The organism is Hydrotalea sp. (assembly GCF_049968455.1).
Lineage (GTDB): Bacteria > Bacteroidota > Bacteroidia > Chitinophagales > Chitinophagaceae > Hydrotalea.
On the sequence record NZ_JBMFQT010000003.1, the window covers coordinates 133,153 to 190,823 of the forward strand.

The 57,671-nt window shown below is 35.1% G+C and carries 46 protein-coding genes (2 of these 46 only partly in view); 19 read left to right on the plus strand and 27 right to left on the minus strand.

From position 1 onward, the window contains the following. Together ACP5P5_RS03250 and ACP5P5_RS03255 are read left to right on the plus strand one after the other, a co-directional pair. Positions 1-1,640: the 3' portion of a DUF1800 domain-containing protein gene (locus ACP5P5_RS03250; RefSeq protein ID WP_428284679.1), read on the plus strand. Its footprint begins 217 nt before the window's first position; only the last 1,640 of its 1,857 coding nucleotides appear in the window; its start codon lies off the left edge, out of view; the stop codon is at positions 1,638-1,640. 10 nt (positions 1,641-1,650) lie between these two features. Further along, positions 1,651-2,916, plus strand: a complete 1,266-nt coding sequence (locus ACP5P5_RS03255) for a DUF1501 domain-containing protein (RefSeq protein WP_428284680.1) — start codon at positions 1,651-1,653, stop codon at positions 2,914-2,916. 11 nt (positions 2,917-2,927) lie between these two features. Here the strand turns inward: ACP5P5_RS03255 and ACP5P5_RS03260 are convergent, their stop codons facing one another. From ACP5P5_RS03260 to ACP5P5_RS03270, 3 genes are all read right to left on the minus strand, one after another. Further along, positions 2,928-4,106, minus strand: a complete 1,179-nt coding sequence (locus tag ACP5P5_RS03260; protein WP_428284681.1) for a hypothetical protein — start codon at positions 4,104-4,106, stop codon at positions 2,928-2,930. A 55-nt stretch (positions 4,107-4,161) separates the two neighbouring features. After that, positions 4,162-4,521, minus strand: a complete 360-nt coding sequence (locus ACP5P5_RS03265; protein ID WP_428284682.1) for a CoA-binding protein — start codon at positions 4,519-4,521, stop codon at positions 4,162-4,164. Positions 4,522-4,624: 103 nt separating this feature from the next. Next, on the minus strand, positions 4,625-5,353 hold the full coding sequence (locus ACP5P5_RS03270; RefSeq protein ID WP_428284683.1) for a YqjF family protein: 729 nt from the start codon (positions 5,351-5,353) through the stop codon (positions 4,625-4,627). A 188-nt stretch (positions 5,354-5,541) separates the two neighbouring features. Between ACP5P5_RS03270 and ACP5P5_RS03275 the strand changes: the two genes are divergently transcribed. Together ACP5P5_RS03275 and ACP5P5_RS03280 are read left to right on the plus strand one after the other, a co-directional pair. Next, positions 5,542-6,039 (plus strand): hypothetical protein, encoded by a 498-nt coding sequence (locus ACP5P5_RS03275; protein WP_428284684.1) that lies wholly within the window; start codon positions 5,542-5,544, stop codon positions 6,037-6,039. 169 nt (positions 6,040-6,208) lie between these two features. Then, on the plus strand, positions 6,209-8,632 hold the full coding sequence (locus ACP5P5_RS03280) for a zinc-dependent metalloprotease (RefSeq protein WP_428284685.1): 2,424 nt from the start codon (positions 6,209-6,211) through the stop codon (positions 8,630-8,632). Between the two features lie 105 nt (positions 8,633-8,737). Here the strand turns inward: ACP5P5_RS03280 and ACP5P5_RS03285 are convergent, their stop codons facing one another. The 4 genes from ACP5P5_RS03285 to ACP5P5_RS03300 form a co-directional block, all read right to left on the minus strand. Then, positions 8,738-9,553, minus strand: a complete 816-nt coding sequence (locus ACP5P5_RS03285) for a hypothetical protein (protein ID WP_428284686.1) — start codon at positions 9,551-9,553, stop codon at positions 8,738-8,740. 31 nt (positions 9,554-9,584) lie between these two features. Next, on the minus strand, positions 9,585-10,643 hold the full coding sequence (locus tag ACP5P5_RS03290; protein ID WP_428284687.1) for a hypothetical protein: 1,059 nt from the start codon (positions 10,641-10,643) through the stop codon (positions 9,585-9,587). A 358-nt stretch (positions 10,644-11,001) separates the two neighbouring features. Beyond that, the gene (locus tag ACP5P5_RS03295; protein WP_428284688.1) at positions 11,002-12,621 is read right to left on the minus strand and encodes a pyruvate dehydrogenase complex dihydrolipoamide acetyltransferase; all 1,620 of its coding nucleotides are present in this window, start codon (positions 12,619-12,621) and stop codon (positions 11,002-11,004) included. A 140-nt stretch (positions 12,622-12,761) separates the two neighbouring features. Further along, positions 12,762-14,216, minus strand: coding sequence for an NADP-dependent isocitrate dehydrogenase (locus tag ACP5P5_RS03300; RefSeq protein WP_428284689.1), 1,455 nt, complete (start codon positions 14,214-14,216; stop codon positions 12,762-12,764). Between the two features lie 147 nt (positions 14,217-14,363). On the opposite strand from ACP5P5_RS03300, the gene apaG reads away from it, so the two are divergent. Next, entirely contained in the window at positions 14,364-14,750 is a 387-nt protein-coding gene (apaG, locus tag ACP5P5_RS03305; protein WP_111296288.1) for a Co2+/Mg2+ efflux protein ApaG, read from the plus strand. Here apaG and ACP5P5_RS03310 read toward each other — a convergent pair. Next, a complete protein-coding gene (locus ACP5P5_RS03310; RefSeq protein WP_428284690.1) occupies positions 14,747-15,760 on the minus strand; it encodes a hypothetical protein in 1,014 nt (337 codons plus the stop codon). The two genes, apaG and ACP5P5_RS03310, sit on opposite strands and share 4 nt — an antisense overlap. 184 nt (positions 15,761-15,944) lie before the next feature. On the opposite strand from ACP5P5_RS03310, the gene ACP5P5_RS03315 reads away from it, so the two are divergent. Then, positions 15,945-17,627, plus strand: a complete 1,683-nt coding sequence (locus ACP5P5_RS03315) for an NAD+ synthase (protein ID WP_428284691.1) — start codon at positions 15,945-15,947, stop codon at positions 17,625-17,627. 16 nt (positions 17,628-17,643) lie between these two features. On the opposite strand, the gene ACP5P5_RS03320 is transcribed toward ACP5P5_RS03315, so the two are convergent. Both ACP5P5_RS03320 and ACP5P5_RS03325 read right to left on the minus strand, forming a co-directional pair. Beyond that, positions 17,644-18,483, minus strand: coding sequence for a universal stress protein (locus ACP5P5_RS03320; protein WP_428284692.1), 840 nt, complete (start codon positions 18,481-18,483; stop codon positions 17,644-17,646). A gap of 113 nt (positions 18,484-18,596) precedes the next feature. Next, entirely contained in the window at positions 18,597-19,772 is a 1,176-nt protein-coding gene (locus tag ACP5P5_RS03325) for an acetyl-CoA C-acyltransferase (RefSeq protein WP_428284693.1), read from the minus strand. A 186-nt stretch (positions 19,773-19,958) separates the two neighbouring features. Between ACP5P5_RS03325 and ACP5P5_RS03330 the strand changes: the two genes are divergently transcribed. After that, entirely contained in the window at positions 19,959-21,017 is a 1,059-nt protein-coding gene (locus ACP5P5_RS03330) for a quinone-dependent dihydroorotate dehydrogenase (protein WP_428284694.1), read from the plus strand. A 10-nt stretch (positions 21,018-21,027) separates the two neighbouring features. Here the strand turns inward: ACP5P5_RS03330 and ACP5P5_RS03335 are convergent, their stop codons facing one another. Continuing rightward, a complete protein-coding gene (locus ACP5P5_RS03335; RefSeq protein WP_428284695.1) occupies positions 21,028-23,523 on the minus strand; it encodes a DUF5686 family protein in 2,496 nt (831 codons plus the stop codon). A 243-nt stretch (positions 23,524-23,766) separates the two neighbouring features. Here ACP5P5_RS03335 and ACP5P5_RS03340 point away from each other — a divergent pair, with 243 nt between their 5' ends. Next, a complete protein-coding gene (locus ACP5P5_RS03340) occupies positions 23,767-24,129 on the plus strand; it encodes a diacylglycerol kinase family protein (protein ID WP_428284696.1) in 363 nt (120 codons plus the stop codon). Between the two features lie 72 nt (positions 24,130-24,201). Here the strand turns inward: ACP5P5_RS03340 and ACP5P5_RS03345 are convergent, their stop codons facing one another. After that, complete coding sequence (locus tag ACP5P5_RS03345) at positions 24,202-27,624, minus strand: hypothetical protein (protein ID WP_428284697.1); 3,423 nt, start codon at positions 27,622-27,624, stop codon at positions 24,202-24,204. A gap of 144 nt (positions 27,625-27,768) precedes the next feature. Between ACP5P5_RS03345 and ACP5P5_RS03350 the strand changes: the two genes are divergently transcribed. Next, positions 27,769-28,404: an MBL fold metallo-hydrolase gene (locus ACP5P5_RS03350; RefSeq protein WP_428284698.1), complete on the plus strand. Its 636-nt coding sequence runs from the start codon at positions 27,769-27,771 to the stop codon at positions 28,402-28,404. A gap of 21 nt (positions 28,405-28,425) precedes the next feature. On the opposite strand, the gene ACP5P5_RS03355 is transcribed toward ACP5P5_RS03350, so the two are convergent. Then, complete coding sequence (locus ACP5P5_RS03355) at positions 28,426-30,639, minus strand: hypothetical protein (RefSeq protein ID WP_428284699.1); 2,214 nt, start codon at positions 30,637-30,639, stop codon at positions 28,426-28,428. Between the two features lie 101 nt (positions 30,640-30,740). Between ACP5P5_RS03355 and ACP5P5_RS03360 the strand changes: the two genes are divergently transcribed. From ACP5P5_RS03360 to ACP5P5_RS03385, 6 genes are all read left to right on the plus strand, one after another. Next, positions 30,741-31,424: a response regulator gene (locus tag ACP5P5_RS03360; protein ID WP_428284700.1), complete on the plus strand. Its 684-nt coding sequence runs from the start codon at positions 30,741-30,743 to the stop codon at positions 31,422-31,424. Between the two features lie 64 nt (positions 31,425-31,488). After that, the gene (locus ACP5P5_RS03365; protein WP_428284701.1) at positions 31,489-32,535 is read left to right on the plus strand and encodes a sensor histidine kinase; all 1,047 of its coding nucleotides are present in this window, start codon (positions 31,489-31,491) and stop codon (positions 32,533-32,535) included. A gap of 247 nt (positions 32,536-32,782) precedes the next feature. Then, the gene (locus tag ACP5P5_RS03370) at positions 32,783-33,430 is read left to right on the plus strand and encodes a DUF47 domain-containing protein (protein WP_111296253.1); all 648 of its coding nucleotides are present in this window, start codon (positions 32,783-32,785) and stop codon (positions 33,428-33,430) included. A gap of 38 nt (positions 33,431-33,468) precedes the next feature. Then, complete coding sequence (locus tag ACP5P5_RS03375; RefSeq protein ID WP_428284702.1) at positions 33,469-34,482, plus strand: anion permease; 1,014 nt, start codon at positions 33,469-33,471, stop codon at positions 34,480-34,482. Positions 34,483-34,620: 138 nt separating this feature from the next. Beyond that, complete coding sequence (galE, locus tag ACP5P5_RS03380) at positions 34,621-35,646, plus strand: UDP-glucose 4-epimerase GalE (protein WP_428284703.1); 1,026 nt, start codon at positions 34,621-34,623, stop codon at positions 35,644-35,646. A gap of 66 nt (positions 35,647-35,712) precedes the next feature. Next, complete coding sequence (locus tag ACP5P5_RS03385; RefSeq protein ID WP_428284704.1) at positions 35,713-37,947, plus strand: FUSC family membrane protein; 2,235 nt, start codon at positions 35,713-35,715, stop codon at positions 37,945-37,947. A gap of 84 nt (positions 37,948-38,031) precedes the next feature. Here ACP5P5_RS03385 and ACP5P5_RS03390 read toward each other — a convergent pair whose 3' ends face one another. Next, positions 38,032-39,888 (minus strand): 2-oxoacid:acceptor oxidoreductase subunit alpha, encoded by a 1,857-nt coding sequence (locus tag ACP5P5_RS03390; protein ID WP_428284705.1) that lies wholly within the window; start codon positions 39,886-39,888, stop codon positions 38,032-38,034. A gap of 138 nt (positions 39,889-40,026) precedes the next feature. Here ACP5P5_RS03390 and ACP5P5_RS03395 point away from each other — a divergent pair, with 138 nt between their 5' ends. From ACP5P5_RS03395 to ACP5P5_RS03405, 3 genes are all read left to right on the plus strand, one after another. Continuing rightward, positions 40,027-40,932, plus strand: a complete 906-nt coding sequence (locus tag ACP5P5_RS03395) for a polysaccharide deacetylase family protein (protein ID WP_428284706.1) — start codon at positions 40,027-40,029, stop codon at positions 40,930-40,932. Positions 40,933-40,993: 61 nt separating this feature from the next. Continuing rightward, on the plus strand, positions 40,994-41,770 hold the full coding sequence (locus tag ACP5P5_RS03400; protein ID WP_428284707.1) for a Bax inhibitor-1/YccA family protein: 777 nt from the start codon (positions 40,994-40,996) through the stop codon (positions 41,768-41,770). Positions 41,771-41,916: 146 nt separating this feature from the next. Then, positions 41,917-43,914, plus strand: coding sequence for an alpha-ketoacid dehydrogenase subunit alpha/beta (locus ACP5P5_RS03405; RefSeq protein ID WP_428284708.1), 1,998 nt, complete (start codon positions 41,917-41,919; stop codon positions 43,912-43,914). A 9-nt stretch (positions 43,915-43,923) separates the two neighbouring features. Here the strand turns inward: ACP5P5_RS03405 and ACP5P5_RS03410 are convergent, their stop codons facing one another. From ACP5P5_RS03410 to ACP5P5_RS03420, 3 genes are read right to left on the minus strand one after another with little or no spacing between them, the layout of a single operon-like run. After that, entirely contained in the window at positions 43,924-46,095 is a 2,172-nt protein-coding gene (locus ACP5P5_RS03410) for a penicillin acylase family protein (protein WP_428284709.1), read from the minus strand. Positions 46,096-46,101: 6 nt separating this feature from the next. Then, entirely contained in the window at positions 46,102-47,280 is a 1,179-nt protein-coding gene (locus ACP5P5_RS03415; protein WP_428284710.1) for a dipeptidase, read from the minus strand. Between the two features lie 2 nt (positions 47,281-47,282). Further along, complete coding sequence (locus tag ACP5P5_RS03420) at positions 47,283-48,860, minus strand: N-acyl-D-amino-acid deacylase family protein (protein ID WP_428284711.1); 1,578 nt, start codon at positions 48,858-48,860, stop codon at positions 47,283-47,285. A gap of 98 nt (positions 48,861-48,958) precedes the next feature. On the opposite strand from ACP5P5_RS03420, the gene prfA reads away from it, so the two are divergent. Beyond that, positions 48,959-50,020 (plus strand): peptide chain release factor 1, encoded by a 1,062-nt coding sequence (gene prfA, locus ACP5P5_RS03425; protein WP_428284712.1) that lies wholly within the window; start codon positions 48,959-48,961, stop codon positions 50,018-50,020. 1 nt (position 50,021) lies between these two features. On the opposite strand, the gene nth is transcribed toward prfA, so the two are convergent. The 10 genes from nth to ACP5P5_RS03475 all read right to left on the minus strand — a co-directional run. Then, positions 50,022-50,687, minus strand: coding sequence for an endonuclease III (gene nth / locus ACP5P5_RS03430; protein ID WP_428284713.1), 666 nt, complete (start codon positions 50,685-50,687; stop codon positions 50,022-50,024). A gap of 38 nt (positions 50,688-50,725) precedes the next feature. Next, a complete protein-coding gene (locus ACP5P5_RS03435) occupies positions 50,726-51,607 on the minus strand; it encodes an alpha/beta hydrolase (protein ID WP_428284714.1) in 882 nt (293 codons plus the stop codon). 34 nt (positions 51,608-51,641) lie between these two features. After that, complete coding sequence (locus ACP5P5_RS03440) at positions 51,642-51,875, minus strand: hypothetical protein (RefSeq protein ID WP_146250489.1); 234 nt, start codon at positions 51,873-51,875, stop codon at positions 51,642-51,644. 111 nt (positions 51,876-51,986) lie between these two features. Further along, entirely contained in the window at positions 51,987-52,298 is a 312-nt protein-coding gene (locus ACP5P5_RS03445; RefSeq protein ID WP_428284715.1) for an FtsB family cell division protein, read from the minus strand. A gap of 222 nt (positions 52,299-52,520) precedes the next feature. Beyond that, positions 52,521-53,810 carry a phosphopyruvate hydratase gene (gene eno, locus ACP5P5_RS03450; protein WP_428284716.1) on the minus strand — a complete coding sequence of 430 codons (1,290 nt, stop codon included), beginning with the start codon at positions 53,808-53,810 and terminating at the stop codon, positions 52,521-52,523. A gap of 69 nt (positions 53,811-53,879) precedes the next feature. Next, positions 53,880-54,791, minus strand: coding sequence for an ATP-binding cassette domain-containing protein (locus ACP5P5_RS03455; protein WP_428284717.1), 912 nt, complete (start codon positions 54,789-54,791; stop codon positions 53,880-53,882). A gap of 77 nt (positions 54,792-54,868) precedes the next feature. Beyond that, a complete protein-coding gene (locus ACP5P5_RS03460; protein ID WP_428284718.1) occupies positions 54,869-56,131 on the minus strand; it encodes a DUF3570 domain-containing protein in 1,263 nt (420 codons plus the stop codon). 89 nt (positions 56,132-56,220) lie between these two features. Further along, complete coding sequence (locus ACP5P5_RS03465) at positions 56,221-56,439, minus strand: DUF4266 domain-containing protein (protein ID WP_428284719.1); 219 nt, start codon at positions 56,437-56,439, stop codon at positions 56,221-56,223. Positions 56,440-56,443: 4 nt separating this feature from the next. Then, positions 56,444-57,394, minus strand: a complete 951-nt coding sequence (locus tag ACP5P5_RS03470) for an FAD:protein FMN transferase (protein ID WP_428284720.1) — start codon at positions 57,392-57,394, stop codon at positions 56,444-56,446. A 156-nt stretch (positions 57,395-57,550) separates the two neighbouring features. Then, a protein-coding gene (locus tag ACP5P5_RS03475; protein WP_428284721.1) for a thioredoxin family protein crosses the window boundary here: on the minus strand, positions 57,551-57,671 show its end. The gene runs 170 nt beyond the window's last position; only the last 121 of its 291 coding nucleotides appear in the window; the start codon falls outside the window, past its right edge; its stop codon occupies positions 57,551-57,553.

The window sequence follows — 57,671 nt, forward strand, 5'->3', positions numbered from 1 at the left end:
AAAATTGGTTTTATAAACAACTGGAAAGTAATGACCCGGATACATCAGTAACGAATCGGTTTAATTCTTTGCATTTAGATGCAGTAGATTTATCATTAACCGATATGGTTAATACCTACCCTAATAATGGTGTAATTGTAGCCATGGCAAGAAAAGCAGGCATTATTGATAAAAATGATACCAGCATTTCGAAACAGGAATATCGTGAAAAATTAAGGGAATTTATGCTGCAGCGGGGTTTTAAACCAATGGCCGCTTTAGAAAGACAATTAATTGTTCAAAAAATTATACGTGCTACATATAGTAACAATCAATTGCAAGAAGTATTAACTAATTTTTGGTTTAACCATTTCAATGTTTCACTTACAAAACCCGCTTGCGCTCCTTATATCTTAGCATATGAACGTGATGCAATAAGACCCCATGTATTGGATAATTTTGATGAGCTTTTATTGGCTACAGCACAACACCCGGCAATGTTGGCTTACTTAGACAATGCCAGCAGTGTCAGTAACAACAATCCTGTAGAAGCTAAACGCCTGCAAAAACTAGCCTTTAATAATAATGGGACTTTTAAAAAAAGAGCTGCTGCTGAAGGACTAAATGAAAATTATGCTCGTGAAGTAATGGAACTACATACCATGGGCGTTGATGGTGGTTATTCTCAACAAGATGTTACCACCTTAGCTAGAATTCTAACCGGCTGGACCATCTATCCCATGTTTAAAAATAGTCCTGCAAATGAACAAATTCAGAAATTAACTCCTGAGTTAATGGAAAAAAGAGGATTTGTTATTCAAAATGGATTTTTATTTAAACCGAATAAACATGATGATGGGCCTAAGACATTTTTAGGAAAAAATTTTCCTGCCAATGGCGGTTATCAGGAAGGTGTAGTTGCTTTGGAAATGTTAGCACATCACCCATCAACTGCTAAGTTTATTTGCACCGAATTAGCCAAACATTTTGTTAGTGATACCCCCTCTAATAATTTAATTCAACAAATGTCCAACACTTTTTTGCATACCAACGGTAACATAAAAAGTGTATTAATTACAATGGTGAGCAGCAATGAGTTTTGGAATAAAAATAATGAGCGTGCTAAAATTAAATCACCTTTCGAATTAGCCATTAGCAGTGTTCGTGCCACAAATGCACAATTAAACATGCCATATCAAATTTTTAATTGGTGCAATAAAATGGGGCAAAAATTTTACTACTACCAAGCCCCAACAGGCTTCCCAGATAGAGCGGACTATTGGATAAATACAGGCTCATTACTTAGTAGAATGAATTTTGGGTTGGCCTTTGCTGCACAAAGAATTCCGGGAATACAAGTTAATTTATTAGCATTAAACAACTTTCATGAACCGGAAAGTGCCGAAGCTGCTTTGGAAACTTACAGCAACATTTTATTACCCACACGCAACAATGAACAAAACATTCAGCGCATAACACCTTTATTACATCAAGAGCATTTAACCCAAAAAATTTCAGCTGTTCAATCAAAAAGTAATATTGAAACAACGAATAATGAAATAGTAATGCAATCTCAAGCCATGAATACAAGTAGCACGCCTGCTAGTTTAAGTAGGGTTGTAGGCATTATTATTGGTTCACCTGAATTTCAAAGAAAATAAAAAAATATTTATGAATAGAAGAATATTTATGCGCAATGGTACTATGGCTTTATTTGCTGCCGGTATTGGCGGTGTACCTAATTTCATTGCTAAAGCTGCTACTGCAGGCAACAGAATTATTCAACCGTTTCAAAAAAAGAAAACACTGGTGTGTATTTTTCAACGTGGCGCAATGGATGGTTTAATGGCAGTTAGCCCCTATGCCGATCCAAATTTAAAACTAATGCGCCCCACCCTATATATGAGTCCGGCAGAAACTGAAGGCAGCATGATTGATTTAGATGGATACTTTGCATTGCATCCCTCGCTAAAATCTTTTTACCCGTTATTCCAAAGTAAACAATTGGCAATAGCACATGGAGTAGGCAGCCCCAACCCTACCCGCAGCCATTTCGATGCACAAGACTTTATGGAAAGTGGCACCCCTTTTAATAAAGGAACCGATAGTGGCTGGTTAAACAGAGCCTTGGGTTTAATGGGGAAACCCACTACACCTTTTAATGCGGTAAGTATTACCAGTGCTTTACCCAGAAGTTTATATGGTAATAATCAGGCTTTAGCAATTAGTAATTTAAATGATTTTGCATTGCAAATGCGTGATAACCCATTAGCCGTGCAATCTACCGCTTCCTCCTTTGAAGCTTTGTACGACAATAACAGTTCACAATTGCTTCAAAAAACGGGGAAAGAAAGTTTTGAAGCCATGAAAATGCTAAACGTTAATAATTTAAAACAATATGCACCTAAACCCGGAGTAGTTTATCCTAACTCAGCTTTAGGCAATGCATTAAGACAAATTGCCGTTTTAATAAAAATGGATGTTGGTTTAGAAGTTGCTTTTGCTGAAAGCGGAGGATGGGATACGCATGTTAATCAAGGTACTGACAATGGCATTTTAGCCAGAAACTTAAAAGATTTTAGTGATAGTATTGCTGTATTTTGGGAAGATATTAGTGCACATCAGGATTCCGTTACACTAATGACGATGACAGAATTTGGCAGAACTGTTCATCAAAATGGAACCGGCGGAACGGATCATGGTAGAGCCAGTTGCTTATTTGTATTGGGTAATGATGTACAGGGCGGCAAAGTATATCACCAAATGAAAAGCTTAGCCAAAGAAAATTTGGAAGACCAAAGGGATTTGCCTGTTTCTACCGATTTTAGAAGTGTATTTAGTGCTGTAGCTAATGCACATTTAAATATTCATCAAAACAATATTTTATTCCCCGATTGGACGGGTAACGGTATACCTATTATGACACGTAACAGCTAATTGAAAAGATATTATTGTTTATACTCCATTACCGGATGCCTTTCAAAAGGATGTTTTTGTGTATCAAAAATGTAACGATAGGTAATTAACCGCCGGCTTTGTGATGCGCCTAAACTTTTGTAAATATTAATCATTTTAGGATTCCAATCACCGGCCCACCCCATTTCGTAGGTATGATACCAACCTTTTCCCTGAATCAGTAAAGCACTTTCATAAATTAAAAAACTATCAATTCCAAGTGCCTGATATTTTGGAATAACGCCAAAAGCCAATCCCGTTAATCGCTTGCAGGCACCGCGACGTTTCATCCATAACAAATGTAATTTTTCTTTCCAACCAAATTTGCCTTTAAAATGTTTGAAATACTGATTTACATCGGGAATGTTAATGAACATAGCAATGGGCTCTTCATTATAATAGGCAAACCAAATAGCCCTAGGATCCATTATCGGCTTCATGGAATTGAACAGTTTCAAAACTTGTTCTTTAGTTATTTCTTTTGCTTCGCCATGTTGTGCCCATGCTTGATTATAAACAGAAGCAAAGTCCGCTGCATACTTCTCTAATTCATTTAAATTAGCATGCTTTGCTTCGTATCCTTTTTTCGCTTTAAACTTTTCATATCTTTCTGCAAAACGTGCCGGCAAAGGATCATCTACTTTCATGGCATAGTAAAACTGATTATAGTAATCTTTAAAGCCATAACCTTCAAATAATTGCCGGTAATAAGGCGGATTAAAACTTAAACCATAAACCGGTTCATTATCAAATCCTTCAACTAACAAACCCCACCATTTATCACGATCACCAAAATTAATAGGGCCATCCATGGCTTCCATGCCTTGGGCAATCAACCAATTTTTGGCAGTATCAAATAATAAATTGGCAGCCTGCTGATCATTAATGCAATCAAAAAATCCAATTCCGCCAGTAGGAAAATCAGTGCCTTTATTCACATATTTTTTATTGGTAAATGCAGCAATTCTACCAATAGTTTTACCATTGTCATCTTGCAGAATCCAACGTTGTATGGTACCGTATTTAAATAATTTATTTTTTTTGGGATTAAACACTGCCTCAACTTCGTGATTCAATGGACGAATATAATTGGGATTATTTCCATTCATCTTTGCATTCACTTCCAAAAATGCTTTTATATCAGCTCCTTTTTCAACCGGTTTAATCTGCATATAACTATTTCTGTTTTTTACGAATATAATACAAGGGTAAGATGCAACCAATTATTTAGTATTGGTGTGTTGATAGCATAACCAGTGTACAAGCTTCTACGCATTGAATTCCTCTTTCTTCAGCTAAAGCACACAAGGTTTCATTTTCAGTGCCAGGGTTGAAAATAATGCGTTTCGGATCTAATGAAAAAATATAATCGTAAAGATTTTTTTGTATTTCAGGATTTACATACAAGGAAACAGTATCCACATCATTTTCAGCAGGATGTTGGGTAATAATGGGAACTCTACCAATAAAACCCGGACGGCTTCCTATAGCAACAACAGGATGTCCATTTTGTACTAACATGTTTACGGCTAAATAACTATACCTTTCAGGATTAGCAGAAGCGCCTAGAACCACTGTTTTTTTCATATACTGCATTTGAATTAAAAACAAAGGTATTGGAAGATTTTTTTGAAATCAATGCAGTATGCATTTTGTATTTGTATTTATAGCATCAATGAATTGTAATTAATTACACGTGTAATATTTGTTTCTGATACACTTTTACAGATGAACCTTCAGCTAAAAAAACAGATTGCGGAACTTGTAAAAATGGCTCAAAAGCCTTATCATATAAAGCAGAAAAATTACAATACACTTGATAGTTGTAAACTGGGAAAATTCGCCAAGAAGGATGCTCAACTCGATAATAAGATGTACGATGATTAAATTGCCTGGTAAACCCATAATAGTGCTCTGTTATAAAAAAAGCTTCTGAATCAGGTGCGGGTATATAACTCAAATCAGTATTACTTTCTACTTTTATGTAATTCCATTGTTGGCCTACCTTAAATTGATATTGTACAAATAGGTTGTTCTCATTTTTTATGATAGCATGTTGCATGGGGAGACAATAATAATGTTCGCCATAGAACCAGCGTGCCACATAACTAATCATTGGTTTTGGGACAATTTCTTTAATAAAAACAACCCCTCGTTTCCATTCTTCACCTTGCTTCCACTTTACATAAAACCGCAAGTTAAACTCTTCAAAATGCTGGTGAAATGGTATGGCTATACCTTTTAATCGAGTATCAGTAAAGTAAAAACCTACTAAACTCACATAAGCGCTGCCATTCCATAAATCTAATTCGATTCCTTCAGGCAAATAAGGTTGTAAAATATGTGGTGCTACAGTGTAATTAGAAAAAATCAAATATCGCCAATTAGCAGTTAAAAAAACAGTAGAATCATTTTTCATAATTATTTCAACAATATACTTGAATGAAAGTTGTGCACAAAATCAAGTATTTATAGTGTAACGAATTATTAAAGCAAAAAAACAATAAAATATTTATACAATTTTTAAAGAAAGAATGCAATTTTACAAAAGATATTATTTAACTTTCGTATCAAATTATTTCACCATTACACAAACACATCTAAATTATGGCAAAAGCAAGTAAAAAAAAGATAGCTTCAAAAAAACCGGCTAAAAAGGCTGCCCCTAAAAAGTTAGCTAAGAAGGCAACACCTAAAAAAGCAGCTCCTAAAAAGGTTGCAAAAAAAGCAGCTCCTAAAAAGGCTGCTAAGAAAGCAACACCTAAAAAAGCTGTGAAAAAAGCAGCTCCCAAAAAAACAGCTAAAAAGGTTGCTCCTAAAAAGGCTGCAAAGAAAGCAACACCTAAAAAAGCCGTGAAAAAAGCTGCTCCCAAAAAAGCAGCTAAAAAAGTTGCTCCTAAAAAGGTAGCGAAGAAAGCTGCTCCTAAAAAAGTAATGAAAAAAGCTGCTCCCAAAAAAGTTGCAGCAAAAAAGGTAGCATCACCAAAAACAGCACCCACTAACAATGCAGAAGAGGTTGTAGTTGTTGAAGAAATGATATTTCCACTAGTAGAAATTACTACTGATGCGCCGGCCAATGATAATATACCTGAAAATGGATTATAGCCTGCATTGTACTCAATGAAAATCTTCCACTGCATTTACTTATCAAGTAAATGCAGTTTTTTTTACAAAAATTCTGCACTTGGTATGGTGTGTTTTAATGCTTGAATTTTTAGTGTATTCCCTTTTTAGCAACTAGTTTTCAATACCTTTAGAAAACAAAATGATGTTTATGAAAAAGGTATTTACTACTTTATTTTTAGTAAGTTTATTGAATTGGGGCTTTTCACAAGTAACTACTTCGATAAGTGCTAAAACTGCACAAATGCAGGCATACAAAGGGTTTTTCCCATTTTGGTGGGATGAAACTAATGGTAAAATTTTTTTATTAGTGAATAAACCCGATTCGCAATTTTTGTATGTCAATAGTTTGCCTGCCGGTATTGGTTCAAATGATTTAGGTTTCGATAGAGGTTTAATTGGTAATTCAAGAATTGTATATTTTACCAAAGCAGGCAAAAAACTTTTGCTTGTTCAACCTAATTTGGCATACCGTGCAACCAGTAATGATAAAAATGAACAAAGAGCAGTTGAAGAATCATTTGCACAATCAGTATTAGGAAGCTTTGATATTGTTGCTCAAGAGAACCATCAATATCTGATTGATATTACCCCATTTTTATTGCGCGATGCACAAGGAGTAGCAGCTAAAATTAAAGCCATGAAGCAAGGCACCTATCAATTAAACGAAAGTAGAAGTGCCATATACTTACCTAACACTAAAAATTTTCCATTAAACACTGAATTGGAAGCAACCATCACCTTTACAGGAGGTGATGATGCAGGAAGAATGGTTACTTCTGTAACTCCTTCTAAAGAAGCCATTACCGTTCGTATGCACCATTCATTTGTTCAATTACCCGACAATCAATACAAACCTCGGAAATATGATATTCGTAGTGGTTACTTTGGCACAAGTTATTATGATTTTAGTAGTCCCTTTACCGATCAAATTCAACAAATGTTTATTAATAGGCATCGATTAATAAAACTTCATCCTGAACAAGCAATTAGTGAACCTGTTAAACCAATTGTGTATTATGTTGATAATGGTACACCTGAACCTATTCGTTCTGCATTAATTGAAGGCGCCTCATGGTGGAACCAAGCGTTTGAAGCAGCTGGTTTTAAAAATGCTTTTCAAGTAAAAGTATTGCCCGATTCGGCTGACCCAATGGATATTCGATATAATGTAATTAATTGGGTACATCGGTCAACCAGAGGTTGGAGTTATGGTGCCAGCATTACCGACCCTAGAACAGGTGAAATTATAAAGGGGCAAGTTACATTGGGCTCTTTACGAGTAAGGCAAGATTATTTAATTTATACTGCTTTGCTTTCACCATTTTCAACAACCCAGCCTGTTTCACCGGTGTTACAAGCTACAGCGTTGCAACGTTTGCGGCAACTGGCTGCACATGAGGTTGGACATACTTTAGGGCTGCAACATAACTACGCATCCAGCTATAACAATAGAGCTTCGGTTATGGATTACCCTCATCCCGATGTATTTGTAAATAATAAAAATGAAATTGATTTTTCAACCGCTTATACCAATGGCATTGGTGAATGGGATAAAAGGGCCATTACTTATGGATATGCCCAATTTAAACCCGGAACAAACGAACCCCAGGCATTAGATAGTATTTTAAAGAAGAATACAAAAGATGGTATTTTATTTATTGCCGATATGGATGCCCGTGCTACCGGAGGAATGCACCCTTATGCACATTTATGGGATAATGGAAAAGATGCGGTTGATGAATTGAATACATTGTTGAAAGTTAGAACAAAAGCACTTGACAACTTTTCACAGCAAGCCATTACCGTTGGAACACCTTTGGCAAAATTAGAAGATGTGTTGGTTCCGTTATATAATTTTCACCGCTATCAGTTGGAGGCAGTTTGCAAAATAATAGGAGGCATTAATTACAGCTATTCAGTAAGAGGTGACAATCTGCAACAAAAACCGGAAATATTGCCCATGGAAGTGCAACAAAAAGCACTGAATGGTGCGCTTCAATGTTTATCACCCACTGTATTAACTCTTTCTAATAACATCATTCAACTAATACCTCCCCGCCCACCCATGTATTACAATGTAGGCGAATTATTTGAGAAAAGAACTGCTCCGGCATTCGATCCATTAGCGGCTGCAGAAGCTTTGGTAAATTTTGAAATGAGTTTTTTATTCAATGCCGAACGAGCCAACCGATTGGTAGAGAACAAAGCCATTGCCCATACTTTAGGTTGGGATGATGTATTGGATGCTATTATTAACCAAACCTGGAAAGCACCCTTATCAAAAGATTTGGCTTTACAAGTACAACTACAAACCCAACAACAGGTTATTAGCTGGCTATTGGATTTATATCAAAACAAGAAAGCCAATTATGCGGTAAAAGCCATTTCTTATAGCCGGCTAATGGATTTAAAAAAATGGGCTGCCACGCAAATTGCTGCAAGGCCAACCTTAGCAGCGCACTATAGTTATGCTGTTGAGCGAATAGAACATCCTGAAAAAATGCAACTGCCACAACCGATTGAACCGCCACCAGGCGCCCCTATTGGTTGTAGTTGGGAGGAAGATTATTAAAAAAAGTGAAAAAATGCTATACCTTGTAACTATAGATATTTAATTAGTCATCAATACAAAACATGTGATAAAGTAAAACACAATTATGCAAACAAAGCTTTTTTATCAATTGAATTTAAAAAATGATTGTACTTGCAAAAATGAGTTTACAAAAAGAGAAATGTTTGCTTGTTTTAAAAATCTTATAAAAGTATTATGAATATTTTCATCTGGCATAGTGTCCATTTTACGAAGTTCAATAAAAATTCTCCTTTTAGGTATAATAAACCCGGTTTCAACATCTACCATTTTATTGAAGATAATTTCTATTTTGAAAAGCTTCATTTTCATTAAGCTATCCATATAGTTAGAAAAACTATATGGAATATTTTTCATAAATGAATCATAATATAAATAAAATGAATCAAAAGAATTTTTCCCTTTGTAATTATCAAAATGCACATATTTTTCCAGCAAAATGTTATTTCCATAGCGTATCGTAGCATATAAGTATGAACTATCCTTTGCCAGTGAATCTTTAAAATTATTTATCTGTCCGTAATGTGCATTTACTCTTAAAAACGAGTCAACCGGATAATAAACTCCATGAGAAGTATCATAAATAGAAGAAAAATAATACCCCAAAGAATCAAAATTCCTGAATAAAAAATAACGTTCAGAATTAAATATTTTTGTATTATTTTGGAAATTATATACTGGTTTAAGTTTATACAAAGTATAATTTTCTAATTTAAAAACTGAAATAGTATCATTAAAATTTATATATTTAATTGAATTGAGACTATCTTTATTGGTTACATATATATCATAATAATCTATTATTTGAAAACCTGTAATCTTGCTATTTTCTGAAGAATAAAAGCAATTAATTTTTGTGTTTAAACTAAGTAACATTATAATCAATGTATATAATTTATTCATTTTTTAAAAATAAAACAACTCAAAAATTTATTTATGGTTTTGCAGGCCAACCAATGATTGTAGAATTATAATTAACACCTTGATCCAGTAAATTAGGAACAGTACAATTACAAATTGGATGATAAGTAACATTAAAATCAAGTGACATACCCGCATACAAAACATTAGGAGTACCTGCTACAAATGATAGGATACCAACTCCCTGATTAAATGAAACCGCACCACCAATTGGATTGCCGGCCATTGTAATATTTTGATGTGTTAACGACTCCCAATTCCAAATATTACTTTGCTTATCGACCAATTTTACAATACCCGATTCAATAGAAATTAGTTGAAAAGTTGGATTTGTAAGTATCAACCATTGCATAATTTTAGATTTCCGAAAATCATCAACATCTCCAACCTGTGTAGAAACGGTATAGGAAGCTGTCGTAGAGTTTGAAACCAAATCAGTAAAAATTATAGGGCAATTTTCTGCACAATTAATATCATCAAGATAACCTGAACTGCCATTCATATTTATAATATCACCCAAATTTATGGTAAACTGGTAACTGCATTGGGGCATAACCCCAACTACTACGCTACCATCTGAATTAGAATATGCCCATGTATAATCCCAATAAATATATGATATTATTAATCCGTTATTGGCAATATTATTTGTTGAAAGTTGCATTGATTTTTCAAGATCACTTAACAATTGTATATTTTTATTGGATGCACTAAATAAGCCCAAAAGTGTAGATGCAGAAAAAATAGTAGCTTCCTTGTTTCCATATTTCGGAACTAAAGGCTGTGTATTATTTTTACTTACGATTTTGAATAAAATCTTATTATTACTGTATTTGTAAAAAAATATCAATGCATTTGTATTGTTTTCGTCATTAATAACAGGAGTTACCAATGTATTAAACCCGTTTTCATTTTTAATGACAATAGAAATATCCCAATTTGGCTTACCAAATTTTTTTAATATATCACTAACATTATGTACTTTTTCATAGCTGTTAAATGAAAATATAACCTGATCTAATAAATTAACATCAGTTAATATTCCATCCTTTTTTTTAAATATTTGATTCAAATTATCGCTTTTTTAAAAATATTAAATTGGTTAATCTGATTTGCTATATACAAATCTTCCTTTTTTACATGACGCAAAAACAAAAAAAAGAGCGCATAAAATAATTTTAATGTTTTTCATAAAATATTTTTAATTAATTATTAACTTAAATCAAAAATAATTTTATATTTTAATAAATTTAAAATTTATTTTACTGTTTTTTAATGATGAAAACACGGGTTTTTTTGATGAATTTTTGATAAAACTATTAATTTACATTTATTTACACATTTGTAATATTATTAATTATTTTTTTAAAAAAAAAGCCCTGTTCATTCGCAAGGAATCAACAGGACTTTTTCAATTATTATCCATTCAATTAAATCAGCATTCTAAGCGGCTCTTCTAATAAACTTTTCAATGTTTGTAAAAAAGCAGCGCCGGTAGCACCATCTACTACCCTATGGTCGCAACTTAAGGTAACTTTCATTACATTTCCGGGTACAATCTGTCCGTTTTTCACTATAGGTTGCTGCGATATACCGCCAACGGCCAAAATACAAGCATCCGGCGGATTGATAATGGCAGTAAACTGGTCAATTCCAAACATGCCCAAATTAGAAATGGTAAAAGTACTTCCTTCCCAATCGGCGGGTTGTAACTTTTTATCTTTTGCTTTTTGTGCATATTCTTTTACCTGAACAGCAATCTGGCTTAAACTTAAGCTGTCTGCAAAACGCACTACAGGTACTAATAATCCTTCATCCACGGCTACCGCAACGCCAATATTAATGTGCTGGTTGTAACGAATAAAATCGCCCATCCAACTACTGTTTACTTTGGGGTGTTGTTTTAACGCCATGGCAGTGGCTTTCAATACCAAATCATTAAAACTGATTTTAACTTTGGCATTTTCATTCAATTTGGCTCTGGCGGCAACAGCAGCATCCATATCAATTGACATGGTTAAATAAAAATGAGGAGCAGTAAATAAACTTTCACTTAAACGACGTGCAATGGTTTTGCGCATTTGAGAAACAGGTACATCTTCATAACGTACCTGACCTGACGCTGCAATAGGTGCAGCTATAGATACTGTAGTAGCAGGGGCCGGCGCAGCACTGGGTACATAATTATCAATGTCTGCCTTTATAATACGCCCATTGTCACCACTACCTTTTACATATCTAAGATCAATACCTTTTTCTTCCGCTAATTTTTTAGCCAAAGGTGAAGCAAAAATTCTTCCTTCATTTACTACTGTTGGTGTAGCAGCAGGTGCAGTATTAGTAGCTTGAGTGGCTACAGGCGCAGTAGTTGCAGGTGCTGGCGCATTACCAGCAGCAGGTACACCATTTTTTAATGCGGCAACAATACCATTTACATCTAATCCTTCCTTACCAATAATACACAATAAATCGTTCACTTGAATTTTCTCGCCTGCTTTTGCACCCTGATACAATAAAGTACCATCTTTATAGCTTTCCAGTTCCATGGTAGCTTTATCGGTTTCAATATCGGCAAGTATTTCTCCTTTTTTAACGGTATCACCAATATTTTTATGCCATGCAGCTATAACGCCTTCAGTCATGGTATCACTTAAACGTGGCATTAACACTACTTCTTCCATTTTAGTTACATCTACTGCTGGTGTAGCAGCAGGTTGGGTAACTGCAGGCGAAGAAGCAGGCGCACTGCTGGGTGCTGCTTTTGGCGCAGCGCCTGGTGTATGCTGTGCTACTAAGGCACTCACATCTTCGCCCGGCTTACCTAAAATGGCCAACAAATCGTTTACTTGTAATTTTCCTCCAGCCGGAGCTCCAATATGTAAAAGCACACCGGTTTGGTAGCTATCTAATTCCATAGTAGCCTTATCAGTTTCAATTTCGGCTAATAAATCGCCTTTATTTACAGTATCGCCAACTTTTTTGTGCCAGGCCGCAATAACTCCTTCAGTCATGGTATCGCTTAGGCGTGGCATTAATATCACTTCTGCCATAGTTCAATTGCTCTTTAAAATGAGCCGTGAAATTAAGTTAAAAAAAAGAACTGCGTAGGTAAACCTTAAAAATTTGACCAATTCTTTATTCTTGGCTCTCTTTCAACGACTGAATTATTGATTAGGTTTGTTGCTTTATGTTATTGCCCTTGTGCTAATGAGTAAGCTTTTTTGCTGCCTAACATTAGTAATAGTTCAGAAGAGCAAATTTTAAAATTACCACTCATACTAACATATAAGCCCAAAACATCCATTTGATTTAAGGGCATATCGTCAATACTTTCAAACCGCACATTATATTGATTGACCAAATTGGTATAAACTGAACCCGTAGGCCATACTTGCGTACCACGATTACTAATATTCACCAATTTAAACTTAACTCCGGCATGTCGCATACACTTATTAGCAATGGCAATGGGTTGCTCATTGCTTTCAATGAAAAAGTCAACTCCCACAATATGCTCTTTCTCGGTTTCAATTGACTCGAGCATTGGGTTTTTATCTAACTTAAAATGCGTTTGCGTGGTAGGCATATTCGGCAATAGTGGACGAGCCCCTGCTTTTGGCGTTTTACCAAAGTTTTGAATAATTGCATTTGCAAACTCGGTAGTAGAAAGCGATGGGGTGTTTTTATCTCCAAAATCGCCTGTGTGTATGCCTTGTTCAAGTGTATACAACAATGCATTTTCAATTAAAGAAGCTGTTTGCATTAAACCCAAGTGGTGCAACATGCCTATACCACTTAGTAATAATGCTGTTGGATTGGCAATGTTTTTACCGGCAATATCGGGGGCTGTACCATGCACAGCTTCAAAAATGCAAATATGGTCGCCAATATTGGCGGAAGGGGCAAAACCTAAACCGCCCACTAAGCCAGCACATAAATCACTAACAATATCACCTTGCAGATTGGTTAAAACCACCACATCAAATAAATCGGGGCGAGTAACCAACTTCATACACAAGTCATCCACAATTACATCATCGGCTTTTAATTCCGGATAATCTTTGGCCACTTCATAAAATACCTGCAAGAACAAGCCATCCGTAATTTTCATAATGTTGGCTTTATGCCCACAAGTAATGCGTTTAGCACCTTTTTTCTTGGCCATTTCAAACGCATACTTAATTAATTGATGGCTGCCGGGACGGGTTATAAACCTGCGGCTAAGGGCCACATCGTGGGTAAGCATATGTTCAATTCCACCATAGGTATCTTCAATATTTTCGCGAACAACGGTTATATCAATTGGAATGCCTGCTTTGCTAAAAACGGTATCAACACCATGCAGTGTTTGAAAAGTACGCTTATTAGCATAGGTATTCCAAGTTTTGCGGGCTGTTACATTCACGCTCTTAACGCCTTTACCTTTAGGGGTTTCCATGGGCCCTTTAAATAAAATACCCAATGCTTCTATTGTTTGCTGAGCATCGGGTGTCATTCCATTACTGTAACCTTTATCAAAAACCCATTTCCCCATTTCTACAAATTCATATTCTAATGGAACTTTTGCAGCGGTGAAAATGGTTAAAACAGCATCCATTATTTCCGGGCCTATACCATCGCCTTTTGCTACTGCTATTTTATTCATGGCTCAAATTTTTTAGATTGCAAAAGTAAGCATTCAATGCTTTGTATGCTGCGAAACAGCTTACTAAAGGCCATTTTAAGGCCATTAATTGCAAAAAATGCATATTTTGTGTGAAATAAGTAACTTTATACCCATAGTTTAAAGCCTATGATTACGAAAATTTCTTCAGGCATACAAATTAGTGTGGAAACTTTCTATCAGCCGGAATACAGCAATCCCTTTACAAACGAATATATGTTTGCCTATCGCATTACGATTGATAATCTGAATGCTTTTCCGGTAAAGCTTTTAAGAAGACATTGGTTTATTTATGATTGCAACTGTGAACGAAGAGAAGTAGAAGGGGAAGGTGTTGTTGGGGTTCAACCCATTGTTTTGCCCGGCCACCAATACCAATATGTAAGTGGTTGCAACTTTAAATCGGAAATGGGTAAAATGAGTGGCCACTATACTATGCTAAACTTAGATACTCAAACCAACTTTACCGTAAACATTCCGGTTTTTGAAATGATAGCACCGGCTAAATTAAACTAAGGGTGATATTTGGCTTCTTCAAAAATTTGTTTGGCAGGTGTATTGAGTAATTGGTCTAAAGTTACATCCTGATGCTTTTTCATCCACAATTTTACAATTTGCCATCCGGTAAACAGGCCAATGTTACCCGGTGCCGCAGGGCCTAATTCAGGTGTTCCGGGTCCTTCATTTACATAAGATGCAATTTGGGTAGGCTCTGTTTCATACAATAAATTGTTTTGTATAAAAAAACTCCAAATATTTTTTTCATGATCATAACAACCCTTTAATTGATCATTTGTATACCCGGTTTTTAAAGTATCGGCAACTGTTGGCAAACAGGCATCTAAAACATATAAACGCTTTCCTAGTTCAATCATCTGATTTATTAATGGATTTCCTGCCTTCTTTTCGGGATAATAATCATTAATAATACTGCGCATGCAGTTAACAACTATATATTGTGGTTCAAAACGGCGAGTTTCATAATCGGGATACACTTCGCTAATATATTGTGTATGATAAGCCGGAAATTGATGGCCTAAATAAGCTTGTAATCCTATTGCCACGCCCGATGAAGTAAGCGCAGTACCAACGCCCTCAATGGGACCAACAAATGTGATAATTTGATGGGGCAAATTGTATTTGGGAAAATAATAATGAAAGTATCGGAAACCTTGCGCAATTTGTTCAGTATAATTTTTAAAATGGGGGAACTGCACTTGCACGGCACTATCAATGGCAGCGTACGTACGTCGGAATAATAAAACGTCTTTCACTACACTATCAGGCTGTGGGTATGCGGCTAAAATATTGTACAAATAATCTTTAATAAAAACCGGATATTTTTTTTGAAGAGAATCTAATCCCCGTGCAATATGCAAGGTGTCGAATGAAAAAAAATCACGCTCAAATCGTTGAACCGTTAAATGCATTGATATATTTGAAACATCAGGCAACTTTTTTTTGGGTGAACAAGCAATGGCCATTAATATGATGATGCCAAAAAAAATTTGCAACCTATATTTCATAAACCAATATTTTTTGCAAAATAAGCACATTGCTGCAAGTGCAACTATTTGTTTTGTTAAGATTATTGGGATTGTATTGGTTGAAAAAACGGAAATTTGTGCCGAATTAAATTCAAAACTATTTAAGAGACATATAGATAAATCTTATCTAAAGCAACCAATTTATTATTTTTAATACTAATTCATGAAAATATTTTTAGCACAACAGAATTATCACATTGGCAATTTTGAACAAAATACCCAAAAAATTATAGCAGCCATTGAAACAGCAAAAACAGCAGGTGCAGATTTAATTGTATTTAGTGAAATGAGTATATGCGGATATCCGGCACGAGATTTTGTTGAGTTCAATGATTTTATTGATAAATGTTATGAGGCTATTCACACCATTAAAATGCATACCCAAAATATTGGGGTATTAGTAGGTGCACCTGCCCGTAACAAAACAGGAAAAGGAAAAGAATTATTTAATGCTGCCTATTTTTTATACAACGAAACTATTTTAGCAGAAATACATAAAACCTTATTACCAACTTATGATGTATTTGACGAGTATCGCTATTTTGAGCCCGCCTTTCAATGGCAAGCAATTCCTTTTAAAGGCAGAAGAATAGCAGTAACCATTTGTGAAGATATATGGAATTTGGGTGATAATCCATTGTATCGCAATTGCCCCATGGATATATTGATGCAACAAAACCCCGATGTAATGGTAAACTTAAGTGCATCACCATTCGATTATACCCATGTAGAAGATAGAAAAGCAGTCATAAAAGCGAATGTATTAAAATATAAATTACCCATGATTTACTGCAACGCTGTGGGTAGTCAAACAGAAATTGTATTTGATGGTTCATCGTTGGTATTTGATAAAGATGCCAACTTGTGTAAACAATTGCCCATGTTTGCAGAATCACTTGAAGCTGTGCATTTAAATGAAAATGGCTATTTTGATGAACCTGTTATTGAAGCAGCAGCTTATGTACCCGATAAAGAATTAAATCCGGATATTTTACAACCTCAACTAAATATTGAACAAATATACAATGCACTAATAGTAGGTATTCGAGATTACTTTTCTAAAATGGGTTTTAGCAAAGCCATTATTGGTTCATCAGGTGGAATTGACTCGGCTGTAACGTTAGCCATTGCTTGCGAAGCATTGGGTGCTGAAAATGTAAAAGCCGTGCTAATGCCTTCCCCCTATTCAACTGAACATTCCGTGAATGATGCGGTACAGTTAAGTAAAAACTTGGGAAATCCTTATGATATTATTCATATTTCCGACATATATGAAACTTTTCTAAAAACGCTGCAGCCTCAATTTAACGGTATGCCCTTTTCGCTGGCAGAAGAAAATTTGCAAAGCAGAATAAGGGGAAATTTACTAATGGCTATCTCTAATAAATTCGGATATATTTTACTGAACACATCCAATAAAAGTGAGCTGGCAACAGGTTATGGCACCTTGTATGGTGATATGGCCGGAGGATTAAGCGTATTGGGCGATTGCTACAAGCAGCAAGTATATGCATTGGCACGTTATATTAATCAACAACGTACCATTATTCCTGAAAACATCATTAGCAAAGCCCCGAGTGCGGAATTAAGGCCTAACCAAAAAGATAGCGATAGCTTGCCCGATTATGCAATATTAGATGCAATTCTTTATCAATATATTGAACAACGGAAAGGGCCTGCTGAAATTAAAGCCATGGGTTATGATACAACATTGGTTGATTGCACATTAAAACTGGTAAACATGAATGAATACAAACGCAACCAATTCTGCCCTATTATTCGTGTATCGCCAAAAGCATTTGGTGTTGGCAGGCGTGTTCCTATTGTTGGGAAATATTTAAGTTAGTTTATGTAAACATACATTAATCGTGTACAACCATTAAAGGCACATTACTGTGAAAAGCCATCATTTTAGTATGACTGCGTTTGAATATTGTATCAAAAAAACTACGCCGTTTAGGTATAGTAATTAATAAATCAATTTTATGTTGATGCACGAACGTATTGGTAGCCTCCATAAAATTATCGCTATCTACAAAATGATATTCCGGGTCGTATTGATGCAACAAGTTATGCAGCATTAAGCTTTGATGAGGTGTATCGGCGGTAAAATGGCTATTATCTTTATCAATGTTCATAACATATAAAGCAGCATGTGTAGCATCTAAAATATTCAATATAGGTTTAGCCGGTGTAGTTTCAACCACTTGTTGAAAGTCGCTTAAAAACAAAACTTTTTCTATTGGCTTTATCGGAGCATGTTTGGGCACAATAATAACTGGCACATGCACATGCTTGGCAACATTTATGGTATTGCTTCCAAATAAATTTTCTTCAATAGCATCACCACCAGTAATACCCATAATAATTAAATCAATATTCATTTTTTCGCAGACACCTTTAATGCCATCTGTTAAAAAATTAAATTCGGAAATAGTTTCAATGGTAACATGCGGAGACTGATAAGCTAACAATACAAATTTTAAATTTTCCAAACCTGTTTTGCTTCCTTGTTCTAAATTTTCAATGCTCACTGTATCAACAGCAGGAATTAATGGATCAGCTCCTACTGTTACCATAGTTTGGTAAGTGTTGTAAAGAATAACCTTTTCGGCATTCACTTGTTTTGCCACCTCCATAGCATAAATAGCGGCATGTTTGGCTGTTTCAGAAAAATCGGTGGGAACTAAAATATTTTTCATATGTTAACTTTTGTTCACTAAAGTTAATACATGGGATTGGCTCTGCAAATGATTTAAATCATTTTATAAAAAAATAATATTATTTTTCTGTCTGTTTTGTTTAGGTAAACTATTTATAATCGTTCAATAATTCCGGCAATACCCTGACCACCACCAACACAAGCTGTAACCATACCATACTTTTTATTTAGTCGTTGCAAATCGTTTAAAATTTGGATGGTTAATTTTGCACCTGTGCAACCCAAGGGATGACCCAAGGCAATGGCTCCCCCATTAATATTTACTTTTTGCAGATCAAGTCCCAGTTCGCGAATAACTGCAACAGATTGTGCGGCAAAAGCTTCATTCAATTCTATTAAATCAATATCACTTAAACTAATACCTGCTTGTTTTAATACTTTAGGCACAGCAGCAACCGGCCCTATTCCCATAATGCGTGGATGTACGCCGGCACTTGCGCAATTGACCAATCTGCCTAAAGGCTTTAAGCCCAATTCATTCATCATTTTCTCGCTCATTACAATTGTAAAAGCAGCACCATCACTGGTTTGTGAAGAATTTCCTGCAGTAACCGTTCCATTTAAAGCAAATGCAGGCTTTAGTTTAGCAAGGCCTTCCATTGTTGTATCGGCTCTTAATCCCTCATCAGTATCTACTACAAAACTGCGAACAGCTCTTTTACCCTTTTCATTTACATAAGTTTCTTGAACAGAAATAGGCAATATGCCTGATTTAAAATAACCATTTTCAATGGCTACTTTCGCTTTTTGGTGTGAATAATAAGCAAACTCATCTTGTGCTTCACGTGTAACATTAAATTCTTTTGAAACAGCTTCTGCAGTTAAACCCATACTTAGATAATAGTCGGGTTCATCTTTAGCAATATTGTACGAAGGCACTGTTTTCCAACCTGTCGTCGGCACTAAACTCATACTCTCAGTTCCACCGGCAATAATGCAATCAGCCATACCGGTGCGTATTTTAGCAGTAGCCATTGCTATACTTTCTAAACCACTTGCACAATAACGATTAATGGTTATTCCCGCCACTTCAATACCAAGGGCTTTGGCTGCAATAATTCTTCCAAATTGCAAACCTTGTTCTGCTTCGGGAACAGCATTCCCAACAATTACATCGTCCACTCTTTTGTAATCTAATTGAGGTACTGATGCCATTAACCCTTTTATTACTTCAACGGCTAAATCATCGGGACGATAAAACCGAAATCCCCCTTTTTTACTTTTAGCAACAGCAGTTCTAAAACCGGCTACAATATAGGCTTCCTGCATAACAAATAATTTACTGTTCAAATGTAACAAATAAAGTTGTTTATGCAACTAAATTTTATGAAATTTTAGTTGTTTTATATTAATATTTCCGTTTGTAATGGCAACATTAATTTTGAAGTGAAGTAATATAAAAGAAGGTTCAAGAAATTATTCCGGTGTTAAAATTCGCCATATTATCTTCGCAATATGTACACATTCTTAAGAAGTTTAATGTTTCAACTGGAACCTGAAATGGCACACTATTTTGCTATGAATAGTATACAAATGGGTTGCAGATTTGCACCGCTAAAAAAAATTATTCAACAAAATTGTTCATTCAATCATCCTAAATTAGAAAAAAAACTTTGGGGATTAACTTTCAAAAACCCCGTTGGTTTAGGGGCAGGTTTTGATAAAAATGCAATTTATATTGATGCATTGGATTACTTGGGATTTGGGTTTGTTGAAATTGGTACAGTAACACCTAAGCCACAATTAGGCAATGAAAAGCCCAGATTATTCAGACTTCCAAAAGATAAAGCTTTAATCAATCGCATGGGCTTCAATAATGATGGTGTTCTTGCCATTCAAAAAAGACTTGCCATGTGGCGAAACAAAACAAATGCAATAAACCAATCAAACTTAATTATTGGTGCCAACATTGGTAAAAATAAAGATACCCCTAATGAGGAAGCGAGTTCAGATTATTGTTTATGCTTTAATAGCTTATATGATACGGCAGATTATTTTGTATTAAATGTTAGTTCACCCAACACACCCGGTTTGCGGGCGTTACAAGAAAAAGAGGCGTTACGTGAAATTGTAAGCAGGGTACAAAACGCCAATTATGGCAAAACAAAACCTAAACCAATATTACTTAAAATTGCTCCCGATTTAAGTAACCAAGCAATTGACGATATTATTGAATTAGCAGAACAAACAAAACTTTCCGGTTTGGTAATTAGTAACACCACTATTGGAAGAGAAACATTAAAACATACATCTAAAGTGCAAATTGATGCAATTGGTGCCGGTGGATTAAGTGGCGCACCACTATACCAAAAAAGTAATAATATACTTAATTATGTTGCTACACAAACTCAATACCGTTTAACTATTATTGGAAGTGGAGGTATTTTTACGGGTGAACAAGCAGTTGAAAAAATAAAAATGGGAGCATCATTAATACAAGTATGGACTGGTTTTATTTATGAAGGACCCGGTATTGCCAAAAATATTTGCAAAACCATTTTGCAAAGTAAATAAATTTTTAATGTTAGAATGAAATACGGAAACTGCCAAATACCCCAAATTTATTAACGGCTTCATTAACAGCTGGTGTTGGCGATAAACGCCAAATAAAATCAACCCTAAACAATTTAAAAATATTATCAATCCCTGTTCCCAATTCTGTATAAACATTTCCTTCTAACGATTTAAATGGCGCATTACCCACATAATTTAATTGTTGGTTAGCTTGACTAAGATTACCTACTACAGCTTTAAAAGTCCATAATTGGCGAAGCTTTAATTTACGGGTTAACGAGGTTAATCGGAATAAACCATTACCAATAATGTGTTCAATATTAACGCCTGCATATTCATCACTGACATATTCAAACCGATTCATTAAACTAAAAGCATACTTGTTGTAATAATATTGTTCGTTACCTGGATGTATTTCAAGAAACTGATAAGGAGCAGTACCAAAAATTTTACCTCCATATAAATTGTAATACAAATAACCAAAAGGAGCAATTTTCAAATTATCAGAAACAGATAGGCTTACCTTATCATAGGTATAGCTGCTATGCAAAACACCAGGAAAACCATGTACATAATTAAACAAAACAATGGGATAATTGCTTCCTAAGCTGTATTGCGTAAAGTTGCTGACCAAAGTGCGTTCATCATAAGCATAACGCACACTGAAACCGGCCTCAAATGTTTTCAAAGGCGAACCGCCATTGGTGGTTGGGAAGTATTGTTTACCCGGCAAGTTTAATACTGCTTGATATTGCTTTGAAGTTAAAGAAGTTCCAAAACCAAAACCGGAATTAGTAGAAGCATAATATTCCAAATTCCATTCTTCGGAACGCTGATATTTAAATGGAATATTAGGACGCCTAAATACAGTAGCAAAAATGTTGTCAGTACCCATTTCATCGGCATACATTTGCCCATTATCTAAATCGTTACGATATTTTAAATTGATATAACTCCAAGGTTGCCTGCTAAACTGATAACGAATTTCCCCCAACCCTTTTAAACCTTGGTCTTTAAAACCATAGGCCAAATAGGTATGGGCATACCAATGTTCATTAAAGCCTCTATTGGTTTCTACATCAAATCTTGTTCTAACACCCTCATAAGGGTTGGCACTTAACCAATACCACCAAGGTCCAATTCGAAAATTTCCGACATCTTTATTGCCTTTTGCCAAAAACTCTAGTGCATTTCTATATCGAATATAAGTAACATTTTTTTCTAATGTATCAAGCAATGCATAAACGGTTTTTTCACTTTTATTTAATTCCTCGTGCCTATGTGTAACCCAAAAAGAATCGGGCAAGTTGGTAACATTGGGTAGTAAATCTACCTCACTTGGCGTTTTGGCAGAGTCGAGCATTTGAGTAACATATGGACTATTGAGTAATACCTTCCTGTAAGTGGTAGTTTTTCGTCCTTTAAATGCCAATTTATTTTTGCCCAGTGGAGAGATGTCTACAACAAATTTATCTTTCGATAAAAACCAAATACTATCATCAATTAAGCGATATTCCTGAATTAAAGTTAGCCCACTTACAAAATTTAAATTTACATCAACGGCAGGCCGTAAAGTAATTTTTTGAATAGCAAAACTGGTATCATTAACCCAGCAATCGCCTTCAAATAAATCTTCACCCTTATGTTTAGGCGAAAACTTAAAATGCACTAACCGACGATGATTGAGGTATTGCGTATCTAATAATTTAAAATTATAAAACTTATCTGCTCTATCATTGAACGGGCCAATGAAAGAACGATTAAATACGGGAATGGTATTTGCATATATATCAACAATTTGATACATATTCCCTAATTGTTTAATCAGGCTTTCATTATCTATACCATTGGTTTTAGTGGCTTTAATAATTTCGCGAGAACGAACCGGATTATTTTGATGGTAATAATCAGAAATAGTTTCGGTTAAATAGGCAGGCAAAAAAGGTTTTTCTTCTGAAGTAGAATCGATATAATTGAAAACAAAATTGAGGGGTTTAACTAAAAAATTTTTTGATAGTTTTTCGGTATTAATATTGGCAATATCTAATTCCAATTTATTGTAAGCCTCGTAATAATAGTTTTTCCAGTGCGTTCTATCATGTTCCGGTTTGTGCTGCATAATTTTTCGCCAAAACCATAAAGCACGATTATACTTGCTTTTTACCACTACATCAGTACTAGGAAGCAATTCCATTTTAACGGCAAAATAAGCTGAATCTTTAAACAAAGAAGCAGGAATCAGCACGTTCTTATAACCAACACTGCTAATTTGTAAAGTATCATTATGACTCCACTGACGGGAATTAAATGAAAATTTACCTGATGAATCTGTTAATACCCCTTGCCCACTTAATTTAAATACTGCAGTAGAAAAAGGGATAGGCTCATCACTTTGCTTATCAACAATAATTCCGCTAATTTTAATTATTTGTGCCGTAGCTAGGGTATTGAATAATAAAAACATCAATACACTCAAAAGGATTTTCTTAGCTGTATGCCAAATCATACTGCAAAATTAAAGGATAGCTTAAAGAAAAATGAGACATAAATCACAACATTAGTTTTATGTGTTATGAATGATGATTATTTTGTGGAAAGATAAGGTAAATGATTTGAATGCTGCTTATAATAAAAAATTGAAATAATATATAACATAGTAGCGTTTTGTGGTTTATTGTGAGTAACGAAAAAAAATTGTAGAAAATATTTTATTTTTAATTGTACTGTTTTAAGCTAAAATTAATAACCCATGAAAATATTTTGGAAAGCATTACAGCTAGCCGCAGCAGGAATTTATTTATTTTTTAAATATGAAAGAAACGCCAAAATTCAAGGTTGTATTGCATTGGCAGCCACCCTACTTGGTATAGTTTTACATATTTCAAAAACAGAATGGATATTCATTTTAATTTGTATAGCATTAGTAATTGCTTTAGAAATGTTGAATACAGCTATTGAAAAAACATGCAACCAAATTACCATTCAATTTCAGCCAAATATTAAAACTATTAAAGATATTTCTGCTGGTGCTGTTTTATGGGCTTCAGGCATTAGTGCAATTATTGGCTGTCTTATTTTTATCCCCAAAATATATGCTTTAATTACAACATAAAAAATCCACACATGTTACAGATAACTTTGTGTGGATTATAATGATGAAATAATTGACCTTAATAATTCATGGTTAGAAATCTAGCCCAAGTGATAAATAAAAGACAGATGGACCACGGAAAACTCCTTTCATTGGCCAGCCTAAGTCAGCACGAATAAAATAACCCAACAATGTGCTACGCACCCCAAAGCCATAACCACCGGCAAAAGGTCCTAAACCTCCTGCATCAATCCTAACATTAATAGGGTTGGCTTGAGGATTGGGTGATGGGAATATTTCTGTTGGTCTTTGTATACCATTAAATTTACCATTCCAAGCGGTACCTAAATCAATGAATTGAATTACCTGAAAATTACGAAGGAATGCATTATTAATAGGTTTATTGAATAAAGTTGAGAACAGAGGCAACCTTAATTCACTATTAATAACTACCGCATTGTTACCATTGGCAACGTTTTGATTATAACCGCGCATATTTAATGCCAAAGATTGAAAGGCATAAGTTTGATCAGGAGCCGGTTGATTGGCGCTATTGAATTTTGGATTCACCCATCCATCAGTTCCACCCAAATAATAAATTATTTTTTGATTACCAAAACTAAAGTCGCCAGCGGCGCGAGTTGCCCAAATAAAGTTGCGGTATATTTTATAGTAATTACGTGCATCAAAACCTACATTATAAGTTTGATTACCACTGCCACCCGTAGTACCGGCTATTGGTTCAGTCATATCAAAATAAACTTTCCAACGTAATCCATTCCAAATATTTTGAGCAGGATTAATAGTGTTATCATAAACATACTCAACATGCCCTACTAAATATTGCGCAGAGGTATCACTCACTTTTAATGAAAACTGATCAGCTGGTTTTATAACACCAAGGTCTTTACGTAAGCCAAAAGTAGCTCTTAAACTCCTTACCTGATCGAATGGATAGGCTACATTAAACTGATACAAATTGGTGAATAGCTGATTATCGTATGGACTGGTATTAAAGAAATTGGTTTGAGTGCTACGATAATAAGTAATACCCCAGTCAACCCTATGTTTTAAATTTTGAAATGAGAAAAAGAAGTCCTTGTCTTTCAAAGAAGTTCCAAAACGAATACCTCCAATGAATTTGATATCTTCCATTAAATCGCTAACACCTGCACGGAAACTCCAGTTAATGGCACTTCCATTGTTAAGCTGAATAGGGCCTGCTCCTCCGGCATAAGGTTGAAAACGATTCACCAAGATATTATTAGTAACACCAGCCAATAAATAATCGGCACTAAATTTTAAACGGTAATTAAACAATTTAGTTTGTTGAATATAATTGTGTTGCTGATTACTTTCTGTTGTATTCCCTAAATCAGTATTCCCAGCATTACTGGAAATTCCACCACTATTAGCAGCTGAGGTAGTGTCGTTTGCAAACTCATTTTGGAAAAAGTTCTTAGGAGCATGGCGCACTGTATCTACTACTACCGGTTGTTTTTTGGCATTTTTATTATTGTTTGTAGCAAAATTTAGTGGTTTACCCTGTGCAATCTTGTCGGCTTGCATTACTTCTTGCATATATTGAGTGGGGCGTGCATTTACATTGCGCCTGTTTAGCGCAGTGGCATCCACTTTCAATTTATACAAATATTTGAAATCGCCTTCTTGACGCGTTTCACTCACTTGGTCATTATTGCCAGATACACGTGACTCTAACAATGAACTTTGATAATTGGTAATAGGGAAAGTGTAAGTAGAGTCTTTATAAACCTGAAAATAACTGATACTATCAGCTTCAGGTTTACGCCATGCAGCTAATGTTGAATCAAGTTCTTTTGTGGAAGGATTGCGCAATAATTCAGTACCTATGTAGTATAATGTGTCAAGTCCTTCCCGTTGGGTAGAAAAAAATCCTGCCCAGCGGTTAGCAATACCATTCTCATCGCTCACATAAGTAAAGTGATTGGTGTTGTATTGCATAGGGTACTTCGCATTTCCATATTTTAAATTGGTAAGTTGAGTAATTTGCTTGGTTTTACTTTTATTCAAAATATCAACTAAGAAAATATTGAATCGATAACGACTGGGTAACACAGTATCATTACTTGGAGCATTTGGGCTGGGTCGGTTTGAAGAGAAAATAATACCTGAACGATTTGGAAATGATACAAAACTGGGGTACAATTCATCATAAACATCGTTGGTAATTTGTTCAACTTTTTGGTCATCAATTTTATAAATGAACAAATCAGTTTGCCCGTTTTTAACTGCGCTTAATATAAGCGTATTAGCATCTAGCATAAACGATGCATCAATTATTTGTTCAAAACCGGTAATATCCTGTTTATAACGTTTGTATCGAGCTAATACATCATAAACAAACATTTTAATTTTACCCTTATCCCAATAAATTACAAGTAAGCGAGTACCCTTACCATCCCACGCTAAAATTGGGTAATTGGGATTGATATCACCTTCATTCGTTCTAACACCATAATCTAATAATACTTTGGTATCGTAAAAATTTTCAACATATTTTACTTTATAAACTCCCTTCTTAAATTCAACTACTGCATAGTTGTTACTTCTTGGGTTGGGATTCGCTTGAAAACGGAAATAATCATTTTTACTCACATCTTCAGATACACTTAAAACACCTTTTGGCGCATTTCTTCTTTGGCGAATATCTTTATAGTAGCGATCTTGCATTTGCTGCATAAAGTCATCTAATACTTCTTTAAATTTCTTTTTACAAATTTTTTCAGAAGCACTATTTAAACTTTTATAAATGCGAGCCAGGTATAGAAAATAGGTTACATTTTCTTTTCTGTAGTGTGCAGCTATATAATACCAAAATGCATTTCCCGCTAACAAAGGTTTATCAAAAGCAAACTGATAAAAATTATTGTATTTACCACTTAACATTGCACTTTTTAACTGATCATCCTTTTCGGTACTCCAATTCTCAGCTGCATATGCTATATACCCATCTGTAAGCCATTGAGGCAAATCTAACAATGCCTGGTTACTTGCAAATTCGCCAATATCATCGCCAAACAAAATATTATCGGTTAAAACTTTAGCAATACCTTCTCGTATTTGATTACGTAAGTGATTATGATTTCCGTCAAAATAAACCACAATTTTATTGTTCACCAGCTTGGTTAGTCCACCGGCATTTTGCCAATCAATTCCCAATCCTATATTGCTTTGCTTAAAATCGTCATAACTATTGTAAACTACTATATTGGCTCTGCGTTGCAAACTATATTCCGTAAATTTTTCAAGTTCGGGTAAATTATCTTCGGCTACTTGTGAAACAAATTTTCCTAGTGCAGTACCCCCTTGTGTTACATAAGTATTAAAATTAGGCGACTGATAAAATTTCCATTTAAATTGATTGTACTGAACTCTATTTTTCCCAAACTCAACCATATTTACCTGTGCAAAAACTGATACAGGTAATAGAAAAGAAAAGAAGATTGTAACTTTATGAATTAATTTCATTTGCATATCCTGTCAATATTAAAAAAATGTATCGGGTTTTAGAAAACAATGGCATAAAAAACAAAGTGAAGATATTAGCCAAATCAATTCTAAGGCCACAATACTTGTTAAAATTAAGTAATTACCTATTACTATTTTAAAAATAAGCACATGTTGCACATTAAAGTTTTTACATTTAATCCCATTCAGGAAAACACTTATTTAATTTATAATGATGCCTTAAATGCCATAATTGTTGACCCGGGATTTTATTTTTCTTCCGAACAACGCTTTTTTCAGGAATTTGTTGAAGAAAAACAGCTTAAACCAATTCTGCTGATTAATACCCACTGCCATTTAGACCATGTTTTTGGCAATAATTGGGTGAATGAACATTACCACTTAGACCTTTGGACCCATAAAGATGAGTTGCCATTATTGGAGTTGGCACCCGAATCGGGAAAACAATGGGGCTTACCATTTGATAATTTTAAAGGGAAAGTGCATTTATTAAAAGAAGGGGATAAAGTTTGGTTAGATGAGGCCGCATTTGAAGTTTTAGAAATTCCGGGTCATTCGCCCGGAAGTATTTGTTTATATAATGCTCCACAAAAAATATTAATTGCCGGCGATGCTTTATTCCGAGAAAGTATTGGAAGAACCGATTTGCCGGGTGGCAACCACAATTCCTTAATTAAAAACATTAAAGAAAAACTACTTACCCTGCCCGAAGACACAGTAGTATATTCCGGTCATGGCCCGGCAACTACCATTGGACATGAAATAAAATACAACCCATTTTTGTAGTTAAGCCTAAAACAGGTTAAACTAATTTTTGTTTTTTTCCATAGCCTTTTTATAGGCCATAATAAACATGGCCCCTAAATTATTTTGCGGTGGCACATAGTCGTCAAATTTTTCTTTATAGCCACCTGTAAACCTATTTTGAAGACCTGCCCAAATTTTTGTCCAATCTAAATTTTTTCCCTGACGTAAGGTTTCAGTAATGGCTTCAATTAACGCCATATTTACTACACCTGTTCCCACCTGTTTAGAGGCAATAATGTGTGATTCGGGACAAATTTTCAAAACATCATTCAGGCTATTATAACCACCACAACTACCTAGCATAATAACTTTAGCAGATGGGAATAAACGTTTTATGGTTGAGTTTACATAATAACTATGGCCACGATGTATTACAACTGTGGGATCAATATGTGCTGAATCTAAATAATCGCACAAATGCTGTTGTGCAGCATCATCTAAATCTTTTTCCGCATCTAACGGTTTATTAGAATAAATTTCAATAGGTACTCCTCTAGTTGATTTTACCTCGACCCATTCAGGTTTATACACGATATGCCAATTGGCATTATTGTAGTTGGCAATAAAAGAATTGAAAATGTTTTTCCCGTCTTTATCACCATAAAAAAACTGTTGAATAATAATTTTACCGCCAGCGTCTTTCAACAAATTAACGGGCATTTCATAAACGGGAATAATACCCAATTGCGCAGAAACATTAATACCATTAGCCGGATTCATCGATAAAAAAATGGTATTTAAAATATTATAAATTACAATACCACGTTCGTTGTGTATAAGTTTATTGTATTGTAACTGTTGTTGCACCTGCAACAACATTAAATTACGAATTGCAGCATCGTTTATGCTAGCAAAAGAATTGGCAACATCCACTGCATCTTCTAAAGTTGTTGTTTTTTCAAGTCCGGTTACAAAGCGTTTAATTAAATTTTGTGCAGTGCTTTTATCCATTCTTTTTAAAAAATCATCTAACACATTATAAGCAGCTGCCATGCGAATAAATTTTTTATAATAATCGTCATGTACCCATGCCAATAAAGTATCAGATCGCGGAATGGTCATTCTGGGAAAAATTCTGTTATACACACCTAAGTAGCTGCTGGTATAAATATCTTCTTCACCCAATACACATAAGTAGTAAAGGTCTTGTGGTGCAAGGTTTTCTAAAACTTTAAATCTAACGGCATCACGGGGATCATCATGCAATCCATTTATTTCATTGATATAATGTTCAATAGCTTTTTGTCTTAATTTTTCAGTCAATACCTGTTTGGCATAAGGAGTATCGCCCATTTGCATGCGAGCTGCATATTTTATTTCGGTATTTACCAACAATTTATAAAATGGATCATCCGTATCTTTTATTTTTTGTATGGAATCGATGGTGATTTGTTTGCGATATATTTCATCTAAAAAAGCAAAATATATTCTACCACCCGGCATTTTCTCAATTTGATAAATAGTTTGCACCAACGGGTCATTTACCTTTTTTATTTTTTGAGCCAATTGATTAGCAGCTCCAAGGTAGTCGTAAATCATGTCAGGATTACGATGGGCAACTACTGCAATTAAACTATCGGCAAATGGAACATTGATGTTATTGGCAACAATGTTTAATATATTATCCGGATACAACTGGCAATTTTTTAAAACAATAATATTTTTAGCTTCCTGAATACCAATATTGTTTTGTAAAGCAAAATTGTTGACCAATAAATTATCAATAGCCACATCATTGGCTTGTATAATTGGTGCAATAGAAAGGTTTTGCTTTTCAAGGTCAACTGCTTGTTCATAGGCCAACATTAAATCGCCCAGCATCATTCCTTTTATTAATCCTGCTTTATAAGCGGTAGTAAATCCTTCCAATAAACTATAAATTCCGCGCAACCATTTATATTTATCATTATTGTTAATGGTACTGTCTAATTCAATTGATGCACGCATATTGTGCACCGTAGTATGCAATAGTTGCGTAATTTGAAGGTTTACATCTATATCATCAGTAGGTGCAAATAAATGGTTGGCATTTGGTGTTAATTGAATAATATTTTGCTCTGCCTTTTGAATATTATCGTGAATAAGTTGCCGCATATGGGGAATAGTAGGCATAGCTAATTCAGGCTGGGCCTGCACAAAAATTATTCCACCAATACAACATACTAATAAAAGTAACCTTCTAAACAATTGCATATAATTCAAAAATAAAGGCATTTATGCAAATTTTTCGTTAATGGACTTAACAATTAGATAATCTGATGTTTGTAAGTGAATGCAAAAACTGTAAGTTAAATTTGTGTAAATTAAATGTTACCATGGAAACAACAGCCAAAAGAATTTTAATTGCTGATGACGAACCGGATATTTTAGAGATAATTCAGTACAATCTTAGCAAGGAAGGCTATGAAGTAATAACTGCTAAGGATGGAAATGAAGCTATTGAAAAAGCCAAGCAGTTTAAACCCCAACTAATAATATTAGATATAATGATGCCACATAAAACCGGCATTGAAGTGTGTTCCATATTGAGATCGCAGCCTCAATTTCAGCAAACACTTATTATATTTTTAACTGCATTAAATGATGAACCTTCACACATTAAAGGTTTGGAAACCGGAGCAGACGATTATATTAGTAAACCCATATCACCCAAAATTTTGGTAAGCCGTGTTAATGCACTTTTTAGAAGAATTAATAAAAATGAAGAGGAAGGGAAACCTATTAAAATAGGCAACATTAATATTGATCCGGTAAAATTTGTGGTTGAAATTGATGGCAAAGAAATTATTTTAGCCAAAAAAGAATTTGAACTACTATACTTGTTAGCTACCAAACCCGGCAGGGTATTTTTGCGTAACGAAATACTTTCACAAGTTTGGGGAAATGAAGTAATTGTGGGCGATAGAACCATTGATGTGCACATTAGAAAAATACGTCAAAAGTTAAATTTAGACTGTATTACCACGGTTAAAGGTGTGGGCTATAAATTTGACATTTAAGGATATTGAATTATAACTTATACTATAATTCACAGTTGCCTTATATTCTGTTTATTTTTACACCATGTTTGAAACCAAAAATTTATCACCACAACAATTATCGGCTTTAACAGCCTTGTTTTTAGCTGTTCCCATTGGTATTGCCTTTTTGTTAATTGAAAATATTTGGATTGGCATTACTGCTCTTTTTTTAACTTTTATTGGCAGCTATTACCTTATTGGCTTTGTGTTAGAATCGTTTATTTATCGTAAAATAAAACTCATTTATAAATTCATCTATCAAACAAAAGCCAGTAAACGAGAGGAAACTTATTATAAATATATATTGCCTCAAAAAGGCATTGATGAAGTGAGAGAAGATGTAGAAAAATGGGCCGAACAAAAAAGCGCAGAAATTGAACTTTTAAAACAAAATGAAGCTTACCGAAAGGAATTTTTACAAAATCTGGCACACGAATTTAAAACACCCATTTTTGCTATACAAGGCTATGTTGATACCTTATTGAATGGCGCCATTGACAATACCGAAGTAAACAGAAGGTTTTTAGAAAATGCTTCAAAAAATATTGACCGAATGGTTAATTTGGTTGAGGACTTAGATGAAATTTCTAAATTAGAAAGTGGCGAGCAACCGCTGTATAAAGAAAACTTTGTAATTCAGGATTTAATTAAAGAAGTATTCGAAACACTTTCAATTAAAACTACAGTTCGCCAAATTAAAACCAGTATTAAAAAAGGATGTGAGGCACCGATAATGGTATTTGCCGATAAGGAAAAAATACGTCAGGTATTGAATAATTTGGTAGTAAATGCCACCAAATATGGTAAAAACAATGGTAGTATTGTAGCCAGCATTTATAAAACCGATGGAGCGCATGTTTTGGTTGAAATAAGCGATGATGGTATTGGCATAGCTGAAGAACATTTACCCCGCGTTTTTGAGCGTTTTTACAGAACCGATAGAGGCCGAAGCCGAAATGTAGGGGGGACCGGCCTCGGATTAGCTATATGTAAACACATTATTGAAGCCCATGGTCAAACCATTCATATACGCAGTAAAGTTGATGTGGGCACCACCGTAGGATTTACCCTTGCTACTAAACGCAACTAAATAAAAAAGCCCCTATGAAAATAAGGGCCGGACATGAGAAAATCTACTGTACTCTTGTTGCTCTTAACTATGAACTAAAACTTTTTGCAAAGAAACAACCCCAATGTGAAGCAATTGTAAAGGCTTTGAAAATAAATTATTAAGGATTAGGCCAAAGTTTAATTGCCTGTATTAACAAATTATTAATTCTTTTTTTTGTCAGGGCCTTCCGCTTCATAGTTTTACATTTGTCCAAATTTTTTCGATTATGGGATTAAACACGATTGGCAGGATTTTTATGCCCAAAAACAAAATTTTTTATGAACTTTTTGAGCAAGTTGCTGATACGGTATGCGAAATGGCCGACATGTTAAAAAAAGTGGTAGCCGAACCAGATCATGATAAACGTGCGGCTTTAATTAAACAAATTGAGGATTTAGAACACAAAAACGACGACCACACACATAAAATTTTTACTGAATTAGGTAGAAACTTTATTACCCCTTTTGATAGAGAAGATATTCACTACCTAGCCACTGCTTTGGATGATATTGCTGACTATATTTACTCTTCTTCAAAAAAAATAAACTTTTACCACATTAACCCCAACGATAGTGGTATTCAAAAAATGGCAGAATTAATTTTTCAAGGTTGTAATGAAATAAAAAAAGCTGTTTACGGTCTTCGCGATATGAAAGACTTAAGAAAAATGACCGAAGCCTTGGTAAAAGTAAATTCCATTGAAAACCAAGCCGATGATGTTTTTGATATGAGCATTGAAATGCTGTTTCAAAAAGAAAACGATGCGAAAGAAGTTATTAAGAAACGAGAAATTTATCAGGTACTTGAAATTGCAACAGATAAATGTGAAGATGCTGCTAATGTAATAGAATCTATTATTATTAAGTACGCATAATACCGGCAATTTACAACACCTAACCGCAATTAAAATTTATGACGATTTTATTAGTTACATTAGTAATACTTGCGCTGATATTTGATTTTATTAATGGATTTCACGATGCGGCCAACTCTATTGCTACCATTGTTTCAACCAAAGTACTAACTCCTTTACAAGCTGTAATTTGGGCTGCTTCTTTCAACTTTATAGCCTATTTTGTTTTTAAAGAACATAAAGTAGCAGGTACCATTGCCAATATTATTGCCGAAAATATTATTAATTTTCATGTGCTAATAGCAGCTACAATTGCTGCTATTATTTGGAACTTAATTACCTGGTATTTCGGTATTCCATCCAGTTCATCACATACCCTTATTGGTGGTTTAGCGGGTGCAGCCATAGCAGCCGGGGGGGGAATTGATGGGGTAAACAGCTCACCTATTATTACGGCACTTATATTCATGGTTTTATCGCCTATTATTGGTTTAATCTTCGGATTTCTTATTACAGTGCTTACGGTAAACGTTGCTAAAAACGCACGTCCATCAAAAGCCGAAAGTTGGTTTAAACGCTTACAATTGGTATCATCCGGCGCACTAAGCTTAGCACATGGTGGCGGTGATTCACAAAAAACCATGGGTTTAATTTTAGCAGGAATTTGGTTTTTCGAAAAATCATCTAACCCCAACATTGGCACTATACACAATTTTACAATGCCCGAATGGTTACCCTTTGCATGTTATTCAGCCATTGCATTAGGTACTTTATTTGGCGGATGGCGTATAGTTAAAACAATGGGAACCAAAATAACAAAGGTTACACCGTTAGAAGGCTTTTGTGCGGAAGGTGGTGGTGCACTTACCATTTTTTTAACTACTTTTTTTGGTATTCCGGTTAGTACCACACACACTATTACCGGTGCAATTATTGGAGTGGGTGCCACCAAACGCTTAAGTGCAGTTCGTTGGGGTGTAACCATAAACTTGGTTTGGGCATGGATATTAACCATTCCTTTATCAGCAGGTATGGCTGCCATTTTCTATTATATTACCAATTTTTTATTCTAACGTTTGTGCTTTTATTTATTCCGCTTTCTTTTTATATTTAGACCATTACTAAATTTGTAAAGGCTTGTGTAATTGTTTATGTGCATTAACGCAAATAAATATTTAATTATTCATATATAACTGAATTAATTTAAAAGAATGAAAAAAATTCTGGTAACTGGTGGCTGCGGCTACATTGGTTCACATACAATTGTTGATTTAATTGAAAATGGTTTTGAAGTAATTTCGATTGATAACAACTCACGTTCAGGAACAGATGCTTTAAAAGGTATAGAATTAATTACAGGCAAAAAAATTAAGAACTATACCGTTGATTTAAAAAATTTTGATGAAACACAAGCCGTTTTTCAAGAACATCATAATATTTTTGGCATTATTCACTTTGCGGCCTATAAAGCAGTAGGTGAGTCGGTTGAAGAACCTTTACTGTATTATGAAAATAATTTGTTCTCGTTAATCAATTTAATGAAGTGTGTAAAAGAATTTTCCGTACCGTATTTTGTGTTTTCTTCTTCATGCACAGTGTATGGCAACCCCGATAGTATTCCGGTAACAGAAACATTCCCCATAAAAAAAGCCGAATCACCCTACGGTGCCACAAAACAAATGGGTGAAGATATTGTACGTGATTGCAGCAATGCTTATGAAACTGCATCTATATTATTACGATACTTCAATCCAGTAGGCGCACATCCCTCCAATCACTTAGGCGAGTTACCCATCGGCAAACCCATGAATTTAGTACCTGCTATAACCCAAACAGCCATTGGTAAAATTCCAAAATTAACGGTTTATGGAAACGACTACCCTACCCGAGATGGAAGTTGTATAAGAGACTTTATACACGTTTGCGATATTGCACATGCACATACTTTGGCATTACAATACCTAATTGAACAAAAAAATAAAACCTATTGCGATGTATTTAATTTAGGAACAGGAAATGGCGTAACAGTGCTTGAAGCCATTCACGCATTTGAAAAAGTAAGCGACGTTAAACTGAATTATGAAATTGGTGCAAGAAGACCTGGAGATGTTGTAGCCATTTACGCTAACAATGAATTAGCAAAACATGCATTAAATTGGCATATTCAATACAATTTAGAAGACATGATGCGAACAGCTTGGGCATGGGAGCAACAACTAGCTAACGCTAAGAAATAAAGCAATTACGCTCAATATCTATAATTACATTCATCACATTTGCAAACACAATAACTTTATAACTGTATGGATTATGGTAAGCAATTCCGCAGTTTTATTAATAGTTATTATGTGGGCGAAGGTGTACGTATGACGATTGGTATTCTTTTACCTTCTATCATTGCCGCATATTTTAAGGCTTTACCCATTGGCATTAATATTTCCCTAGGCGCTTTAGGTATTGCAATCAGCGATAATCCGGGGCCTATTTTGCATAGAAAGAATGGCTTTTTTGCCGGAAGCATATTACTTTTTTTAGTTGCCATAGTAGTAGGATTAAGCAGTTTTATTCCTTGGCTTTATGGAATTATATTACCTATATTATGTTTTATTTTTTCCATTATTGGGGTATTTGGTACTCGGGCTGCTTCAATTGGAGTAGCTGCACTTTTAATACTTGTGTTACAAGCAGACCACCATTATAAGGATGTTGAAAATATTTTATTGAATAGTTTGTACATAGGTGGAGGCGCAGTTTGGTATAGCTTTTTAAGTTTGGCATTATACCAATTAAGGCCTTATAAAATTGTTCAACAATCATTAGGTGAATATTTTGAAACTATAGGGAAATACTTAAAAACAAAAGGAAACCTATTCAATTCAACCATTAACTTAGAAAACACCTATAGCCAATTATTACAATTACAAACAACTGCATTAGAACGTCAAAATTTAACTGCCGAAATTATTTTTAAAACGCGCAGTTTTGTTAAAGAATCAACACCCACCAGTAGAAATTTAATGCTGGCCTTTTTAGATGTTACTGATTTGTTGGACACTATAATGACTTCTCATCAGGATTATAAAGCACTACATTCATTTAAGCCGGCTCAATCATTATTACAAGAATATGCGCAATGCATTCAACAGTTGGGAAATTATTTGGAAGAAACTGGCATTGTACTTAAAGGCGGCACTTCTACCATAAAAAGTTTAGCTATAGAACAACTTATACAACCCTTAAGAAATCAATACGCAGCTTTACATGCCAATGAAATTTCTTCCCACTCTATTAGTATTTTAATTAGTCTAAAACAAATTTTAGATAGTATTGAAGCGGTTGCTGCCAGAATTAAAACTTTAGAAACATATATTAGCAACAAAGAAAAAATAAGCAGAAAAAAAATTAAAGAAACCAATCCGGAAGATTTCATATCACATCAACGTATATCGATTGACGTAATTATAGATAATCTATCATTTCAATCAAATATATTTAGGCATTCATTACGAATTGCTCTGGCTGCTTTGTGTGCTTATATAATTGCACATTTCTTTTTGTTAGGACATAGTTACTGGTTGTTACTTACCGTAATTGTTATTTTAAAACCAGCTTATAATTTAACCAAAAAAAGAAATAAAGAACGTTTAACAGGCACCCTTATTGGTGCTGCTTTTGGAGCCGCATTGCTTTATTTTATACATGCCGATACCTTTTTGCTAATTATACTAACCATTAGCATGTTTATTGCATATAGCTTTATGCGAACCAATTACATTATTAGTGTAATTGCCATTACTGTTTATGTATTATTGTTGTATCACTTATTAAACTTTAATAATTACAGATTACTAATTACTGACAGAGTAATTGACACAGCCATTGGATCAGCCTTGGCAATTGTGTTTAGTTTTATTTTACCTCCCATTTGGGAAAATACACAGCTGAATAATTTACTATACAAAGCCATTAATAGCTGTGCTCAATATTTTCAGGCTTTAAATAATGCTTTAACAGGTAATCAGCCCTATGAAAAAAACAGCATACGGTTATTAAGAAAAGAAAGTTGGATTTCGGCATCTAATGTTTCAGACAGTTTTAATAGAATGCTATCAGAACCCAAACATCAACAAGTACATTTACCGCAAATTCATCAACTGGTAGTGGTTTTGTATATGGCCAATGCTCATTTGGCAACTTTAAATTATTATGCTAGTGAAATTAAAGACAATTTGGTTACACCTGAATTAAACGAATTAGGCCAAAATATTCTTAAACATTTACATAATAGTGCTCAACAATTACAAACAACTAATGCATTTACCAATCCAACAAATAACGATACGAAATTAGATAAACCCTTTTCCATTCATGTAAAAATAAACGAACTATTAACCATTAGAAATAAAGAAATTGAGACAGGACATTTGAACAGCGATACACGCCCCTATTTATCAACGCTTAAATCAATTACAGACCAGTATAGTTTTTTATACAACATTTCCATAGATATGTCTAAGATTACTGCTCAATTAAAATAATAAACCCTCCGTTTCTGTAAGGAGGGTTTTGGTTTTTGATACAGGACTAAGAAAGGGGCGTTAAAATTTTAAAAACCTATTCGGTTATTTTTGTTGCAATATCCGTTTTATTTCTGTAATTAGTTCAGTTTTGGTGATAGGAATACCCATTATTTTATTATAACCTTTGGCATCTACCAAATATTGGTCGCGTAAAATCTTAATTAATTGGCCATTGTTTATTTCCGGAACCAAAACTTGTTTAAAGTTCTTAATAATATTCCCTAAGTTTTTTGGGAATGGTCGCACATATCTTAAATGAGCGTGACTAACGGAGTATCCTTGACGTTGCAATTCTAGTACAGCACTTTTTATTGCACCATAGGTTGATCCCCATCCAATCACTAACAAATCTCCGGTTTCTGCACCACTATCCAATTGTTGTAAGGGAATATAATCAGCAATTTTATCAACCTTTTCCTGGCGAGTTTTCACCATGTGTTGGTGATTGTCAGGATCGTAACTAACATTTCCTGTTATATCCTGCTTCTCCAAACCACCAATTCTATGCTCTAAACCTGCTGTTCCGGGAATAGCCCAGGGACGCACTAATTTTTCATCGCGTAAATAAGGTTCAAATTTTGAATCAGTATTTTGTTGCGTTGCAGCAAATTTTACCTCAATGGGTTTTAAATCAGCCGACTTAGGGAATCGCCAGGGCTCGGCACCATTGGCAATATATCCATCACTTAACAAAATTACCGGTGTCATGTGTTGTACCGCAATTCTGCAAGCTTCATAAGCTACATCAAAACAATCGCTGGGTGTTGCAGAAGCTATAATCGGCATAGGACATTCACCGTTACGACCGTAATAAGCTTGCATTAAATCGCTTTGTTCCGTTTTGGTAGGTAATCCGGTTGAAGGGCCACCACGTTGAATATCTACAATAACCAAAGGAATTTCCAACATTACCGCTAAACCCATTGCTTCTGTTTTCAGTGCCATTCCGGGCCCGGAAGTGGTAGTTACGCCTAAAGCACCACCGTAACTAGCACCAATGCTGGAAGAAATGGCTGCAATTTCATCTTCAGCTTGAAAAGTTTTTACACCAAAAGCTTTGTGTTTACTTAATTCATGTAAAATATCTGAAGCAGGTGTTATAGGGTATGAGCCCAAAAATAATGGCAATCCGCTTTTTTGACTGGCGGCAATTAAACCATAGGCCAATGCCTGATTCCCCATAATGCTTCTATAGGTTCCTGCGGGTAATTTGGCTTTTTCAACTTTGTATCGGGTAGTAAATGTTTCGGTGGTATCACCATAGTTATAACCCGCTTGTAAAACTTTAATATTGCTTTGTAAAATGCTTTCTTTTTTGCCGAACTTTTCTTTTAAAAATGCAATAGTTGTATCAAGGGTTCTATCGTACATCCAATAAATAAAACCTAATACAAACATGTTTTTTGCTCTGTCGCGTTCCTTGGTACCTAAATCAGTAAAATCTTTTAGGGCTTCACGAGTAAGTCGGGTAACATCTATTTTAATTACTTCAAAATTATCCAAACTACCATCTTCTAAGGGATTAACGCCTTCGGGATAGTTAGCCAAACGTAAATTTTTAGCATCAAACCCATCAATATTCACAATAATTTTTCCACCGGGTTTAATACTTTTCAAATTCACTTTTAATGCAGCTGCATTCATAGCAACCAGAACATCGGCAATATCACCGGGCGTGTAGACTTTGTTCGATGAAAAGTGCAGTTGAAATCCACTAACCCCAGGTAAAGTACCAATAGGGGCACGTATTTCAGCCGGGAAATCTGGAAATGTTGCTAAATCAATTCCCAACAGGGCAGTGTTGTTGGTAAATTGCTGCCCGGTTAATTGCATTCCATCGCCGCTATCGCCTGCAAACTTTATAACAACGTCTTGCAGTGTTTGCTCTGTTCTATTCATTTTAAAAAAATTGATAACGAAGTTAAGTATAATCTTTTTTCAATTTACAGCATAAATTGCCCATTTTAGAAACATTTTAAACATTTATTAAATCTACACACATTAACTTGCACTTCCTGCTGAGTTTAAAACAGAATTATGGTAAAAAAATTTGGGGTTCAATATTGTTTCAAAGGGTTCATTCCATTAATGGTTTTGTTTTTTATTTCTTGCAATGATAAGCCTAAACCATCCAATACTGCATTAACTAGCGCTACTAAAACAGCTTCTATTGGTATTTCCCAAACTGATATTATTGCTAATAAAGATGATAGCACTACACATATTGACATCTACCCTACAATTCATAGTACACCCATTACTTATGATTCAACCAAAAAATATATTTACTTAACTTTTGATGATGGCCCTCAAAATGGTACCACAACGTGTTTACAGCTTGTAAAAAATGAACAAATAAAAGCTACATTTTTCATGATTGGCAATCAGGTTGGCGATGAATATTTGAAGAAATTAGTGCAATCTGTAAGAAATGATTACCCTGAAATTTTGTTAGCCAACCACAGTAATACACATGCCAATAACAAATACCGATATTTTTACCATCACTCAAACATGGCATTTGAAGACTTTATGCAAGCACAAGAAAAATTGCATGTGCCTTTTAAAATCATTCGACTTCCGGGTAATAGTGCATGGATTTCAGCTACTTCTTTTAAAGCTTCTCCTTTGGTAAAACCGGTGTGCATGAAACTAGACAGTGCAGGCTATAATGTAATTGGATGGGATGTAGAATGGAGTTTTGATCATAAAACTGCAAACCCCATTCAAAGTGCCAAAACAATGTTTGAAATAGTGAATACTGCATTTGAAAAAAACTATACACATACCAAAAATCATTTAGTTATTTTAACACACGACCGCATGTTTAGGCATGCCAATTTTACCGACTCGTTACAAAAATTTATAGGTTTATTAAAACATTATCCGAATTATGTTTTCGAAACAGTTGATCATTATCCAAACCTTAAAAAGCCCTTATAGATTTAACGTGTATTTTTGAATTATTGCAGTAACTTTACACTATAAAAAATTTTTTGAAACTATGGCAATTTTTAAATCCGGTAACCCCACTTTAACAGAGAAGATTTTTGATAACAGTCTCACGGCTCAAGCAAATGCACAAGGCATAATGAGCGTAAGAGGTACGCTCAATAAATTTGGCTTTCTAATGTTAATGGTTATTGGCGGTGCATTTTATACCTGGCATACTTATGCCAGTGGACAACCCGGAACAACTACCACACTAATGATGGTAGGTATTTTTGGCGGTTTAGTTGCAGCTATTGGCATTATGTTTAAACCCATGTGGGCAGGATACATTGCCCCTGCATATGGTATTTTAGAAGGACTATTTGTTGGCGGAATTTCTGCAATTATCAATGATATGTTTGCTAAAAATTATCCTAACCTTGTATTACAAGCGGTAGGTTTAACTTTTGGCGTAGCATTAGCCATGTTTTTGCTTTATAGCTTTAGAATTATTAAAGTAACTGACAAATTACGTAGCATTATTTTTACCGCTACTTTGGGTATTGCAATATTTTATGGACTTACACTATTACTGAGTTTATTTAATGTTAATATGCCATTTATGAGTATCACAAATGGCGGTATGTTAGGTATTGGTATTAGTTTATTCGTTGTTGCAGTTGCAGCTTTGAATTTATTATTAGACTTTGATATGATTGAGAGAGGCGCTGAGCAAGGTGCACCTAAATTTATGGAATGGTATGGCGCATTTGGCTTACTAGTGACTATTGTTTGGTTATACATTGAAATATTAAAATTGTTAAGCCGTTTCGCTAGCAATAGAAACTAATCATTCTACCCAAAAAACTTATAGCCCCACGCTTACAATAAATGTGGGGCTTTTTTATTTTTATTCATATGGCATTCACTATTTTCAATTTGTTGTATCTGCCATAGAAAATATCAGGTAATTTTACGGCACAAAAATTTGCTGCCATGCAATTCAATAGAAAGGCATTAACCAATGTACAACTGATTAATTTTTATCATGAATTATTATATCCCAGACTAATTGAAGAAAAAATGTTGGTGTTATTGCGTCAGGGAAAAATTAGTAAATGGTTTAGTGGTATTGGCCAAGAAGCCATTTCAGTTGGTGCTACCTTAGCTTTGGAAAGTGATGAATGGATAATGCCTTTACACAGAAACTTAGGTGTATTTACTTCCAGAAAAATGCCCTTACACAAATTATTTATGCAATGGCAGGGCAATCATGAAGGATATTCTAAAGGAAGAGAAAGAAGTTTCCATTTTGGTACTAAGGAACATTTTATTTGTGGCATGATTTCGCATTTAGGTCCACAATTGGCTGTAGCCGATGGTGCAGCATTAGCCATTCAATTACAACAAAAACAAAAAATTGCCTTAGCATTCACCGGCGATGGTGGCACTAGTGAAGGCGATTTCCATGAAGCTTTAAATGTAGCTGCCGTTTGGAACTTGCCGGTTATTTTTATTATTGAAAATAACGGATACGGACTTAGCACACCTGTTAACGAACAATATCGCTGCAAAAATTTGGTTGATAAAGCCATCGGTTATGGAATGGAAGGCGTTCAAATTGATGGAAATAATATTTTAGAAGTGTATGATACAATTAGCGGGGTAAGAAAATATTGTATTGAACAACAAAAGCCCTATTTAATTGAATGCATGACTTTTAGAATGCGCGGTCATGAAGAGGCCAGTGGCACAAAATATGTTCCCAAAGAGCTATTTGATATTTGGGCGGAAAAAGATCCAATAAAGAATTATGAAGAATATTTATTGAATGAGCAAATCCTTACCTCATCAGCCATTGAAGATATAAGGCATAACATGAAATTGGCTATTGAAGAAGAATTACAAATTGCTTATCAGGCAGCACCTATGGTTGCCAATACACGGGAAGAGCTGGCGGATGTTTATGCCCCTGCCCCACTTGTTGAAGAGCCTTCCGAAAACATGCGCAATAATTCAGCAACTACTGAAAAACCACATCGTTTAATTGATGCGCTTAAGGATGGTCTTGATTTGGCCATGCAAAAACACGATAAGCTCATTTTAATGGGTCAAGATATTGCAGAATATGGTGGTGCATTTAAGATTACAGAAGGCTTGCTTGAGAAATATGGCAAAAATAGAGTACGCAATACACCCTTATGCGAAAGCGCCATTATTGGTACTGCATTGGGTTTAAGTTTAGAGGGGTTTAAGAGCATGGTTGAAATGCAGTTTGCCGATTTTGTTTCTGTTGGTTTCAATCAAATAGTAAACAACTTAGCGAAAATACATTACCGTTGGAATCAAAATGCCGATGTGGTTGTTCGAATGCCCACCGGTGCAGGGGTTGGTGCCGGTCCCTTTCATTCACAAAGCAATGAAGCTTGGTTTACACATGTGCCCGGTTTAAAAGTGGTTTACCCGGCAACGCCATTCGATGCAAAAGGCTTACTGTTGGCATCGTTTAACGACCCCAACCCAATTTTGTTTTTTGAACACAAAGCTTTGTATAGAAGTGTAACCGGTTATGTACCTAATGAGTATTATGAAATACCAATAGGTAAAGCAAGAGTTGTGCAAAGTGGAAGCAATTTAAGCATTATAACCTATGGTGCGGGTGTACATTGGGCATTGCAATATTGTGCTGAACATACCGATTCCTCAATTGAAATTATTGATTTAAGAACATTATTACCACTGGATTATGATAGCATTCGTAACACAGTTTTAAAAACTGGCAAAGTACTGGTTTTACATGAAGATACACTTACCGGCGGTATTGGTGCGGAAATAAGTGCCTGGATAACAGAACATTGTTTTGAACACTTAGATGCACCAGTTATGCGCTGTGCCAGTTTAGATACGCCTATTCCTTTTAACACAACACTTGAACAAAATTTTTTAGCACATACCCGATTAGCAGAAACTATAGAAAAATTGTTGAATTATTAATGTACTCAACTACTCGCCGGGATGATACTGTTGCGTAGCGTGTTTTAATACATCATCTTTATAAAATAAAACGTCTTTAAAAACACCATTGGTGTACATTGCTTCTTGGTCACTAAAATGAGGTGAACTTAAATGGCCACTTTCTCCTCCGGTTAATAATGATTTAGCTTTAATCGTTTTACCAAACTCTACAGCACAAATAAAACTATTACCATTATAACCATAACGTTTTTTAGTTCCATTAAAAGTTTTACTTACAAAAGAAGGAATACAACCCCATGTTGAGGCCGCAAAACCAACAGGTAAACTGGGCTTGTTATCATCAAAAATTTCATTGATATTACCCGTTAATCTTTGGTAACGATTAATATCGCCCCAAGCAACTTGCCAAGTTCCAAAATTTTGTGTTAGTTGTTCAATAACTTTTTGCATGGGCTGTAATAAACTAACGGAACTGGCTTTCTGTGCAAAATGAATTGTTTTTTCAACTTGATCAGCATCATCTTCTTCATCTTTATTTTTCATAATTTCAGGCAAAAGCTTTTGCCCCCATTCAATAGCTAAAGTAGTGGCAACAGAGGTAGCTGAAGCATTGTCATTCCAATGCTGTAATAGTTGAATAGGTTGTTCTAAATTCGGATAATTATTTTTTTCAAGCTCGTATGCTTTAAGCAAAGCCGGAATTAAAATATCAAATGCTGATAAATGGGTATTATAAGCGGTTTTAATTACCTTATCAAGCGTTAATTGTGTAGCATTTTCCCACAATTTTACAGCTAACACGCCCCGAAAATTTTGACCATCTGGCGCCATATAGTGGGGATAATTTTGTTTTAAGGGGCTACTTGAACCTGAAACCGTAAATGGTGTAGAATTACAATTTTGTATAAAGCCAGTGGAGGGATTATAAACATGAATTATCTCATTCAAAGTATGTAACCCTTTCCATTCGGTTGCAGCGGTAGTTCCATCTACCGGCAATGCCCAATTGTACGCAGTATCGCGTCGTGGCATAAAATTACCGTGCCAATAAGCAATATTGCCTTTATCATCGGCGTAAACAGTATTGTTAGATGTGTTAGAATATAATTCCATTGTTTTTTTAAACTCCTCAATATTATTGGCTTTGGTACGCTGCCATGATTGAATAAGGCTATTCATAGAACGATTCATGGCTTTTACAGCAATCCATTGATGGTTCCGCTTAGCCATAACCGGACCATGATGTGTAAAATACGTTGTAAATGTTTTAGCAATTTTATTACCTCCACTCAAATAATAAATGGTTATTTGCTTTTGTTGAATGGGTAACCATTGATGATTATAATAATACATCCATTTCCCATTTTGTTCTTGAACCTTCTCTGCATATAAATCGGCCACATCCGCATAACTGGAAGTATGCATCCAACCACAATGTTCATTAAATCCTTGATATACAAAGAACTGCCCCCAGGTTACTGCACCATATGCATTCAAACCTTCCTTGCTCACCACCTGAACTTCAGGACGGAAATAAAAAGTTACATGTGGATTAATGTATAAAATAGCATTTCCGGAAGCTGTTTTCGAAGGCGCAAAGGCAAACCCGTTAGAACCGGAAGTAAGTTGTTCATTTTCTGTAAATATTTTTGCAGTGGGTAAATGTTCATTTCCATAAAAATTTTTAAGTTCATTAGTAGTAACCCCACCAATATCAATTGCACCAATACTTCCATCCGTCCATAATAACGGATACCAAGGCTTAAATTCATTTAGTAAAACCGGTTTTACCTCAGGATGTTTGAATAGATAAAAATTGATTCCATCGGCATAAGCATCCAATAATTGCTTTAGCCATGATGGTGCCTTTGCGTAATCATTCTTTGCATCAGTTGAATCAATTTGTAAACGAATCAATAAGTCATCATATAGAGAAGATTCTCCTTTTACTTCCGCCATTCGCCCCAGTTTTTCAATATAATTCATTTCAACCCTTTGAAAATCATCCTCACATTGCGCGTACAGTAAACCAAAAACTGCAGCAGCATCGGTATTGCCATAAACATGCGGAATGCCCCAGTTATCGCGAATAATTGTTACTTGTTTGGTCATATTTTCCCAACGTTGTATGTTGGTTGCATTATTTTGTTGCGCATTTAGTTGCAATGGAAGCAAGAACAATAGCCACAAGTATTTCATACGCTTTTAATTTTCATTTTGTTTTAGCACTCTAAGTAAGTTTTCACCCAAAATTTTTTCAATATCTTTTTTGTTGTATCCTCGTTGCATTAAACCTTTGGTTATAAGGGCATAACTGGTAACATCATCCAATTGTTGTGGGGCTGAATTAATGCCATCAAAATCAGAACCCAAACCAACATGGTCAACTCCAATTAATCGAACAATATAATCCAAATGATCGAGTAATAAAGATAAAGGTGGTCGCCAACTGTTTACTTCAGTTGCATATTTTTGAAATAACCATGTTAATGCATAATCGCGTTGCATGCCCGAATGTATTAAACTATCTAACTCCATTTTATGGCTTACAGAAAACTGTTGTTGCTTTTGCATGAAGGTGCTATCTAAAAATCCGGAATAAAAATTCAACTGAATAACACCGCCATTTTTACCAATTGCTTTTATTTGCTCATCTTTTAAATTTCTAAATACCGGGCAAATATTATACACATCACTATGCGATGCAATGATGGGCTTAGTAGTGGTATGAATAACATCCCAAAAAGTTTGTTCGCCGGTGTGTGATACATCAATCAACATTCCCAATGCATTCATGTGTTTTACTACTTGTTTACCAAAATCGGTTAAACCCTTGTGTGTTAAGGTTTTTGCATTCAGGGTTTCATCCATTGCCGAAGTAGCCCAACTGTTAGAATTATTCCAAGTTAATGTTAAATAGCGTGCACCCCGGTTATATAAACTATCCAACTTTTTCAAATCGTTTTCAATCATGTGTCCACCTTCAACGCCAAACATTGCAGCCAGTTGATGCGCTTTTACTGTTTGCAATAGTTGTTGATAGTTTTTTACAATTACAATTTTATTCGGATTTCTTTTGGCTACAGCATATAAAGTATCCATTTCTCTATTAGCAAAGTCAAATGGATTCCGTTGGTCGCCATCGCACCATACAGAAAAAAACTGAACATCTACACCACCCTTTTTAAATCTATTTAAATCGGACATTGTAATATTCGTTAAATCATTATCTAACGAAACCTTTTTTTCAATACATGCGCTTAAGATATCGTTATGTGTATCAACCAAAATGGCATTTTGAGTAATACTTTCGTAGCGTTGTGCATGCACAGATAAACCAATGCAAAAGACAAAAAACAGTAAGCCAATTTTTGTATGAATCATTATTATAAATTTTGCAATGTATTATTTTTTAAAGTCACCCCATTACGTACTCCGGTATGCTTGCCATTTTGCAATGTAACAGCTCCATTTACAATAACGTATTGCACACCTTCTGAATATTGATGTGGACTATCATAAGTTGCTTTATCTATAATGGTGTTAGGATTAAAAACAACTACATCTGCTGCATAGCCCGGCAATAATAAACCCCTATTGTATAAATGAAATTTTTGTGCAGGCAAGCCGGTCATTCTTCTAATAGCTTCTTCCCAACTAAATAAATGCAATTCCCTTACATATTTACCCAAAATTTTTGCATTACTACCGTAACCTCGGGGATGGGGTACCCCTTCACCAAACACCCTAATGCCGGCATCGCAACCAAACATACAGAAAGGGTATTGCATAATGTATTGCACATCGCCTTCACTCATACCATGAAATACCATTGCGGCACCGCCATGTTGCATCATTTCTAAAACTGTTTCAGCTTCTGCTTTAGCAGTATGTTTTCTTCCTTTTAAAACATTAATGGCTTCAATACTTTTACCATTTAAAGTTGTATCGAAGGTATAATAGGCTACCACCGGATAACTAAAATGTTTCAGTTTTCGCTTATGCAGCCTTTCCAACATATAATCAATACACTGTTTACGAATAGCAGCATTACTGAGTCGGGCATTAATAGAATCTTTCCCATCAGCTAAAACCCAATCGGGCAGCAAGGTTCCCAAATTAGTACTGCTGGCTGTGTAAGGATATTGATCAATAGTTACGTCAATGCCATTACGTCGTGCATCTTTTATTAAGCCCAAAGTTTCTTTACTTCTACCCCAGTTTTGCTGACCACTTAATTTAAAATGCGAAATTTCAACCGGCAAACCGGCTGTTTCGCCAATATACAAAGCCTCTTTAATAGCCGGTACAACGCTATCGCCTTCGTTGCGCATATGAGTCGCATAAACACCATTGTAAGCTGCAGCAATTTTAGCCAATGCCAAAACTTCATTGGTATTGGCATAGGCACCCGGTATATAAATCAATCCTGTTGATAGTCCAACCGCCCCATCTTGCATGGCTTTTTGCATTATTTTTTCCATTTGCTGCATTTCCTGTGGTGTAGGTGCACGTCGGGCAGTACCCATTACAGCTTTACGAATGTCATTGTGACCTATTAGCGAAGCCACATTAATAGAAAGGTGTACACTATCTAAAAAATGGAAATAGGCACCTATATCCGTTTTAGAAAGTCCGCAATTGCCGGTAATAACGGTTGTTACTGCATCATAAATAAAGTTGTCGGCAGTAGGGTTTCTGGCTTCATCGCCTTCAATATGGGTATGCACATCAATAAAGCCTGGGGAAACAATTAAGCCTGTTGCATCAATGGTTTGCTTTGCTTTCCAGCTCGTTAATTGTCCAACAGCTAAAATTTTACCATTAGCAATGGCTACATCGCCATAAAACCAATTATTGCCCGTACCATTCATAATTTTGCCGTTTTTAATTAAAATATCGGCGGTTTGGGCGTTCACCATTAAGGAAAAAAGGACATAAAGGCAACAAAATAAGGTACGCATGGTTGTTTTTTTGGGGATATTGAAATTAAGGATTCTTAATGTTACTACAAAGCATTGCTGAAAACTGTACTTTTGCCAACTGAAAATTTTTTGAGGATATGCTGGATAAATTAGAAGCCATTAAGGCAAGGTTTGAACAGGTTGGTATTGCATTAACCAATCCTGAAATTATTAATAACCAAGCCGAATTTGGTAAACTTAGTAAAGAATACAGGGCTTTAGAAAAAATAGTACAACCTTTTGAGGAATATAAAAAAGTGTTGAACGACTATCAGTTTGTAAAAGACAACCTGAATAGTAATGATGAGGATATGAAAGAACTGGCGAAAATGGAATTACCCCAGTTGGAGGAAAAAAAAGAAACCTTAGAGAAAACGCTTACTCAATTACTCATACCCAAAGATCCTCAGGATGATAAAAATGCCATTTTAGAAATTAGAGCCGGTACCGGTGGCGATGAGGCTAGCCTATTTGCAGGTGATTTATTGGGAATGTATTTACGCTATTGCGCCAAAAAAGGTTGGAAAACTGCCATTGTGAGTGAAAGCGAGGGAACGGCAGGTGGTTATAAAGAAGTTGTAGTAGAAGTTACCGGCGAAGATGTATATGGCACTTTAAAATTTGAAAGTGGTGTACACCGTGTACAACGGGTACCGGCAACTGAAACACAAGGACGTGTTCATACATCAGCAGCTACAGTAGCAGTTATACCTGAAGCTGAAGAAGTTGACTTTGAATTAAAAGAAAGTGATGTAAAAATGGAAACTGCCCGAAGTGGTGGTGCCGGCGGCCAAAATGTAAACAAAGTAGAAACAAAAGTTTTCTTAACCCACATTCCTACCGGCACTGTAGTGGTTTGCCAAACTGAACGTACACAGTTGGGTAACAGAGAAAAAGCCATGCAAATGCTTCGTACTAAATTATATGAGGAACAAGTACGTAAACAAGAAGAAGAAATAGCTCGCCAACGTAAAACTTTGGTAAGTACCGGTGATAGAAGCGCAAAAATTAGAACCTATAACTGGCCCCAAGGAAGAGTAACCGACCACCGCATTGGATTAACCTCTTATAATTTAGAAGCGGTTATGAATGGTGAAATTGATGAATTTATTGAAGCATTGCAATTAGCTGAAAATACTGCGAAAATGGCCAATCAATAATTTAATTGTTGGCAGCTTTTGCATTTAGTTTAGCTTGTTTTTGGTAATACAAACAAACTGCCGTTAAACCGCAACTACTGCATTTGGGATTGCGAGCCAAACAAGTATAACGTCCGTGTAAAATAAGCCAATGGTGCGCCTTATGTATTAAATGCTTCGGTATGTATTGAATCAGTTGCTTTTCAGCAGCAAGTGGTGTAGTAGCTTTTGTGGTTAACCCAAGTCTGGCACTTACCCTAAAAACATGCGTATCCACAGCCATATTGGGCTGTTCATCAATTACACTGGTAATTACATTTGCTGTTTTGCGGCCTACACCGGGTAATTGCACCAACTCATTAACGGTCATAGGCACCTCTGCTCCAAATTTTTCAATTAGCATATTAGCCATGCCGATTAAATGTTTGGTTTTATTATTGGGATAAGAAATACTTTTTACAAGTGGAAACAACTCATCGAAAGTAGCTTTCGCCAATGCCTGCACGTTAGGATATTTTTTAAAGATGGCGGGTGTGGTTTGATTAACCCTAACATCGGTACATTGTGCTGAAAGTATAACAGCCACTAAAAGCTGAAATGGATTGGTATATTGCAATTCAGTTTGTGCATTTGGTATATTTTTTTCAAAATAGTCCAACACAATTTGGTAACGTTCTTTCTTTGTCATGAGTGCAATAAATACAGCAAAAATAAACGACCGAAATTTTACAAATGAAAACTTTGACCAATAAATTGTAAAGCATCTGTGATACCTGAACGCCAGTATCCCCAAGTATGGGCACCATCACGTACACGAAACTCATGTGGCACTTTTTTCGCAGTAAGTGCTAAGTGAAGCATACAGTTTCCTTTGGTTAAAAAGTCGTCATCACCGCAATCAATCCAATAGCGTACTTTTTGTAAGGTATCGGCAGGTGTATTTTCTACAATTTTTAAAACAGAATTTTGATACCAGGCATTATTCAACCGCTGTTTGCCGGGTGGAAAGTTGCCATATAGTTTAGGAAAAGAAAATTTATCCCAATGATCTTGAGGCATATTCATCATTTCATCATCAGTAAATACAGCAGCACTTAAGGGTGCTGCGGCTGAAAACAAATTGGGATATTTCATTGCATAAATTAATGCGCCATAGCCGCCCATTGAAAGCCCTGAAAGTCCTCTAAAACGTTTTTCTGCCTTAATGCGGTATTTTTTTTCAACAGCAGGCATAAATTCTTTTATAAAAAAGTCTTCATAATTTTCCTGTCCATTTAATGCATTTATATACCAGCTTGAATCAGCATTGGGCATAATAATAATCATAGGCGGTATGGTGCCTTCCGAAATAGCTTTATCGGCAAAACGATTTACTTCACCGTATTGTATCCATCCCGTTTCATTATCGGTATAGCCATGAAACAAATACACAACGGGATAATTTCTATTAGAAGTATTATAATCGAAGGGAAGATAGACTGCATAGGCTACCTCTTTATGCAAAATGTTGCTTTGCATTACTTCATGCTCAAAAACAGTTCCATGCGATTGCGCATTTAGGCTTCCTGCAGAAACAATAAATAGTACTGCAATCAAAAATAACTTCATACAGCTAACTTTTAATGAATCATTAAAAGTAGCATTATTTCTTTGCATGTTTCTTAGCGTAAGCTAAAATACTTTTCACTGATTCTTCGCGGGGAAGTTTGGATTGATTTTTTAAACGTTCCAATTGCTTAATACTGCGCTGTAACATTTTTAGCTTTTCCTGAAGGAAAATATCATCTTCTAATGCAGCTTCAATTTCACGAGTTAGTTTGGGTTCTGTTTCTTGATAAAGATATAGGATTAGGGTTTCTTCAGTGAACAAACTCATTGTTTTAAGGGGTTTTTGAATATTATGTTTGGATAATTTTTTGTGCATCGTTACAATGGTACTAATGGCCTAAGTTAAACGCACATTTATAACAAATATTGCAGGCGTGCATTAATTGTGGATAACAACGCTTTCTACTACAAATACATCTTCATTAGGCTTCTTCATTAAATATTTTTCCCGTGCAAACTTTTCAACAGCAGCCGGGTTATTTTGCAAGTTATTTAAATCGCTTTGTGCCTTTTTTATTTCATTTTCATAATATGCTTTCTTTTGTAAAAGTTCCTTTAACTGATTTTTTTGTTGCCAAACATAAAACACATCACGCTGATCGAAAAATAGCATCCAAACCACAAAAAATGCTATACTTAAAATGTATTTATTATAAAAAATGGCAGGAATTTTTTTAAACTTCAGTAGCATAATACATACACAATTTGCTAGGCCTATGAAAAAATAAATAATTGTTCAAACACTTAGTCACATTCATTCATTAAAGCATGTGTGCCCAATTTTTCAAAAGTTGTTTTATTTTATTTGGATTCATCCTAATAACGAAACACGGAGCAATTTATTGGATAAATAGCTGTTAAAAAAAGAGAGACTTTTCGGAGTCTCTCTTTTTTAAGCAATTGGCTGTAAAAATTATTTTGCAAACTTAATTTTACCGGAAGGGAATAATGCCGAAGCACCTAATTCTTCCTCAATTCTTAACAATTGATTGTATTTGGCTATTCGGTCGGTACGAGATGCTGAACCGGTTTTAATTTGACCGCAACCAAGTGCTACTGCTAAATCGGCTATTGTTACATCTTCTGTTTCACCACTACGATGGCTCATAATAGTATTATAACCATTGTGCTGTGCCAAGGTTACTGCATTAATAGTTTCTGTTAGTGAACCTATTTGGTTTACTTTCACTAACAAAGCATTAGCAATTTTATCGTCGATTCCTTTTTGTAGGCGTTGTACATTTGTAACAAACAAATCATCACCCACTAACTGAATTTTACTACCCAAAGTTTGGGTTAATAATTTCCAACCTTCCCAATCGTCCTCTGCCATACCATCTTCTATGGAAACAATAGGATAATGCTTTACCCAATTTGCCCAATATTCTACCATTTTCTCAATAGAAAGTTCTTTACCGTCGGATTTATGGAAATGGTAAACTTTTTTATTGGCATCAAACATTTCACTTACAGCCGGATCCATTGCAATGGCAATATCAGTGCCTGCTTTAAAACCTGCTGCTGCTATTGCTGCCATAACAGTATCGATAGCTTCCTCATTACTTTGAATATTTGGAGCAAAACCGCCTTCATCGCCAACGTTAGTGCTATATCCTTTCTTCTTAAGTACTGATTTTAATGCATGGAATACTTCTACGCCCCAACGTAAGCCTTCACTAAAGTTTTGGGCACCAATAGGCATTACCATAAATTCCTGAAAATCAATTTTATTATCAGCATGTGCGCCACCATTCAAAATATTCATCATGGGAACGGGAAGTGTTTTTGCATTCACACCTCCGATATAACGATACAATGGCAAATCCGCTTCTATGGCAGCAGCTTTAGCAACTGCCAAACTAACGGCTAGTATAGCATTGGCTCCCAATTTAGCTTTGTTAGGTGTACCATCTAAAGCAATCATTTCTTCATCAATAGCCACTTGTTGGTCAACTTCATAACCTGTTATTTTTTCAGCAATTATTTCATTTACATTTTTAACGGCTTGTAAAACACCTTTACCTAAATATATGTTTTTATCATTATCTCTTAATTCCACCGCTTCATGAACGCCGGTACTAGCGCCACTGGGTACTGCAGCACGACCTAAAGTGCCATTATCGGTCAAAACATCAACTTCAATAGTGGGATTTCCGCGACTGTCTAAAATTTGTCGGGCATGTACATCTACAATGTAGCTCATGGTTGCTTGATTTTTTGTGTTGTTAATAGCTGCGAAAATACAGTATCCAAGCCACTTTTAAACAGGAATTTAGCTACCGATTGTTAGCTTTCTAAATACTTCTTCCAAGCTTTGCTGTTCTGATTGAAGTGTAATAATGTTAAGATTTTCCTGTAGCGCAAAAGCCAATAAATATTTTCTCACCAGCTGTTCTTGTCGTGTATACAATTTAAAAGTTCCTGGGGCAGTCATTTCAACCCTATCAACTTCCGGTAGTTGCAATGCTTGAGGTTGTAAATGTTGTTCGCGAAGTGAAATGGTAATAGTAGCAATGTCATTTTTTTGATGCTGCAAATTTTGCAGCGTATCATCTGCTACAATTTTCCCTTCATTTATAATAATGGCTCTGTCACAAATTGCAGTTACTTCCTGTAAAGTATGAGAAGAAAACAAAACTGTTTTTTCCGAACCTTGTTGTTTTATTACATTCCTAATTTCAACTATTTGATTGGGATCGAGGCCACTGGTAGGTTCATCTAAAATTAATACTTCGGGGCTGTTAATTAAGGCAGCAGCAAGGCCTACCCGTTGTTTATAACCTTTTGATAATTGTGCTATTTTTTTATTTTTTTCAACCTGAAGGCCGGTTAATTCAATAACCTTTTTAATTTCTTGCCATTTGTTTTTTATACCTTTTATTCCTGCAACAAAATAAAGATATTCACCCACATACATGTCATAATATAGTGCATTTGTTTCAGGCAGATAACCAATCATTTTTTTTGCATCAATGGGATTCCGTTGTACTTCTATACCATTAATAGTTACCATACCTTCATCGGGCATTAAATAACCCGTAATCATTTTCATGGTTGTGCTTTTTCCAGCACCATTCGGACCCAAAAAGCCGGTAATTTGGCCTTTTTGCAAATGAAAACTAATATTATTTACGGCATATTGTTGGCCATACTGTTTAACCAAATGCTTTACTTCAACCGACATGCATTGTGAATTTGCCCGAAAGTACAATTTTAACTGAATGTAATACGCAACAAAAAACTTAAAATAAATGCATATTACTATTTAAATTGAAAGGCAAAAGATACAATATTAGCCAACAAGTCGGTGGTTTGTAAATAATGCCCATACCGAACTTCGATATTAGATAAGTGTGTTTTTAAAATTCCATCAGGTGGCGACAATCGTAACCCCATGCCAAAAAAATTACTACTTAAAGCTGATAATGCATAGTTACTGGTATAGTATTGGTCGGCTGCAGTATGTATACCATATGGTGCAAAATAACGGGCAGCCGTTTGTATATAATACCTGTAAAAGGGTGATAAGGAAAAGAAAGGAGTAATTTTTACAGGAACTTCCAAATCAATTGTATGTGATTGTATACCCCATTGATCAAAATAATAACGGTAATAAGCACGTATAATTAAATTATCGCCGGCAAAATAATTTAGCCGAATACCGATAGGTATTTTATATCGTAAAGAAGGTAGATTCTCAACATGATCAGTTCCATCATTAAAATAAACCCGATGAAACGGTAAACCCAGATAGCCGCTTTGCGAAACCAAATCGAGCATTACACTGGCTTGCAAACGCTTATTAATAACTTGTGAAAAGGTAAGCGATGCATCATAGGTGTTACGAGGTGCTGATGGAATTTTAGGTTTTTCATCAGTATAACCTCCCCCACTTAATACGGTATTTCCACTGGCAGTAGTAATATAAGTTGGCCCCGAACTACTGGCGGGTGCACTACTAACAGGTATAAGTTCAGATGGATATATTAATTTAACTTGATCGAAATAGGCCGATATTTTACCATCAAACTGGCCATTATTATTGGTTTTTTTGGAATAACTGGCATCTAAACCCAATGAATGATAGTTGTATTCAGCAGAATAATAGGCTCCCAAGCCAAATGATGTTCCTTTATTTTCATTTTCAACTAACCAATTGAAAGAAGGATAAACTCTTGTACCTCCGGTTTTTGAAGCGCCGGTTTTAGAAACATAAGCAGCCGATGCTGAAGTATGATGATCGAATCCTAGGCCTGCCGTAATAGTATGTTTATTTTTTCTGGCATCCCACCCTACAAAATTCAGTTCTAAACCATTTGCCAAATCCACTACATGCTCATTCCCAATGCCACCCAATATGGCCGAGTGGTCACCATTTTGATTATAGTAGCTGGAAACCAAATTAATTTCATCTAACTTAAGTGGCTTGGGTTCATAAGCACTATCAACGCTATTACTGGTTTGTGCAAATGCGTGTAATAACAAAATATAAATACCAACTACGGTTAAACAGATTTTTTTCATGAAACAATTGTTAAGGATGACTTAAGCAGGTTTAACATTGGATGATTCAATAATATGATTGTAGAATTAAAAGGATAAAAGCCATTGTTTTAATTACAACCACAACCTCCTCCTGTTTTTCCACCATTTGCGCCGGCAGAGCCTTCACGATAGGTTTGAAAATTCAACTCATTCTTTTGTACTCTTCTACTGGAAAGGCTCATCTCAGCATCATTCAATCGATTTTTTTGGTATTCTTTCACTGGTGTGCAGGCAAATAAGCCCATGCATGAAAACACAATTAGTATTCCATAATACGTTGATTTCATAATTTTAATTTTTAGTATATTTATTTTTATTAATACGGATGTTATGAGAAGTAAAAACCCTATTATCATCATCAACAATAATAGCTTCAATGTTATTCATTTGATTAATCATATCTAACCCTGCTTCAATGCCCATAATAGTAACAGGTGTAGCCATTGCATCGGCAATTTCAGCATGTGTGGTAATAATGGTAACACTTTTAATTCCGGTAATTGGTAATCCGGTTTTAGGATTAATAGTGTGTGAATATTTTTTGCCATTTATGCATACAAACTTTTCGTAATTGCCTGAAGTTGCTACAGCCATATTGCTAATATTGAAATAAGAGAATACGGAATAAGCTGCATCGGGATGAGCAATACCAATTGTCCAAGGCTCACCATTGGGTTGAAAACCCCAGGTAATTAAATCGCCTGAAGCATTTACAATACCACTTTCAATACCACATGCTAATAATACTTGTTTGGCTTTATCAGCAACATAGCCTTTTCCAATAACTCCAAAACCTATACGCATACCTTTATGCTTTAATAAAACTGAAAAATCATTTTCATTCAATTCAATATTTTTGTAATTTATTAACCGAACCATTTTCTTAGCAGTATGCGCATCGGGTAAGGTTTGCATTTTTAAATTAAAGTTCCATAGGTTTTTATCAATAGAACCATAAGTAATATCGAACGCGCCTTGTGTAACATTTGAAATGCGAATAGAACGTTGAATTAATCGAAAGGTTTCTTCACTAACTTGTACCGGATGCATTCCCGCCGCAGCATTAATCAAATTAGTTTCACTGCCATCATTAAATGTTGTTAATAAATTTTCTATTCGTTTAATTTCTTCTACTGCTTTTATAATACAGTTATATGCATAATTTTTGCTCTTGGCCACCACACTAATTTCAAACTGGTTGCCCATTAACTTCATACATTCCTTATGTAATTGCAAATCCATTTTAAAATGGGTTAGTCATTGCTATGGCATTTTTCACTTGGTCAACAAAAGCTTCCGGTGATACATTTGGGAAACCATCCCATTCCTTCCATACCTTTCCTTTGGCATCAATTAGTAAGGTTAAAGGGAATATGCCCTTAGTATTGTATAAGTCAGCTATTGCATCGTTTTCTTTCTACTGTTTGGCAGATAATTGATTTTTTTCATCCTAGGAAAATCGGCATTTACCATAATTAAACTGCTATCGGCAAACTTTTCAAAAACTGGTGTTTCCAAT

What these genes read in the sequence shown, in the direction of transcription:
- ACP5P5_RS03255 (WP_428284680.1), top strand. Translation starts at nt 1,651, where the DNA reads ATGAATAGAAGAATATTTATGCGCAATGGTACTATGGCTTTATTTGCT.
- ACP5P5_RS03260 (WP_428284681.1), bottom strand. Translation starts at nt 4,106, where the DNA reads ATGCAGATTAAACCGGTTGAAAAAGGAGCTGATATAAAAGCATTTTTG.
- ACP5P5_RS03265 (WP_428284682.1), bottom strand. Translation starts at nt 4,521, where the DNA reads ATGAAAAAAACAGTGGTTCTAGGCGCTTCTGCTAATCCTGAAAGGTAT.
- ACP5P5_RS03270 (WP_428284683.1), bottom strand. Translation starts at nt 5,353, where the DNA reads ATGAAAAATGATTCTACTGTTTTTTTAACTGCTAATTGGCGATATTTG.
- ACP5P5_RS03275 (WP_428284684.1), top strand. Translation starts at nt 5,542, where the DNA reads ATGGCAAAAGCAAGTAAAAAAAAGATAGCTTCAAAAAAACCGGCTAAA.
- ACP5P5_RS03280 (WP_428284685.1), top strand. Translation starts at nt 6,209, where the DNA reads ATGAAAAAGGTATTTACTACTTTATTTTTAGTAAGTTTATTGAATTGG.
- ACP5P5_RS03285 (WP_428284686.1), bottom strand. Translation starts at nt 9,553, where the DNA reads ATGAATAAATTATATACATTGATTATAATGTTACTTAGTTTAAACACA.
- ACP5P5_RS03295 (WP_428284688.1), bottom strand. Translation starts at nt 12,621, where the DNA reads ATGGCAGAAGTGATATTAATGCCACGCCTAAGCGATACCATGACTGAA.
- ACP5P5_RS03300 (WP_428284689.1), bottom strand. Translation starts at nt 14,216, where the DNA reads ATGAATAAAATAGCAGTAGCAAAAGGCGATGGTATAGGCCCGGAAATA.
- apaG (WP_111296288.1), top strand. Translation starts at nt 14,364, where the DNA reads ATGATTACGAAAATTTCTTCAGGCATACAAATTAGTGTGGAAACTTTC.
- ACP5P5_RS03310 (WP_428284690.1), bottom strand. Translation starts at nt 15,760, where the DNA reads ATGAAATATAGGTTGCAAATTTTTTTTGGCATCATCATATTAATGGCC.
- ACP5P5_RS03315 (WP_428284691.1), top strand. Translation starts at nt 15,945, where the DNA reads ATGAAAATATTTTTAGCACAACAGAATTATCACATTGGCAATTTTGAA.
- ACP5P5_RS03320 (WP_428284692.1), bottom strand. Translation starts at nt 18,483, where the DNA reads ATGAAAAATATTTTAGTTCCCACCGATTTTTCTGAAACAGCCAAACAT.
- ACP5P5_RS03325 (WP_428284693.1), bottom strand. Translation starts at nt 19,772, where the DNA reads ATGCAGGAAGCCTATATTGTAGCCGGTTTTAGAACTGCTGTTGCTAAA.
- ACP5P5_RS03330 (WP_428284694.1), top strand. Translation starts at nt 19,959, where the DNA reads ATGTACACATTCTTAAGAAGTTTAATGTTTCAACTGGAACCTGAAATG.
- ACP5P5_RS03335 (WP_428284695.1), bottom strand. Translation starts at nt 23,523, where the DNA reads ATGATTTGGCATACAGCTAAGAAAATCCTTTTGAGTGTATTGATGTTT.
- ACP5P5_RS03340 (WP_428284696.1), top strand. Translation starts at nt 23,767, where the DNA reads ATGAAAATATTTTGGAAAGCATTACAGCTAGCCGCAGCAGGAATTTAT.
- ACP5P5_RS03345 (WP_428284697.1), bottom strand. Translation starts at nt 27,624, where the DNA reads ATGCAAATGAAATTAATTCATAAAGTTACAATCTTCTTTTCTTTTCTA.
- ACP5P5_RS03350 (WP_428284698.1), top strand. Translation starts at nt 27,769, where the DNA reads ATGTTGCACATTAAAGTTTTTACATTTAATCCCATTCAGGAAAACACT.
- ACP5P5_RS03355 (WP_428284699.1), bottom strand. Translation starts at nt 30,639, where the DNA reads ATGCCTTTATTTTTGAATTATATGCAATTGTTTAGAAGGTTACTTTTA.
- ACP5P5_RS03360 (WP_428284700.1), top strand. Translation starts at nt 30,741, where the DNA reads ATGGAAACAACAGCCAAAAGAATTTTAATTGCTGATGACGAACCGGAT.
- ACP5P5_RS03365 (WP_428284701.1), top strand. Translation starts at nt 31,489, where the DNA reads ATGTTTGAAACCAAAAATTTATCACCACAACAATTATCGGCTTTAACA.
- ACP5P5_RS03370 (WP_111296253.1), top strand. Translation starts at nt 32,783, where the DNA reads ATGGGATTAAACACGATTGGCAGGATTTTTATGCCCAAAAACAAAATT.
- ACP5P5_RS03375 (WP_428284702.1), top strand. Translation starts at nt 33,469, where the DNA reads ATGACGATTTTATTAGTTACATTAGTAATACTTGCGCTGATATTTGAT.
- galE (WP_428284703.1), top strand. Translation starts at nt 34,621, where the DNA reads ATGAAAAAAATTCTGGTAACTGGTGGCTGCGGCTACATTGGTTCACAT.
- ACP5P5_RS03385 (WP_428284704.1), top strand. Translation starts at nt 35,713, where the DNA reads ATGGATTATGGTAAGCAATTCCGCAGTTTTATTAATAGTTATTATGTG.
- ACP5P5_RS03390 (WP_428284705.1), bottom strand. Translation starts at nt 39,888, where the DNA reads ATGAATAGAACAGAGCAAACACTGCAAGACGTTGTTATAAAGTTTGCA.
- ACP5P5_RS03395 (WP_428284706.1), top strand. Translation starts at nt 40,027, where the DNA reads ATGGTAAAAAAATTTGGGGTTCAATATTGTTTCAAAGGGTTCATTCCA.
- ACP5P5_RS03400 (WP_428284707.1), top strand. Translation starts at nt 40,994, where the DNA reads ATGGCAATTTTTAAATCCGGTAACCCCACTTTAACAGAGAAGATTTTT.
- ACP5P5_RS03405 (WP_428284708.1), top strand. Translation starts at nt 41,917, where the DNA reads ATGCAATTCAATAGAAAGGCATTAACCAATGTACAACTGATTAATTTT.
- ACP5P5_RS03410 (WP_428284709.1), bottom strand. Translation starts at nt 46,095, where the DNA reads ATGAAATACTTGTGGCTATTGTTCTTGCTTCCATTGCAACTAAATGCG.
- ACP5P5_RS03415 (WP_428284710.1), bottom strand. Translation starts at nt 47,280, where the DNA reads ATGATTCATACAAAAATTGGCTTACTGTTTTTTGTCTTTTGCATTGGT.
- ACP5P5_RS03420 (WP_428284711.1), bottom strand. Translation starts at nt 48,860, where the DNA reads ATGCGTACCTTATTTTGTTGCCTTTATGTCCTTTTTTCCTTAATGGTG.
- prfA (WP_428284712.1), top strand. Translation starts at nt 48,959, where the DNA reads ATGCTGGATAAATTAGAAGCCATTAAGGCAAGGTTTGAACAGGTTGGT.
- nth (WP_428284713.1), bottom strand. Translation starts at nt 50,687, where the DNA reads ATGACAAAGAAAGAACGTTACCAAATTGTGTTGGACTATTTTGAAAAA.
- ACP5P5_RS03435 (WP_428284714.1), bottom strand. Translation starts at nt 51,607, where the DNA reads ATGAAGTTATTTTTGATTGCAGTACTATTTATTGTTTCTGCAGGAAGC.
- ACP5P5_RS03440 (WP_146250489.1), bottom strand. Translation starts at nt 51,875, where the DNA reads ATGAGTTTGTTCACTGAAGAAACCCTAATCCTATATCTTTATCAAGAA.
- ACP5P5_RS03445 (WP_428284715.1), bottom strand. Translation starts at nt 52,298, where the DNA reads ATGCTACTGAAGTTTAAAAAAATTCCTGCCATTTTTTATAATAAATAC.
- eno (WP_428284716.1), bottom strand. Translation starts at nt 53,810, where the DNA reads ATGAGCTACATTGTAGATGTACATGCCCGACAAATTTTAGACAGTCGC.
- ACP5P5_RS03455 (WP_428284717.1), bottom strand. Translation starts at nt 54,791, where the DNA reads ATGTCGGTTGAAGTAAAGCATTTGGTTAAACAGTATGGCCAACAATAT.
- ACP5P5_RS03460 (WP_428284718.1), bottom strand. Translation starts at nt 56,131, where the DNA reads ATGAAAAAAATCTGTTTAACCGTAGTTGGTATTTATATTTTGTTATTA.
- ACP5P5_RS03465 (WP_428284719.1), bottom strand. Translation starts at nt 56,439, where the DNA reads ATGAAATCAACGTATTATGGAATACTAATTGTGTTTTCATGCATGGGC.
- ACP5P5_RS03470 (WP_428284720.1), bottom strand. Translation starts at nt 57,394, where the DNA reads ATGGATTTGCAATTACATAAGGAATGTATGAAGTTAATGGGCAACCAG.